Source organism: Terriglobia bacterium (genome assembly GCA_020072645.1).
GTDB lineage: Bacteria > Acidobacteriota > Terriglobia > Terriglobales > Acidobacteriaceae > Angelobacter.
In genome coordinates this window covers 1-57,671 of the sequence record JAIQGK010000023.1, presented here as the reverse complement: position 1 = coordinate 57,671, position 57,671 = coordinate 1, and the positions used below count along the sequence as shown (strand labels likewise).

At 55.4% G+C, this 57,671-nt stretch carries 52 protein-coding genes (1 of these 52 running past the window's edge); 26 read left to right on the top strand and 26 right to left on the bottom strand.

The features are described 5' to 3' along the window. The 9 genes from LAO76_25400 to ndhC form a co-directional block, all read right to left on the bottom strand. Positions 1 to 252, bottom strand: partial view of an NADH-quinone oxidoreductase subunit J gene (locus tag LAO76_25400; GenBank protein ID MBZ5494276.1) — the 5' portion only. The gene continues 249 nt to the left of window position 1, outside the view; only the first 252 of its 501 coding nucleotides appear in the window; the start codon lies at positions 250 to 252; its stop codon lies off the left edge, out of view. A gap of 4 nt (positions 253 to 256) precedes the next feature. Further along, a complete protein-coding gene (nuoH, locus tag LAO76_25395) occupies positions 257 to 1,351 on the bottom strand; it encodes an NADH-quinone oxidoreductase subunit NuoH (protein MBZ5494275.1) in 1,095 nt (364 codons plus the stop codon). Between the two features lie 130 nt (positions 1,352 to 1,481). Beyond that, on the bottom strand, positions 1,482 to 3,851 hold the full coding sequence (gene nuoG / locus LAO76_25390) for an NADH-quinone oxidoreductase subunit NuoG (GenBank protein MBZ5494274.1): 2,370 nt from the start codon (positions 3,849 to 3,851) through the stop codon (positions 1,482 to 1,484). Positions 3,852 to 3,990: 139 nt separating this feature from the next. Then, positions 3,991 to 4,545, bottom strand: coding sequence for a DinB family protein (locus tag LAO76_25385; GenBank protein ID MBZ5494273.1), 555 nt, complete (start codon positions 4,543 to 4,545; stop codon positions 3,991 to 3,993). 2 nt (positions 4,546 to 4,547) lie between these two features. Further along, entirely contained in the window at positions 4,548 to 5,876 is a 1,329-nt protein-coding gene (nuoF, locus tag LAO76_25380) for an NADH-quinone oxidoreductase subunit NuoF (GenBank protein ID MBZ5494272.1), read from the bottom strand. A gap of 105 nt (positions 5,877 to 5,981) precedes the next feature. Next, positions 5,982 to 6,467, bottom strand: coding sequence for an NAD(P)H-dependent oxidoreductase subunit E (locus tag LAO76_25375; GenBank protein ID MBZ5494271.1), 486 nt, complete (start codon positions 6,465 to 6,467; stop codon positions 5,982 to 5,984). Then, complete coding sequence (gene nuoD, locus LAO76_25370) at positions 6,467 to 7,672, bottom strand: NADH dehydrogenase (quinone) subunit D (protein MBZ5494270.1); 1,206 nt, start codon at positions 7,670 to 7,672, stop codon at positions 6,467 to 6,469. The genes LAO76_25375 and nuoD overlap by 1 nt, the downstream gene beginning before the upstream one ends. Continuing rightward, positions 7,672 to 8,163 (bottom strand): NADH-quinone oxidoreductase subunit C, encoded by a 492-nt coding sequence (locus LAO76_25365; protein MBZ5494269.1) that lies wholly within the window; start codon positions 8,161 to 8,163, stop codon positions 7,672 to 7,674. Before LAO76_25365 ends, nuoD begins: the two co-directional genes overlap by 1 nt. Further along, a complete protein-coding gene (gene ndhC, locus LAO76_25360; GenBank protein ID MBZ5494268.1) occupies positions 8,163 to 8,555 on the bottom strand; it encodes an NADH-quinone oxidoreductase subunit A in 393 nt (130 codons plus the stop codon). Before ndhC ends, LAO76_25365 begins: the two co-directional genes overlap by 1 nt. Positions 8,556 to 8,734: 179 nt before the next feature. On the opposite strand from ndhC, the gene LAO76_25355 reads away from it, so the two are divergent. The 4 genes from LAO76_25355 to LAO76_25340 all read left to right on the top strand — a co-directional run bounded on the left by LAO76_25355 (position 8,735) and on the right by LAO76_25340 (position 13,384). Continuing rightward, complete coding sequence (locus LAO76_25355; GenBank protein MBZ5494267.1) at positions 8,735 to 9,316, top strand: hypothetical protein; 582 nt, start codon at positions 8,735 to 8,737, stop codon at positions 9,314 to 9,316. 136 nt (positions 9,317 to 9,452) lie between these two features. Then, the gene (locus LAO76_25350; protein ID MBZ5494266.1) at positions 9,453 to 10,904 is read left to right on the top strand and encodes an NAD(P)/FAD-dependent oxidoreductase; all 1,452 of its coding nucleotides are present in this window, start codon (positions 9,453 to 9,455) and stop codon (positions 10,902 to 10,904) included. A 177-nt stretch (positions 10,905 to 11,081) separates the two neighbouring features. After that, positions 11,082 to 11,984, top strand: a complete 903-nt coding sequence (locus LAO76_25345) for a DUF4190 domain-containing protein (protein MBZ5494265.1) — start codon at positions 11,082 to 11,084, stop codon at positions 11,982 to 11,984. A gap of 155 nt (positions 11,985 to 12,139) precedes the next feature. After that, a complete protein-coding gene (locus tag LAO76_25340; GenBank protein ID MBZ5494264.1) occupies positions 12,140 to 13,384 on the top strand; it encodes a divalent metal cation transporter in 1,245 nt (414 codons plus the stop codon). A 230-nt stretch (positions 13,385 to 13,614) separates the two neighbouring features. Here LAO76_25340 and LAO76_25335 read toward each other — a convergent pair whose 3' ends face one another. After that, positions 13,615 to 14,070, bottom strand: a complete 456-nt coding sequence (locus LAO76_25335; GenBank protein MBZ5494263.1) for an FKBP-type peptidyl-prolyl cis-trans isomerase — start codon at positions 14,068 to 14,070, stop codon at positions 13,615 to 13,617. Between the two features lie 245 nt (positions 14,071 to 14,315). Between LAO76_25335 and LAO76_25330 the strand changes: the two genes are divergently transcribed. Together LAO76_25330 and LAO76_25325 are read left to right on the top strand one after the other, a co-directional pair. Next, positions 14,316 to 17,660 (top strand): error-prone DNA polymerase, encoded by a 3,345-nt coding sequence (locus LAO76_25330; GenBank protein MBZ5494262.1) that lies wholly within the window; start codon positions 14,316 to 14,318, stop codon positions 17,658 to 17,660. Positions 17,661 to 17,722: 62 nt separating this feature from the next. Next, the gene (locus tag LAO76_25325; protein ID MBZ5494261.1) at positions 17,723 to 20,290 is read left to right on the top strand and encodes a CHAT domain-containing protein; all 2,568 of its coding nucleotides are present in this window, start codon (positions 17,723 to 17,725) and stop codon (positions 20,288 to 20,290) included. A gap of 64 nt (positions 20,291 to 20,354) precedes the next feature. Here the strand turns inward: LAO76_25325 and LAO76_25320 are convergent, their stop codons facing one another. Then, positions 20,355 to 21,074 (bottom strand): hypothetical protein, encoded by a 720-nt coding sequence (locus LAO76_25320; GenBank protein MBZ5494260.1) that lies wholly within the window; start codon positions 21,072 to 21,074, stop codon positions 20,355 to 20,357. A gap of 17 nt (positions 21,075 to 21,091) precedes the next feature. Continuing rightward, on the bottom strand, positions 21,092 to 21,766 hold the full coding sequence (locus tag LAO76_25315; protein MBZ5494259.1) for an RNA polymerase sigma factor: 675 nt from the start codon (positions 21,764 to 21,766) through the stop codon (positions 21,092 to 21,094). 267 nt (positions 21,767 to 22,033) lie between these two features. Between LAO76_25315 and LAO76_25310 the strand changes: the two genes are divergently transcribed. From LAO76_25310 to LAO76_25285, 6 genes are all read left to right on the top strand, one after another. Then, positions 22,034 to 22,183, top strand: coding sequence for a hypothetical protein (locus LAO76_25310; GenBank protein ID MBZ5494258.1), 150 nt, complete (start codon positions 22,034 to 22,036; stop codon positions 22,181 to 22,183). Positions 22,184 to 22,310: 127 nt separating this feature from the next. After that, complete coding sequence (locus LAO76_25305; GenBank protein MBZ5494257.1) at positions 22,311 to 24,440, top strand: right-handed parallel beta-helix repeat-containing protein; 2,130 nt, start codon at positions 22,311 to 22,313, stop codon at positions 24,438 to 24,440. A gap of 101 nt (positions 24,441 to 24,541) precedes the next feature. Beyond that, the gene (locus LAO76_25300; GenBank protein ID MBZ5494256.1) at positions 24,542 to 24,742 is read left to right on the top strand and encodes a hypothetical protein; all 201 of its coding nucleotides are present in this window, start codon (positions 24,542 to 24,544) and stop codon (positions 24,740 to 24,742) included. Between the two features lie 559 nt (positions 24,743 to 25,301). After that, positions 25,302 to 25,643 carry a hypothetical protein gene (locus LAO76_25295; protein ID MBZ5494255.1) on the top strand — a complete coding sequence of 114 codons (342 nt, stop codon included), beginning with the start codon at positions 25,302 to 25,304 and terminating at the stop codon, positions 25,641 to 25,643. Positions 25,644 to 25,848: 205 nt separating this feature from the next. Then, a complete protein-coding gene (locus LAO76_25290) occupies positions 25,849 to 26,259 on the top strand; it encodes a cytidine deaminase (protein ID MBZ5494254.1) in 411 nt (136 codons plus the stop codon). Between the two features lie 163 nt (positions 26,260 to 26,422). Beyond that, positions 26,423 to 27,736: a thymidine phosphorylase gene (locus tag LAO76_25285; protein MBZ5494253.1), complete on the top strand. Its 1,314-nt coding sequence runs from the start codon at positions 26,423 to 26,425 to the stop codon at positions 27,734 to 27,736. 9 nt (positions 27,737 to 27,745) lie between these two features. Here LAO76_25285 and LAO76_25280 read toward each other — a convergent pair whose 3' ends face one another. After that, on the bottom strand, positions 27,746 to 28,594 hold the full coding sequence (locus LAO76_25280; protein MBZ5494252.1) for a purine-nucleoside phosphorylase: 849 nt from the start codon (positions 28,592 to 28,594) through the stop codon (positions 27,746 to 27,748). A 79-nt stretch (positions 28,595 to 28,673) separates the two neighbouring features. Between LAO76_25280 and LAO76_25275 the strand changes: the two genes are divergently transcribed. The 8 genes from LAO76_25275 (at position 28,674) to LAO76_25240 (ending at position 37,029) form a co-directional block, all read left to right on the top strand. Next, complete coding sequence (locus LAO76_25275) at positions 28,674 to 30,263, top strand: adenosine deaminase (protein ID MBZ5494251.1); 1,590 nt, start codon at positions 28,674 to 28,676, stop codon at positions 30,261 to 30,263. A gap of 82 nt (positions 30,264 to 30,345) precedes the next feature. Continuing rightward, positions 30,346 to 31,614, top strand: coding sequence for a NupC/NupG family nucleoside CNT transporter (locus LAO76_25270; GenBank protein MBZ5494250.1), 1,269 nt, complete (start codon positions 30,346 to 30,348; stop codon positions 31,612 to 31,614). Positions 31,615 to 32,015: 401 nt separating this feature from the next. Then, positions 32,016 to 32,273: a hypothetical protein gene (locus tag LAO76_25265; GenBank protein MBZ5494249.1), complete on the top strand. Its 258-nt coding sequence runs from the start codon at positions 32,016 to 32,018 to the stop codon at positions 32,271 to 32,273. A 118-nt stretch (positions 32,274 to 32,391) separates the two neighbouring features. Beyond that, positions 32,392 to 33,573: an ABC transporter substrate-binding protein gene (locus LAO76_25260; protein MBZ5494248.1), complete on the top strand. Its 1,182-nt coding sequence runs from the start codon at positions 32,392 to 32,394 to the stop codon at positions 33,571 to 33,573. 30 nt (positions 33,574 to 33,603) lie between these two features. After that, entirely contained in the window at positions 33,604 to 34,569 is a 966-nt protein-coding gene (locus tag LAO76_25255; protein MBZ5494247.1) for a branched-chain amino acid ABC transporter permease, read from the top strand. Continuing rightward, positions 34,566 to 35,549: a branched-chain amino acid ABC transporter permease gene (locus LAO76_25250; GenBank protein ID MBZ5494246.1), complete on the top strand. Its 984-nt coding sequence runs from the start codon at positions 34,566 to 34,568 to the stop codon at positions 35,547 to 35,549. Before LAO76_25255 ends, LAO76_25250 begins: the two co-directional genes overlap by 4 nt. Next, positions 35,546 to 36,283, top strand: coding sequence for an ABC transporter ATP-binding protein (locus tag LAO76_25245; protein ID MBZ5494245.1), 738 nt, complete (start codon positions 35,546 to 35,548; stop codon positions 36,281 to 36,283). Before LAO76_25250 ends, LAO76_25245 begins: the two co-directional genes overlap by 4 nt. A gap of 41 nt (positions 36,284 to 36,324) precedes the next feature. Beyond that, positions 36,325 to 37,029 carry an ABC transporter ATP-binding protein gene (locus LAO76_25240; protein MBZ5494244.1) on the top strand — a complete coding sequence of 235 codons (705 nt, stop codon included), beginning with the start codon at positions 36,325 to 36,327 and terminating at the stop codon, positions 37,027 to 37,029. A 19-nt stretch (positions 37,030 to 37,048) separates the two neighbouring features. Here LAO76_25240 and LAO76_25235 read toward each other — a convergent pair whose 3' ends face one another. The 4 genes from LAO76_25235 to LAO76_25220 form a co-directional block, all read right to left on the bottom strand. Further along, positions 37,049 to 38,122, bottom strand: coding sequence for a nitronate monooxygenase (locus tag LAO76_25235; GenBank protein ID MBZ5494243.1), 1,074 nt, complete (start codon positions 38,120 to 38,122; stop codon positions 37,049 to 37,051). 33 nt (positions 38,123 to 38,155) lie between these two features. Beyond that, positions 38,156 to 38,557, bottom strand: coding sequence for a carboxymuconolactone decarboxylase family protein (locus tag LAO76_25230; protein MBZ5494242.1), 402 nt, complete (start codon positions 38,555 to 38,557; stop codon positions 38,156 to 38,158). Positions 38,558 to 38,613: 56 nt separating this feature from the next. After that, positions 38,614 to 39,582: a quinone oxidoreductase gene (locus tag LAO76_25225; protein ID MBZ5494241.1), complete on the bottom strand. Its 969-nt coding sequence runs from the start codon at positions 39,580 to 39,582 to the stop codon at positions 38,614 to 38,616. 82 nt (positions 39,583 to 39,664) lie between these two features. Beyond that, positions 39,665 to 39,988 carry an EthD family reductase gene (locus LAO76_25220; protein MBZ5494240.1) on the bottom strand — a complete coding sequence of 108 codons (324 nt, stop codon included), beginning with the start codon at positions 39,986 to 39,988 and terminating at the stop codon, positions 39,665 to 39,667. A 186-nt stretch (positions 39,989 to 40,174) separates the two neighbouring features. Between LAO76_25220 and LAO76_25215 the strand changes: the two genes are divergently transcribed. Then, a complete protein-coding gene (locus LAO76_25215) occupies positions 40,175 to 41,023 on the top strand; it encodes a sterol desaturase family protein (protein MBZ5494239.1) in 849 nt (282 codons plus the stop codon). Positions 41,024 to 41,112: 89 nt separating this feature from the next. On the opposite strand, the gene LAO76_25210 is transcribed toward LAO76_25215, so the two are convergent. Next, the gene (locus tag LAO76_25210) at positions 41,113 to 41,949 is read right to left on the bottom strand and encodes a hypothetical protein (protein ID MBZ5494238.1); all 837 of its coding nucleotides are present in this window, start codon (positions 41,947 to 41,949) and stop codon (positions 41,113 to 41,115) included. Here LAO76_25210 and LAO76_25205 point away from each other — a divergent pair. From LAO76_25205 to LAO76_25185, 5 genes are all read left to right on the top strand, one after another. After that, positions 41,933 to 42,280, top strand: coding sequence for a hypothetical protein (locus LAO76_25205; GenBank protein MBZ5494237.1), 348 nt, complete (start codon positions 41,933 to 41,935; stop codon positions 42,278 to 42,280). The two genes, LAO76_25210 and LAO76_25205, sit on opposite strands and share 17 nt — an antisense overlap. A gap of 310 nt (positions 42,281 to 42,590) precedes the next feature. Continuing rightward, a complete protein-coding gene (locus LAO76_25200; protein ID MBZ5494236.1) occupies positions 42,591 to 43,349 on the top strand; it encodes a TlyA family RNA methyltransferase in 759 nt (252 codons plus the stop codon). A 29-nt stretch (positions 43,350 to 43,378) separates the two neighbouring features. Continuing rightward, on the top strand, positions 43,379 to 44,239 hold the full coding sequence (locus LAO76_25195) for an NAD(+)/NADH kinase (protein ID MBZ5494235.1): 861 nt from the start codon (positions 43,379 to 43,381) through the stop codon (positions 44,237 to 44,239). A gap of 22 nt (positions 44,240 to 44,261) precedes the next feature. Further along, positions 44,262 to 45,941: an amidohydrolase gene (locus LAO76_25190; protein ID MBZ5494234.1), complete on the top strand. Its 1,680-nt coding sequence runs from the start codon at positions 44,262 to 44,264 to the stop codon at positions 45,939 to 45,941. 71 nt (positions 45,942 to 46,012) lie between these two features. Continuing rightward, positions 46,013 to 46,873 (top strand): formate/nitrite transporter family protein, encoded by an 861-nt coding sequence (locus LAO76_25185; protein ID MBZ5494233.1) that lies wholly within the window; start codon positions 46,013 to 46,015, stop codon positions 46,871 to 46,873. An 896-nt stretch (positions 46,874 to 47,769) separates the two neighbouring features. Here LAO76_25185 and LAO76_25180 read toward each other — a convergent pair. From LAO76_25180 to hpt, 8 genes are all read right to left on the bottom strand, one after another. Next, positions 47,770 to 48,240: a hypothetical protein gene (locus LAO76_25180; GenBank protein ID MBZ5494232.1), complete on the bottom strand. Its 471-nt coding sequence runs from the start codon at positions 48,238 to 48,240 to the stop codon at positions 47,770 to 47,772. After that, positions 48,237 to 49,526 (bottom strand): diaminopimelate decarboxylase, encoded by a 1,290-nt coding sequence (gene lysA, locus LAO76_25175; protein ID MBZ5494231.1) that lies wholly within the window; start codon positions 49,524 to 49,526, stop codon positions 48,237 to 48,239. The genes LAO76_25180 and lysA overlap by 4 nt, the downstream gene beginning before the upstream one ends. Positions 49,527 to 49,735: 209 nt before the next feature. Next, positions 49,736 to 50,764, bottom strand: coding sequence for an SCO family protein (locus LAO76_25170; GenBank protein MBZ5494230.1), 1,029 nt, complete (start codon positions 50,762 to 50,764; stop codon positions 49,736 to 49,738). Between the two features lie 91 nt (positions 50,765 to 50,855). Beyond that, positions 50,856 to 53,231, bottom strand: a complete 2,376-nt coding sequence (locus tag LAO76_25165; protein ID MBZ5494229.1) for a multicopper oxidase domain-containing protein — start codon at positions 53,229 to 53,231, stop codon at positions 50,856 to 50,858. Positions 53,232 to 53,676: 445 nt separating this feature from the next. After that, a complete protein-coding gene (locus LAO76_25160) occupies positions 53,677 to 55,419 on the bottom strand; it encodes a GAF domain-containing protein (GenBank protein ID MBZ5494228.1) in 1,743 nt (580 codons plus the stop codon). 135 nt (positions 55,420 to 55,554) lie between these two features. Further along, the gene (locus tag LAO76_25155; protein ID MBZ5494227.1) at positions 55,555 to 56,076 is read right to left on the bottom strand and encodes a porin family protein; all 522 of its coding nucleotides are present in this window, start codon (positions 56,074 to 56,076) and stop codon (positions 55,555 to 55,557) included. Positions 56,077 to 56,199: 123 nt separating this feature from the next. After that, on the bottom strand, positions 56,200 to 56,925 hold the full coding sequence (gene deoC, locus LAO76_25150; protein MBZ5494226.1) for a deoxyribose-phosphate aldolase: 726 nt from the start codon (positions 56,923 to 56,925) through the stop codon (positions 56,200 to 56,202). An 18-nt stretch (positions 56,926 to 56,943) separates the two neighbouring features. Next, a complete protein-coding gene (gene hpt / locus LAO76_25145) occupies positions 56,944 to 57,483 on the bottom strand; it encodes a hypoxanthine phosphoribosyltransferase (protein MBZ5494225.1) in 540 nt (179 codons plus the stop codon). Between the last annotated feature and the right edge of the window lie 188 nt (positions 57,484 to 57,671).

The window sequence follows — 57,671 nt, the reverse complement described above, 5'->3', positions numbered from 1 at the left end:
TGTTCGTTCTTCTGCCCCAGCATTCAGCAACATGATCACAAAGACAAATAACACCATGATTGCGCCGGCATAGACGATTACCTGAATGGCGGCGACAAATTCCGCGCCCAGCAGCAGATAAATCAAAGACAGTGAAGCCATCACAACCACCAGTGAAAGCGCGCTGCTGATGGGGTGGCGCTGCACCAGCAGATTGATGGCGCCGGCCACGCAGATCAGACCAAAAGCGATGAATAGAACCTGATGGACCATCCGGTTATGCCCCCCACGCCACAATCAGGCTGGTGACAATAATGTTGGCAATGGCCAGCGGCAGAAGAAACTTCCAGCCGAACGCCATGAGCTGGTCATAGCGGAAACGCGGCAGCGTGCCGCGAATCCATATATAGAGAAAGATGAAAAAGAAAACTTTGGCCGCGAAATAAACCACCGGCAGCAGTGCCTGCCCGATGGGCGGAAGGAATGCAAGATGCGGCCCGTGCCATCCGCCAAAAAACAGCAGTGTCGCCAGGCACGCAACCGTAAACATGTTCACGTATTCCGCCATAAAGAACATGGCGAACTTCATTGAACTATATTCGGTGTGATAGCCCGCCACCAGCTCGGTTTCGGCTTCCGGCATATCAAAAGGTATACGGTTGGTCTCAGCGTATGCCGCCAGCAGATAAATAAAGAAGCCGACGATCTGCGGAAAAATGAACCAGTGAGGAACGTGCGTGTCATGTCCGCCCAGGACCCAGTTGCCGCTCTGGCTGGATACGATCTGGCGCAGGCTCAAGGTGCCGGAGAGCAGCAGAATGCCGACGAGCGACAGTCCGAGCGCAAGCTCGTAACTGATCATCTGGGCGCTGGCGCGCAATGAGCCGAGCAGGGAATATTTGCTGTTCGATGACCACCCGGCGAGCGCCACACCGTACACACCGATCGACGTTACGCCAAGAATGATAAGCAGGCCGATGTTGATGTCGCTAATGCCGCCGCTGGAACTCACCATGCCGCTGATCTGCAAGGCCGTGGTATGTCCGGCAATGGTGATGGTCTCGCCAAAGGGGATCACAGCAATCGAAATCAGGGACATCACTAGCGCCAACATGGGCGCAAGAATGAACAGGCCCTTGTGGACGTAGTCCGGCAGCAGGTCTTCTTTCAAGATGAATTTGATGCCGTCGGCCAGCGGTTGCAGCAGGCCGAACGGGCCCACGCGCGTTGGTCCCCAACGGTTCTGGATGCGACCGATCACTTTGCGCTCCAGCCATGTGGTATAGGCCACGCCCGTGAGCATGATGAAGACCACCAGCGCGATCTTAATTACTGCGGCGATAATAAAAGTTTTTGTATCCACGGTCCCTATACATTCAGGGCCAAAGCCCAGGTCGATCCATTCCCATTAAGGCGCCGATTTGCATGCCTCTACTATTTGCTGACTACTACTAAGGAGCCTGATCTATTCGCATTCAAGCTAATTGCTAATTGCCAGTTGCTCAGTCCGCCATCACTTCTTTGTCCGCTGGCGCGCGTTTATTTTCGATCACACTGTTGAGCGTCTTCGAATACCGTCCCAGCGTTCCTGAGGTAAACAGCGTGTCATTGGCGGGGACAATCTGTACCAGTCCATCGCCCGCGCCCGCGGCGCTGCGCTCGGCAGCCAGCATGTGCTGATCGTTTCCGGCCAGCAGGCCCAGCCGCGAAAATTCATATCCCGGTACCAGCCGTTGGATCTCATCCAGCATGGCGTAAGGATCGAAAGGGCTGAGCCTCGGCTCAAGATTGTTGGCCGTGAGCCACACGGAGTGGCGGTCTGCTTCGCCGGATTGCGCTCCTCGGGTCTGCCCCATGTCAGCCCGGACGCCGCCACCGAAAGGCACCAGCTTGCGAATTTCCGTGCCGATTCGCTCAGCCACGCGAACGATGATTTCAAAATCGCTTTTGATGCCGGTAATGTCGCCGGCTTTTTTCAGCAACTGCAGGTCGCCGCAAGTATTGGTGAATGTGCCGCCTTTTTCATACGCTGAAGCCGCGGGCAAAACCACTTCTGCCAGCATGGCCGTTTCCGTCAGGAACAGCTCCTGCACAACGACAAAGGTATTCTGCAACGCTGCCGGATCAAAGTTGTAGTCGACCACTGGGTTCGATCCGACAACATAAAGCGCTGCCAACTTGCCGGCTTTCGCCGCTTGCATCATTTCCTGCAAAGACAAGCCTTTGGTCTTGGAGAGCGATCCCCATTCTTCGTTGTACTTGTGCGGCCCGTCCAGTGCGACGTATCCGGGCAGCAGATCGGGATAGAGTCCCATATCAGCCGCGCCGCGCGAGTTGGCGTAGTCGCCCAGGCATATGAATTTGGCATTCGTAGCAGCGCCGAACTTGACCAGCGCTGCTATATCGGCGCCTTGCAACTCAGAGCCAAAGATGATGACGAGGTCTTTCTGCGCTTTCAGTTCGTCGCGCAGCTGTTTCAGCGCGTCATTGGATCCGCCGCCGCCCGTGAGCGTGCCCGCCGCGGCATCGTCGCCGTTGAGGAACGCGATGAGCTTGCCTTCGCGTCCGGCTGGCACCTGCACAAATCGCGTAGCCTGGCGGCGCAGCTTGATCGGCTGCGAATTCACCACAAAAAGTTTTGCCTGGTGCAGGCGGACGTTGGTGCGGATATTCCACGCCAGCAGCGGGTGGCGCTCCGTGGGATCATTGCCGATCAGCAGGATGGCCGGCGCGCTGGCAACGTCGCGCATAGTGGCCGTAGCATTTTCTTTTCCGGAGACTGCGCGGGCAAAACCGGCAAAATCCGCCGTACGGTGGTGATCGATATTATTGGTGCCCAGCACGGTGCGCGCGAACTTCTGCAAGAGATAGTTTTCTTCGTTGGTCGTCCGATTGGAGCCAATCACGCCAATCGACTGGCCGCCCTTGCTGTCGCGAATCTCGCGCAGTCGCTTGCCCACATGCTCAATGGCTTCTTCCCAGGTAGTAGGCGTAAGCTTGCCGTCTTTGCGGACCAGAGGCTGGCGCAGACGGTCTTTGTGATCAAAATAATCGAACCCGTAGCGGCCCTTGATGCAGAGGAAGTCGCCATTGATGCCGCTCTTGTCGCGATTATCGCCGCGAACAATGTCCATTCCGGTGTCAGACCGGCGGACGCCCAGCGTGGTCTTGCAGCCATCGCCGCAGTGCGTGCAGATGGTGCCAACGTGCTTCATCTCCCACGGACGGGTCTTGTAGCGGTAAGCGCCGGAGGTCAACGCGCCGACTGGACAAATATCGATGCACATGCCGCATTCTTCGCAGTCCAGATGGTCGCCTTCGTTCGGGGCGATCACCGAGCTGGAGCCGCGAAGCTGAACGCCCAGCGCGGAGACGTCCATGCCCTCACCGCAGACGCGCACGCAGCGATAGCAGAGAATGCAGCGCGGGCGATCAAAGAAGACCACCGGCGACCACTGCTGCTCTTCTTTATGCAGCTTGCCTTCCATATAGCGCGATTCCGCCGCGCCATACTTGAAAGTCATGTCCTGCAGTTCGCATTCGCCGCCGGCGTCGCACACGGGGCAGTCCAGCGGGTGGTTACCAAGCAGGAGTTCGATCATCGACTTGCGCGCCTGGCGAACTTCATCCGTATCAGTGGCCACGACCATGCCATCGGTTATCGGTACAGTGCAGGCGGTCTGGAGCTTAGGCATTTTCTCAATGCGCACCAGGCACATGCGGCAGGCGGCCTGAAGAGAAAGCCCCGGGTAATAGCAGAACGATGGGACTTCAATTCCCACGGCCTTGCAGGCTTCAATCAGCAGCGTGCCCGCAGGAGCGGTAACCTGCTTGCCGTCAACGGTGATGGTTACGTTTTTTACTTCGGCCATGGTCTTAAGCTTTTTTCCCTGTTCAGCGGTTTTGCTGATTTGGTAAATGAGTAATTTGGTAAATTAGCTAGCGTTCCCGATAGTTTTGCTTTTGATTTTTAATTACGAAATTACCAATTTACTCAATTACCAAATATTCTTATTCCAACTTCAACGTCTTCCTGATTTCCTCAATCTGTGCTGCATGCCGTTTGGCATGCATGGCCATTGCAACCAGCATTTCGCAAATGCTGACCATTCCAGCAGCCGGATGAGGGTGCTTCACTTCACTGGCGCGTAGATCATCCTTGTACTGCTCAAGGAACTGAATCACACCGGCACGAGTGGTTTTAAATTGTTCCGCGGCTTCTGCAAAAGTGGCAAAGCGACCAATTGGCTTTGCGCCTTCCGGAGATTCCATCTTGTGAACGCGCTGCGGGATCATGTGCAGAAATGCTTGCTCGCGATTCGGCGTGTCAGCAGGACGCGGAGTGCGCTGTGTGCTGATCAATTTGAGTTGAATGGTCTCAGCGGTGGTTAGGTGCTCTACCGTATCCAGCACAGACCAGCGGTCCGGAGCAGGCTTTAGCCGGCTTTGTTCTTCAGTGATACCGGCAAAGCTTTGCAGGAATATTTCGCGGGTCTCTTGAAGGCGATCCAGAAGGAACTGCTTGTCGATTACCACCGCCGTCGCTGGATTGGGCTGTGCGCTCATAATTAGTGTGCCCCCACCACTGGAAGTTCAGTAATCTTTGCCGCCGGATCAAACGGGCATCGACGGCCTTCAAGATGCGCTTCAAACTCGCTGCGCCATTTATCGACGATTGACATGGTCGGGATGGCTGCCGCATCGCCCAGCGGGCAGAAGGTGCGGCCAAGCATGTTCTGCGCCAGATACTTGATGTTGTCGATGTCTTTCCGTAGGCCGCCGCCGTTGTGGAAGCGCGTCAGCGTCTTCTTGAGCCAGTCTGTGCCCTCACGACAGGGAATACACCAGCCGCAGCTTTCATGCTGGTAAAACTTCATCACGCGCAAAGCGAACTTGACCATGCAGGTTTGGTCGTCCAGGATCACGACGCCGCCGGAGCCCAAAAATTCTCCGCGCTTGCCGAAGGAATCGAAATCCATGTTCATCTGCTCAGCTTCTTCCGCAGTCAGCACAAACGTGGAGGATCCGCCGGGGACAACGGCCTTAAGCTTGCGTCCGTTGGGGATACCGCCGCCCACGTCATAGATCATCTTTTTCAGCGGATAGCCCAGAGGCAGTTCATAGACGCCGGGCTTGTTGATGTGTCCGCTCAGGCAGAAGAGGCGCGTGCCGCCGTTCTTCGGTGGGCCGAAATCGGCAAACTTCTGGCCGCCCATAAGAATAATGTGTGGAACAGAAGCCAGCGTTTCCACGTTGTTGATGACCGTAGGGCCGCCCCAGAGTCCAACCACGGCAGGGAAGGGTGGACGGATTCGCGGGATGCCGCGCTTGCCTTCCAGAGACTCCATGAGCGCGGATTCCTCACCCACTTCATAAGCGCCTGCGCCGGTATGCCAGCGAACGTCAAAGTCCTTGCCGCTGCCAAAAATATTTTTGCCCAGGTAGCCTTTGGCATAGGCATCGGCAATGGCCTTGCGCATAATGTCGACCAAATATCTGTACTCGCCGCGAATGTAAACAAATCCGATCTTGGCTCCGACAGCAAGGCCGGCAATGATTACGCCCTCAATCACGGCATGGGGATCGTGCTCCAGGATGGGACGATCTTTGCACGTGCCGGGCTCGCTCTCGTCGCCGTTCACCAGGATGTATTTGGCTTTGGTCGTGTCCTTGGGAACAAAGCTCCACTTCATGCCGGTAGGGAAGCCCGCGCCGCCGCGCCCGCGAAGGTTTGAAGCCTTGACCTCATTAATGATGTCATCCGGCGACATGGTCAAGGCCTTTTGCACGGCTTTGTAGCCATCGAGTTTCAAGTATTGCTCGATGTCCGCCGCGCCCTTGCCAAAGCGCTTGGAGACAACTTTTATTTCGTCGGGATGTGAGGTTAAAACAGCCATTAGCTCTTAGCCTTTAGCCCTTAGCTTGTTTTCGTCATCCCCAGCCTCGTTTATGGGGCCGCGTTTTCTTCAGCGACCCAATAGAGGCGAGGGAACTTGTGTTTGTTAATGCCGCGACTTATTCCTGTACTGCTCTAAAACTTTATCGACCTTATCATTCGTCAAATTCTCGTGGAAGTCATAGTTCACTTGCAGCGCCGGGGCCCAGCTGCAAGCGCCGATGCATTCAACCTCTTCCAGAGAAAATGTCCCGTCGGCAGTCGTCTGCTTGTGGCCGATGCCCAGCTTGCTCTTGCAATGGTCCAGAATCTCTTCACCGCCGCGCAGCATGCAGCTGATGTTGGTGCAAACCTGGACATGGTACTTGCCCATCGGCTTGGTGTGCAGCAGGGAGTAGTAGCTGATCACGTTGCGGACTTCGAGTTCGGTCAGCTCGGTCTTTTTTGCCAGGTGTGCGATCGCATCATCGCTCAGGTAGCCGAGTTCATCCTGCGTATAAAGCAGCATAGGTACCAGGAACCCGCGCTTGGTCGGATATTCCTTCATTTTCTCCGTAAAGAAAGAATCGAGTTTTTCAGAGATGGGCGCCATTACCTATCGATCTCTCCGAGAACAATGTCAATGCTGCCTATCGCCGCTACTACATCAGCGATGAGCCTTCCTTCACACATCTGAGGTAACGCTTGAAGGTTGGCATACGAGGGCGACCGCATATGGACACGCAGCGGTTTGGCGGTACCGTCGCTTACAACGTAATAGCCCATTTCGCCGCGCGGCGATTCAATCGCGTGATAAACCTCACCTGCTGGTACCGCAAAGCCTTCCGTGACAATCTTAAAGTGATAGATGAGGGCTTCCATCTGCGTCTTCATCTTCTCGCGGTCGGGCAGCACGATCTTCGGAGCCTCGGCTTTGGTCGGGCCGGAGGGCATTCCTTCCAGCGCCTGCTTGGCGATCTCACGCGACTGCCGAAGCTCTTCAACGCGGCAGACGTAACGAGCCCAGACATCGCCATCCTGTCGGACCGGGACTTTGAATTTGAAGTTCTCGTAACCGCAGTAAGGCATGTCACGGCGGATATCGAAATCAACACCGCTGGCGCGCAGAGACGGGCCGGTCAGGCCGATGGCAAGCGCGTCTTCACCAGTGATTTTCGCCACATCCTTCAAGCGATCGATGAAGATTCGATTGCCCGTGAGCAGGTTCTCGTACTCGTCCACTTTCTCCGGGAAGCGATCAAGAAACTTCTTTACTTTCTCAAAGAATCCCAGCGGAGGATCCAGCGCCAGTCCACCGATGCGGAAATAAGAAGTCATCATGCGCTGGCCGCTGACCATCTCATAAATGCGCAGCAGGTCTTCGCGCTCGCGGAAGCAATACAGAAAGACCGACATCGCGCCAATGTCCATGGCGTGCGTGCCCAGCCAGACCAGGTGCGAACTGATGCGCTGAAGTTCGGCCAACATCACACGCATCCACTGTGCGCGCGGGGGAATTTCCAGCCCCAGAAGCTTCTCCACGGCCATCACGTAGCACAGGTTGTTGACCATGGGGCAAAGATAGTCAATGCGGTCCGTGAGCGGGACAATCTGCTGGTAAAACTTGGCTTCACAGGTCTTTTCAATTCCGGTGTGGAGGAAGCCGATGTCCGGCATCATGCGGACGATGGTTTCGCCGTCAATCTCCAGCAACAGACGCAACACGCCGTGCGTGGATGGATGCTGCGGACCCATATTCAGGATCATTGTCTTGTCTTCGGTTGGATCCAGCACCGGATTGGCGTTCAAGTGGCCCATTAACGGTAGCCCTCCACCGGATAGTCCTTGCGCAGGGGATGGCCTTCCCAGTCTTCCGGCAGCATGATGCGGCGCAGGTAAGGATGGCCCATAAAGCGGATGCCGAACAGATCGAAGAGCTCGCGCTCAAAGAAGTTTACCGACGGCCAGACCGAGATGATCGACTCCAGCGACGCCTCGTCGCCCGACAGGCGAACTTTCAGCCGTACCCGCTCTTTGCGTTTCATCGATAGCAGGTGGTAAGCCAGTTCAAAGCGCGGTTCTCGGGGGTAAAAGTCGGCGCAGGTAAGATCAGACATGAAGTCAGTGAGTCCCTGAGCTTTCAGCCGGGCACAGGCTTCACGGATGGCCTCACGTGCGATATAGATCGTAAGCTCGTTCCGATCAAAGCGAGCGCCCTCAACGGCGTCGGCCCGCCAGGACAGCAGGTCGGCCACAAAAGGGCGATCTTTGAGTTGTTCGATGTCGGTGATGGCCGGCGCAAGAGGCATTATTTAATTGTCCTCTCAGAGGCGTTCCAGTCCAGGATGCCTTTCTTCCATATATAGAAGAAGCCGACGAGGACCAAGCCGATATAAATCATCATCTCCCAGAAGCCGAACATCTTGAGTTCGCGGGCGATAATGGCCCAGGGATAGAGGAAAACGGCTTCCACGTCAAACAGGATAAAGAGCATGCCGACCAGGTAAAACTTTACGCTGAAGCGCTGCTGTGCGTCGCCGGTGGGCTCAATGCCGCATTCATAGGCGGTGTTCTTGGCCCGCGACCATTTGTGCTTGCCCAGCAGATGAGAAAGAGTGACCATGACCGTGGCCAGGGCTATGGCAACGATCACCTGAAACAGCAACGGAATATAATGAGCGAAGTAACTGTTCTCCGGCATGAAAGGCCTGTACAGCAAAGAGCAACTACAACTGCCAAACATTCGAATGTAATTTCCATTCGCAACAGTGTCAAGGCCTTGACTTTGAATGGAGTTAGTGATTTTTAAATGGCGGCTGGCGGGCGCTGGAACTTGCTCGTGTAATGATGGTGTTTTCCGCGGGATTCCTTTGATTTTCTATGACGATTTTTGGGTTCAATACGGATGTAAAGCTGGCAGACGTGGTCTACCACGTGCAAAGTGAAGCTCGGCAAAACGACCTGCTGTTGCAGACCCTGGTATTTGTGAAAGGCCAGTGCGTGGGCAAGCAGGCATTTTCTTACGCCCATGAGATATCGCATCCGGGCTTCTCTACGGAAGCCATGCATGAGCTGCTGAAGACGCAGCACAAGGCGGTGATCGATGCCATCCAGCAGGGGCAGATGAGTTCCGTGCTGGGCAGCGGGGCCGATGTTCAGGACATTGGCGGCTCAGGGCTTTCATTGCAGTGGAAAGCGCCGGCACCGGCGGCTGATGCTTCTGACCTTCCGGTAAGTTTCCAGGTGCTCGATTCAGGCCAGCCCGCCAGCGGAGCAGAGATCGTGGTGCGCGGCGTGATCGCCTCGGATGGCCTAGAGCTGGCGCGGGGTGTGACCGACGATTCCGGCTCGACGTCTCTTTCAATTGCTCTAACTGAAGACGTACTGAATCGCGGCGCGGTCATGGTGCAAGCCACGCGCAACGGAAAATCCGTGACGCGGAAACTCAGGGTGAAGCGCTAATGGGACACGGTTGTCTGGCCGTGTGATGGATGCCCTTTTAGTCAATGTCCGACGCGAGTGGCCAAGAGCCAACAGCCAATCTCTAGAAGCTAGGAGCCAGCAGCTAACAGCTTCCTAATGATTTATCCTTACCCCCGTGCCACACAAACCAGCCAAGCTTGAAGTTCCTGACTGTGACGCTATCGTTGTAGGCTCGGGACCGAACGGGCTGGCGGCAGCGATTCGCGTGGCCCAGCGAGGCAAGCGGGTAGTCGTGCTGGAAGGCGCCAGCACGCCCGGCGGCGGCGTGCGATCGGCGGAACTGACGCTGCCCGGGTTTACCCACGATATTTGTTCTACTGTTTATGCCATGGTCGCGTGCTCGCCTTTTCTGCGTGACCTGCCTCTCGATAAGCACGGATTGAGTTGGGCCTTTCCCCCTGCACCGCTGGCTCATCCTTTGGATGATGGCTCGGCGGTCATGCTGCACCATTCAGTGGACGAAACTGCACGGTCGTTGAGCGCGAAGGGGGGTGCTGATGGCGACGGCTATCGGCGGCTGATGTGTGATCTTGTGGCGCGCTGGCAGGACCTGTTGCAGGACGTGTTTGCGCCACCGGGAATTCCCAGGCATCCGGTTTTCTTTGCGAAATTTGGGATGCGGGCGATCCGTCCCGCAACGTCATTGGCGCGTGCCTATTTCAAGACTGAACGCGGCAAGGCTCTGTTTGCCGGATTGGCGGCACATTCCGTTCTGCCGCTGGAAAAACTAACCACCTCAGCGGTGGCTCTTGTGCTGGCTGTCGCTGCCCATGCGGCGGGCTGGCCTTTTGCGCGCGGCGGTTCCCAGCAGCTTACGGCTGCGATGGTCAGATATCTGGAATCTCTGGGCGGACGGGTAATCACTGATTGTTACGTGGAGTCGCTGGAGCAGTTGCCCCCGGCGCGCGCAATCCTGCTGGATGTAACGCCCCGGCAACTGATCCGTATGGCCGGCGCCAAGCTGCCGGGTTCCTATAGACGAAGTCTAGAGAGCTTCAAGTACGGCCCGGGCGTTTACAAGCTGGATTGGGCTTTGCACCAGCCCGTCCCATGGCGTGCGAAAGAATGCGCCAAGGCAGGGACTGTTCATCTCGGCGGGACGATGGACGAAATCTGCGAGTCTGAACGGCAGCCATGGCAGGAAAAGGTTTCAGACCGTCCTTATGTCTTGTTTACCCAGGCCAGCTTGTTCGATCCGTCTCGCGCTCCGGTGGGGAAGCACACGGCCTGGGGGTACTGCCATGTCCCCAACGGCTTTATCGGCAACGTGACCGAGGCGATTGAAAACCAGGTGGAACGTTTCGCGCCCGGCTTCAAGGACTGCATTGCCGCCCGTTCCGTCATGGGCCCGGTGGAAATGGAGCGGCACAATCCCAACCTCATTGGAGGAGACATTGGCGGCGGCGCGGCTTATTTGAGCCAGATGTTTTTACGCCCTACGGCCAGCCTGTATCGCACGCCGCTCGATGGCGTCTTTCTCTGTTCTTCTTCAACACCGCCTGCGCCGGGCGTCCATGGTATGTGCGGATACTTTGCCGCCGAAGCTGCGCTCAAGCGCTTTGCTTAACACACTTTTGGGTGGGCACCTGATGCATTACTAAAGATGATTCCGTAATTCGGGAAGTGATTGCCTTTTCAATGTGAATGAAGTACTTTTCCGATTGCGTAACCCCCCAAAAAACCAATTAACCACGGGCGGAAGCCGAGCGAGGTGTGAATGTTTTGCTTTAAATGTGGGGCGTCCATGCCCGAAGATGCGACAGTTTGTCCGCAATGCTCAGCTCCGGTGCAAGCAATGCCCACGCCTCCGCCACCGCCGCAACAGGCCAGCACGCCCAACCCGGCTTCCACATCGGCCTGGCTGAATGTGCCTGCTGCTCCATCGCAACAGCCACAGCAATATCCCCCGCAAGCCCAGCCTTATCGGGCGTATCAACCGCCCAAGACCGACGGCGGCGCCATCGCCAGCATGGTCCTGGGAATCGCTTCATTCGTGCTGTGTCTCTCATTCCTTGCGGGAATTCCCGCCATCGTTCTGGGACATATTTCACGGTCGAAGATCAAGAAGAGCATGGGACGATTGCAGGGCGATGGCCTGGCTTTGACTGGGCTGATTTTGGGCTATATCAGCCTTCTAGCCATCCCGATCATTGCCGCCATCGCCATTCCCAACCTGTTGCGCGCCAGAATTTCAGCCAATGAAGCCGCCGCCAGGAGCACTGTGCGCACGATCAACACTTCCCAGATCACCTATTCAACCACGTATCCGGAGCAGGGCTATGCTCGCGATCTGGCAACACTTGGTCCAGGTTCGCCCAACGGGTGCAGCGGTGGCGGGACGGCGCAACACGCCTGCCTGCTGGACAGCCAGCTGGCCCAAGCCAACTGCACGTCCGGCGTATGGTGCCAGAAAGGCCAGTACAAATACACCCTCAGTTCAAGTTGCGCGCCAGCTCTTTTTGGCGAACAGCCGCAGGGTACCGAAAATGCCTGTGCGGAATATGTCATTGTCGCCACGCCGATCAACTTCAATACAGGACGGCGCAGCTATTGCTCTGTATCAGACGCGGTCATTCGATCACGGTCAGGCGGCCCGCTAACCACACCACCCACAGTCGAAGAATGCCAGACTTGGGAGCCACTCTGATCCAATACGGACAAGGCTCAACCTTGGATTTCCAGGTAGAAAAGCAGTTCCATTTTGGGAAAATAGCCCAGGAGGAGTAAATTTTCCCCAACCCTTCATTTACTAAGGCTTCCAACTAGCAGAGCTGCATCTGCTTCTAAGTGAATGGATCTAAAATGGAAGCCCTTCATCTGGCGCAGAAAACTGCGCCTGAAAATCCGAAATCTACTCTCTTTCATAAGGCTGCGCGTACTATGCCCGGGATCATTGCCGGGGCCGCAGACCTTGATCCCGCAGCGGTCCTGACGGCCACTGTGGCGGGCGCCAGTTTTGGAACGTCACTGGGTTGGGTGGTTGTGCTGTGCGTCCCCGTTCTTTTCAGCGTGTTCGCTGTCTCGTCGCGGATTGGCCAGGAAACCAAAAAAGGCCTGGTTGAGCTGATCCGGGAGCAACATGGACGCAAGATGGCCATGGTGATCGCTTTGCTGATTGTGGCGGTCAATCTGGCCATGATCGTGGGCGATATCGTTGCCGTGAGCGATAGCTGTTCGCTCCTGACCATGTCTCCGCGCCTGTTTTTTCTGGCCATCGTGGGATTCACTGTCTGGTATGTGCTGATCATTGGCGACTACCAGAAGACCACCAAAGTGCTGGGCGGACTTACGCTGATCCTGGTCGCTTATGTGCTGGCGGCGTATCGCGTTACCGACTCCTTCGCCACGCTGGCCAAAGACGTGTTGCTTCCGCGGATGCAGGTGAATTCCGGATACATGATGGGAGTGGTAGCGGTTTTTGGATCACTGCTTACCCCGGACGTTATCGTATGGCAGACCAGTTCCAAGCGTGGACTGCCGGAAGGCTTGGCCAAAGCACACGTAACGGAGTCGCATGCGGGAACGTTTGTCGCCTGCCTGATTTCACTGTCAGCCATGGTTGTGGCATCGCACATGCACGTGGCCGATCCCTCAAACATGACAACGCGCGTTGCATCAGACGCGCTGGGATCTTTTGGATTTCTAGGGACAGTGCTGTTTGCGCTGGGAATTATCGCTTCCGGCATGATTGCCCTGCCGATTCTTGTGGCGTCTTTGTGCTTCAGCGTGGCGGAAGCCGCAGGCTGGCGCTCCGGCCTCTCGATGGAGCCATGGAATGCGCGGCTTTTCTTTGTGATGATCTCCGCGACGGTGTTTCTGGCCGTGGTGATCGACTTCTTCGGCGTAAATACGGTACACGTGCTGTATTGGTCGCAGGCGCTTGCGGGCGTGGTCCTGGTGCCGATCTTTGCTTATATTCTGCTGCTCTCAAACAATTCCAAGGTCATGCGCACCATCAACAGCCGATTTGAAAACTTCTGGCTGGGCTGCGCCATGACGGGCATGTTGATTTCTAACCTGCTGTTTTTCTGGTTTCTGGCGAGATAAGCAATTAGCACTCAGTAATCAGCCTTCAGCCAAAGAAGCATTGCCGCAGATTTCCGCAGACAGGAAAGAAATTAGCCGCAAATTTCGCGAATAACACGAATCAAAAACTAAAAATATGATTCGTGTCTTTTTCGCGTTGATTCGCGGCTGATTTTATTTGGCTGATTGCGTAGTTGGCCAAAACCAAGAGCCAGCTGTCGAAGCCAAAAGCTAGTGGCCAGAAGCTTTTCTTATTTCACATCCATCAGCTCAACATCGAACACCAAAGTGGCGTTAGGCGGGATGGAAGAGCCAAACCCGCGCGCGCCGTAGCCCAGCGCCGGTGGAATTTTCAGTTGGCGCTTGCCTCCGACCTTCATCCCCGCAATGCCTTCGTCCCAGCCTTTAATGACCTGGCCTGTACCCAGATTAAAATCAATGGGCTCGCCCCTGTCGCGCGAGCTATCAAATTCTTTGCCGTCGGTGAGCCAGCCGGTGTAATGCACGCTTACCTTTTTCCCTTTTTCTGCCAGTTTGCCCGTGCCTTTCTTGATGTCCCAGTATTCCAGCCCGCTTGGCGTGGTAGTGGGTTTGCCGGTAACGGCGGTGGGACCGTCCTTCTTGTCGGCGGCTTTGGCGGGCTTTTTGGTTTGGGCGAGCATGGCAATCGACAGGATTAGCAAAAGGATCAGGGTGGCTCTCTGCATGGTTTCTCCTCGGTAGAAAGGGAATGATACAGGAATTGCAGTCCTTCAGGACGGGCGAAGTTTTTCTTTCGTTATTTGTTCGCTACAATAAAGAATCGCCGCCATCGCAGGAAGACGTTACCACAAAGGTCGAAAAACCGATTTTCATAAGCTTGCGCGGGTCAAAGGCCTTGGATGACAAGGACATGGAGGAACACCAAGGAAGCTAGCCAAAGAGCCAATGGCTAAAGGCTAAGAGTCGCTTTATGAAATATGTGGAACTGCATACCCGCTCAGCCTTTTCATTTCTGGAGGGAGCGTCTGTTCCGGAGGAGCTGACGAATATGGGCGCGGCCATGAACATGCCAGCCATGGCGCTGCTGGACCGCAATGGATTTTACGGGTCGCCGCGATTTCATATGAGCGCGAAAAAACTTCGCATAAAGGCCCATATTGGGGTGGAAATTTCGATCAAGGATGAAAACGGCGGTCCCTCAGAACACCGTTTCTCAGAATCAAGCTTCGCAGAATCAGGTCTGGCGGGACGAAGAAAACAAAGCCAAGAGCCAACAGAAATCAGACCTGTCTATTACCCATTGCTGTGCGAATCGCGTATCGGCTACCAGAACCTCTGCCGGTTGCTGACTCGCACCAAGCTGCGTGTGCCCAAGCATGCCGAATCCTGGGCGACGCTGGAAGAACTGGAAGAGCATGCCGCAGGGACAATCTGCCTGACCGGCGATGAAGACGGTCCGCTGGCCCGGGCGCTGGAGAATGACGGCAAAGACGCTGGACGCAAGCTGCTGGAAAGGCTGACGGCGATCTTCGGGCCAAAGAATATTTATGTGGAGTTGCAGCGTCATCTGGAGCGCCATCAGGAAGCTCGCAACCATGCGGCGGTGGAACTGGCGCGGGAATTGAAGCTGCCTATCGTGGCCACCAACGGCGTTTGCTATGCCACGGCAGCCGACCGCGAGATTCTGGACGTATTCACCTGCATCAAGAACAAACGGCAACTGGTGACGGCTGGGCGGCTGCTGTGCCGCAATGCGGAGCGCCGCCTGCGCACGCCGGAGCAGATGGCTCGGTTATTTGCCGATCTGCCTGAGGCCATTGCCAACACGGTTGAGCTTTCACAGCGGCTGGAATTTTCGCTGGAAAATCTTGGCTACCAGTTTCCCCAATATCCCGTGCCGGAGGGCGGACAGGAAATTGATTTTCTGTGGGCGCAGACCATGAAGGGCGCTGGCGATCGCTACAAGCCGATTACGGAACGCGTAAGCCGGCAGTTAGAGAAAGAGCTGGCGCTGATCGGCAAGCTCAAGCTTGCGGGATATTTTTTGATCGTGTGGGACATTGTGCGCTTCTGCCGCGAGAACGGAATCCTGGTGCAGGGAAGAGGCTCAGCGGCGAACAGCGCAGTGTGTTATGCGCTGGGAATTACCGCCATCGATCCAGTGGGGATGGACTTACTCTTTGAAAGGTTTCTTTCAGAAGAGCGCGGCGAGTGGCCTGACATCGATCTGGATCTGCCGAGTGGCGACGAGCGCGAGAAGGCGATCCAGTACGTTTACAAGCGCTATGGCGAGCTGGGCGCGGCGATGACAGCGAATGTCTGCACTTACAGAGGACGGCTGGCGGAGCGCGAGGTGGGAAAAGTTTTTGGCTTCGATACCGAGACCCTGAACAAGCTTTCCGGACTGGTGGGTGGCTGGGAGTGGCGCGGTCCGGAAGACACATTTGATCGGCACTTCACCAATGCTGGACTGGACCTGACACAGGACCGCATTTCCAAATATCTTGACCTGTGCGTGCGCGTGCAGGACCTGCCGCGACATTTGAGCCAGCATTCCGGCGGGATGGTGGTGTGCCAGGGTCAGCTTGATTCCGTCGTTCCGCTGGAGCCGGCCACCATGCCCGGGCGCGTGGTGGTGCAGTGGGACAAGGATGATTGCGCCGACCTGGGAATCGTCAAAGTTGACCTGCTGGGGCTGGGGATGATGGCAGTGCTAAAAGATTCAATCGGCTTGATCCAGGACCACTATCACGAAGAAGTGGATCTGGCGCATTTGCCGCAGGATTGTCCGGACATTTATGGGGTAATCCAGCGGGCGGACACGATTGGCATGTTCCAGATTGAGAGTCGCGCACAGATGTCGTCACTGCCGCGGAATAATCCCAAAAAGTTTTATGACCTGGTAACGCAGGTGGCATTGATTCGTCCGGGGCCGATCACGGGGCAGATGACCAGCCCGTATCTGCGGCGCAGACAAGGGAAGGAAGCGGTGAGCTATCCGCATCCATCGCTGGAGCCTGTGCTGGAGCGGACGCTGGGGGTGCCGCTGTTTCAGGAACAGCTTTTGAAGATGGCGATGATCTGCGCCAACTTTACTGGAGGCGAGGCGGAAGATCTGCGCCGTGCGCTGGGACACAAACGGTCAGAAAAGCGGATGAAAGAAATTGAAGTAAAGCTGCGCGCGGGGATGACGCAGAACGGAGTCCCACCAAAAGCGCAGGACGATATTGTGCAGTTTATCAGCTCATTTGCGCTGTACGGATTTCCGGAGTCGCATTCGGCCAGCTTTGCGCTGATTGCCTACGCCAGCGCATTTCTGAAAGTGCGATACCTGGCGGCATTCACAGCGGCACTGCTCAACAACCAGCCGATGGGATTCTATTCGCCTGCAACCCTGGTGAAAGACGCGCAGCGGCACGGGCTGAAAGTGCGCCCAATCGACGTAAACTGCTCAGAGTGGAATTGCACGCTGGAGAATGAGGAGAACACTGCGACTTGTTCCACACTCATTGCGTCGGCAAGACAAGTGTCAGGGCACGACGTTAGTCGTGCCGTAAAAATGCCTTCTAGCCCTGGGGCTTTAGCCCCTGCCAAAGCCATTGCTTTGCGGATCGGCCTGCGCTACGTGCGCGGGCTGCAACAAGCGGCGGCAGAAGCGCTGATCGAGGAACGCAGGCAAAGACCATTTACATCGACCGAAGACCTGGCGTTGCGTGTTCCGCAACTGAGCCGCGCGAATCTGGCGATGCTGGCGAGGATCGGCGCGTTGAACCACATAAATCCTAATACAGAAATGCATCGGCGGGATGCGCTGTGGCAAATTGAAAAGGCTGCGCGTAAAGTGGGACCGCTGCTGGAGAACGTGATCGAGCCTGACGCGGCATCACCTCTGCGTAAGATGGAGATTGAAGAACGGCTGGTGGCGGATTATCACGGAACCGGCATGACAGTGGGACCTCACCCCATGGCGTATCAGCGGAGCGCGTTGCGGCGCATGGGAATACTTTCCGCCGCGGAGCTGCGAGAGTCGCCGCACGGAAAACAAGCAGTGGTTGCGGGAAGCGTAATCACACGGCAGAGACCAGGAACCGCCAAAGGGCTGATCTTTATCACGCTGGAAGATGAAACCGGCAACTCCAATATTATTGTTATGCCCGACCTTTACAGCAGCGATCCGCTGGTAGTGCTGCATGAGCGTTTTCTCAAGGTGAAGGGCGTGGTCCAGAACCAGGATGGCATTGTGCATCTGAAAGCGCAGAAAATTATGCCGCTGAAAGTGACGGCGGCAGAGATGCAGTCGCACGATTTTCACTGAGCGGCTTGCGTCCGCCTGCATGACTCTGCCCGGAAATCTCACATATACTTCTGTTAAGCACTGTGCCAAAGAAAACCATCATCCTTGTCTCTTGGCTGGCAATCTTGTTTGCCCCAGTCGGCGCCATTGGACAGGCATCGACGGATGGACAATTCAAGGCGCAGATTGAGAAGGCCAAATCTTTGCGTGACGCCGGATCTTCTGACGAAGCGAAAAAAATTTATGAATCCGTGCTGCCGCCCCTGCGCGCACAAGCAGCAAGCCCCGAACTGGTTGACACGCTCAACAACCTCAGCGACATCGCAACCATGGCTGGCGAATATTCCCGCGCCGTGCGGCTTTCCCGCGAGAGCGCTGCTGCCTGCCAGAAGATGCACGATAAAAACTGTGAAGCGCTGGCCCATGACGATGCCGGCCTGGCTCTCTCCAACGCGGGGAATTATCCGGAAGCCGCAGCCGAACTCGATCTGGCATTGAAGCTGACGGCGGAAACCGGGAACGCGCAAACGGCAGTGCTGATCCTGAACAATCTCGGCATTGTGTATTACTACCAGGCAAAATATTCTGAGGCGCTGCGGACGTACGAATCTGCGCTGCAATACGTGGAGAAATCCCGTACCGAATCCTGGAGCGCAACATGGCGGCAGTTCACGCTGCTGAATCTGGCAACTCTTTATCAACGGCTGGGAAACGACCAGCGCGCCATCAACACTTATAACGATGTTCTGGCCCATCCGGAAGCTATTACGCCGCGCGATCTTGGCCATATTAATGCCAATATTGGAGCACTTTACCGGCGCCTGGGCGATGGGAACCAAGCTCTCCAGTTCTACGGCTATGCCGATGAGTATTACGCGAAAGAAAAAGATGTCGATGGCGAACTGGGAGTGTTAATGAACAGCGGCATCGTTCTTGCGCTGGAGCTCGAACGATTGCCGGACGCGCTGAAGAAATTTGATCAAGTGCGCGCGCTGGCCGAAAAAACCAATAACCAGCGTGAAGCCATGCAGGCGTTGCTTTATCGCGGCGAGACACTTGATAGCATGGATAAACTGCCGGAAGCTGAAAAGGAATTCAACGCAGCACTGGCAGAGGCGGACAAGCTGGGCACCGTGGAGGAGCAGTGGAAAGCCGTGAACGCGCTGGGCAAGATCGCGCTGAAGCGCGGCCAACGTGACTTGGCGGAAACGAAATTCCGCGATGCTATCCAGCGGATTGAAAGCATGCGCTCGCAGTTGCAGCTCTCGCGGTTGAAGGCGGATTTTCTGGCCGATAAGCGCGATGTTTACGACGCACTGATCAAGCTTCTGTTGGAACGCAACGATGCCGCCGCGGCGTTTGAGTTCATGGAGCGTAGCCGCGCCCGAGTTTTTCAGGATAGATTTTTTGGTAACAAACTTTCGCCCGGCGCTCTCACGCTCCACTCCATCCAGGCGCGACTCGATCCGCAGACCGCGCTTGTTGAATTCTGGGCCGGCGCGGAAGGCGTGGCCGCGGTGTGGGTCACGCGCGAAACGGTCGGCATTTCACAACGCCATTTTTCCGCCACTGAAATGAATGCGCTGCAGCGCCTAGTTACAGGGCTTCCTGACAATCTGAGCAATGACTGGCAGAAAGATTTTCAGAAGATCAGCGCTATGCTGCCCAAGGACATTGCGCCTTTTGCTCAAGACCGTTACTCGCATGTGCTGATCGTTCCTGATGGTTTCCTCAGTCTGCTGCCCGTCGAACTGTTGCCGACATCTTCAGGACAGTTCTTGCTTGAAACGCGTGACGTCACATACATGCCCAGCGCCGTCCTGCTGCTGCGCGGCGCGATGCAAAAAGCTTCTGCCACGCGCTTGCCGTGGCAGCAACAACTCGTGGGCTTTGGCGATCCCGCGGTGATCGGAGGCGGTGAAAGCTCGCTCACCAGTGCTCCTCGCGGAGAGGTAGCAGGATCGCTTCCTGCATCTGGCCAGGAAATTCGCGGTATTGCCCGCATGAGCGCCGGTCGAACAAAACTTTTTCTTGGGGCCGATGACCGCAAGCAGATGTTCTTTGAGTCCGCGCATTCCGGCGCTGCACTGCTGCATGTGAGCACGCACGCTGTGGCGGACATGGATGACCCTGAGCGCTCGCGCCTGCTATTCTCGCCGGACGAACCCGGCCAGCCGAACAATTATTTATTTCTCAAAGAGCTTTACGATCTCGACCTTCGCGGCACCAACCTGGCTACGCTTTCCGCCTGTGATACCGAACGCGGACGGCTTGTCCCGGGCGAGGGAATTCAGGCCTTCAGCCGCGCACTGCTGGCTGCCGGATCGCGCTCCGCCCTGACCACGCTGTGGCGCGTTCCAGACGGGCCGACATCACAATTCATGCAGCACTTCTATTTCTATCTGTTGAAAAAGCATCAATCCAAAGCAGAAGCGCTGCGGCTCACCAAGCTGGAGTTTCTGCATTCCGGGACCGAGCTTAGCCATCCGCGATACTGGGCTGCGTTTGTGCTCAATGGCGATGGTGCGGAGCCCGTTCCCCGATTCATTCCCTGGCAGGTGCTGGCGATCCCTGTTCCGATCATTGCTCTTGCCGTGTTCATCTACTTTCGTGTGCGGCGGAAGAAAAAACTCGTTGCGAAACCCGCTTAATCCCCTTGCAAATTAGCTCGGCGATCAAACCTCGATCACGTCGCAAATCAATTCCGCCGGACAACTACTTCACCTTGAACTGCTCCATGCTCGAATTTGCAATTTCATTTCCAGTCGCGTCCAGAGCCGTTACTTTCCACTTGAGCGGTTTGTCGGAAATCATGTTGGCTTTCATTTCCGGAGTTACTTGCAGCACGTTCTGCGATGACTTGGCTGTCGCCAGCGTGATTCCGGCAACGTCTTTTAGTTCAACTTGGTAGCTGCTGGCGCCTTGCACTGCGTCCCAACGGAACTCAGCGGGCGCGCTTTTCTGATCTGCAATCGGGCTCACAAGGTGAATCGAGCCGCTACGGAATTGTCCGCTGCCAATGCCCGGATTGATCTTGCCGGGGCCATCTGAGTTTCCGTGGTAAAGAGAGATTCCAAAAATCAGCACCGCGGCCAGCGCCGCAGCTCCAGCCATATAAGGCACACGGAACATCGTGCGCCAGAAAGGAACAGCGGCAGCTTTCTGCTGCGCCACGGGAGCATTCTGCTGGCGTTCCAACTGGGCGGCAATCCACGCCACGGCAGCGCCTTCGTCGGCGGAGGGCGTGGACTGTTCAAAGTTCTTCAGCATGGCCAATTCGGTTTGGCAGTGTGCGCAGCCAGCCAGGTGCGCCGCGGCCTTTGCATCGCGGGAAGTGTTGTCCGCCATCCGCTCCAGCGTTTCCAGCGGCAGGCAATCTTTCGTCTCGGCTGCTGCTTCCTGCCACATCTTTAAGGTTTTTGTGTTGTCGGCCATGACAAATCTCCTCGGGTTTATGCTCTTGCCTGCCAGCGTTTTGCTGCTTTATCCAGTTTTCTCTTGGCGCTTACCAGGAAAGCTTTCGCTCCGCTGGCGTTCGTCAGGTTGAGCATGCGCGTAATCACGTCCAGCGGAAGCTCTTCCCCAAAGTGCATGGTAAAAACGGCTTTCTCGGTTTCTTCCAGCGTCTCATTAATTAGCTGCCGCGCAATGTCGGCCTGTTGCTTCCGCTCCACCGCCGCCAGTGGGCTGTCTTTAACGTCCGGCAGCGTGTCCATTACCAGTTCGTCAGAGTCCGTTTGCGGGGCGCTCGCTCTGGACCTTACTGCATTGAGGCAGTGATTGCGGGTAATGGAATAGAGCCAGGTTGAAAACTTGGATTGACCTTTAAAGTAAGAGAGGTTCTGGTAGGCTTTTACGCAGATTTCCTGCGCCAAATCAGCCGCCGACTCACGGTCTCCCGTGACCGACAAACACCAGCGCGCCACCTTTACGTGGTGCCGCCGAAACAGCTCATTCAGGTACTGTTCCGCTTGTGCCTGGCCGGCTTCCGCGCGGTACCGGGCGATCAGCGCCTCGTCCGTAAGCTCCTGCCAGCCCATTTGCGGGATTATAGCAATTGCCTCGTCCCTGGCTGCTTCCGTTGCCCCCGGATACATTGAAGCCACAGATGTCGATTGCGCTGCCACAGGTGTCCTTTCCCTTACAACTGATAAGACAAAGGTAAGTACCTGCCTGGAACAACTATCTTTTTCGCCCTTTTTCACCTCCTCAAGTGGTGCTCCACATCTTTGGGGATCATCAGGACCTCGCTCTGACACATATATTGTAAGTGTCTGAATCTGAATCACTTATCAGCGATCCCCATACAACTCCTGCACAGCGACCTTGAATCCATAGCTTACAAGGATTATCTGCACGGAATCTGCACAACTCACACCGGCCCGAGGTTGGACATGAACTTCATCATCGACAAGACCAAACTCAAGCCGGGGCTAATCATCTTCCGGCGCGGCGATGCTACGTCGGCTTCCGGTCCGGGGGCCGCGGCCGCTGGAAGCGGAGTTGGACCCACCGTCGATGAGCGCGGATACGATTTCAGATAAGCCAAGCATGGCGGAGTGATCGAGTGGGACTTGGGAATCACCCCCAATGGAACGTAGGGTCATACCGCCGTTCCATGGCCAACCACTTGTGTTGCGACGTCAAAGACCCTTTCGAATGGAGATCGCGATGAAGCGGGTATTGCTGCTTGTCTTAGGAACTCTTCTTCTTGCATTGCCAGTGAGTGCAAGTCAGTATTATGTCTCGCCAGCCGGAAACGACAACAACAGCGGTACGTCTCCGTCGAGCCCATGGGCAACCATCAGCAAAGTCAATAGCTTCGTCTTTAACGGCGGCGATACTGTTTCCTTTCAAGGAGGCCAGACCTTCACGGGCTGTCTGATGTTTAATTCCAACACAGTACAAAATTCTTCAGCGTCTACTCCGTTTACCGTGAATTCCTATGGTACCGGTATGGCGACGATTCAATCAGGTTGTACAGGAAACCTTTCCGCTGCGGTGATCGCCGACAATGTGAATGGCTTTCATCTCAATGGGTTAAAAATCGTGAACGGCTTTGCGACCGGCGCCAGCAGTTCTACCGCTACCGGCGTCCTGCTGGAGAATCAAAGTTCCACTTTACCTACGCAGACCGTAGTGGTCGAGAATTCCGAGATCACCGGATTCGCGCCGCCCCCCGGCAGCCCCAATACCGGTGGTGACATTGTCATAATCGGTGACGCAATGAATGGCAATAACGGTCCGCTGAATGACGTCCAGATCCTCAACAACACGCTGCACGGGGCCAGTGTGACAGCAGGCGACTATGTCGGCATCGGAGGCTATGGATTCGGCGAGAACATCACCAATGTTCTGGTGCAGGGGAACACGGTGTATAACATCGGCGGAGCCACGTCAGATCCAGGCGCGGGCATCGTCGCGGATGGTTGGAACGGGGCTACGATTCAGTACAACCTGATCCATGACATCGGCGCGAACGTAACGTCATGCGGTGGGATGTCGGGTATCGAGGCGTATACCTCCAACAACGTCACGGTCCGGTTTAACGAGGTGTACAACGTGCAGCCCTCTCCGGGTTTCACAGCAGGATGTGATTGGGTCGGAATAGATCTGGATAACGGTACTTCGAACTCCTTTGTCGAATATAACTACACCCACCATAATGGAGGACCTGGTCTGCTGGCCCACGATGAGGACGCAAATGGAGACACTTGGGGGAATAATACATTCCGCTTCAATATTTCAGAAAATGATCAATGGTTGTGCAGCCAATACAACTCATGCTTCGGAGTATTCACGGTGGCACCGAATGCACCTGCGAACCCGCTGTACATTTATGGCAACACGCTGTTTCAAAACATGGCAGGTAATCAGACACAGCCTGCCGCATGCTTTTACATCGGGTATGGGACGGGGGTAGCATGGCCCAGTGGCTCCCTGATCGCAGACAACATCTGCAATATGGATAATTACGATCAGTTTGGTCGGTCCTACTTCTTTTACAACCCCGGCGCCTATACCATGACGGTATCAAACAATCTCTATTACTCGACCCATTTGCAAAACTGGCTCTGGGGAGGAAATGTTTATTCGAGTTTCTCACAGTGGCAAACGGCGGGAATTGAATCGAATCCCATTGAAGGCAACCCGTTGTTCAGCAATGCCGGCAATGGGGGAACGTGCAACTGGTCCCCGTCGCAGACCAGCGGACCACAGCCGTGCCCATCGGCCTACACGCTGCAATCGGGTTCGCCGGCGATTGCTGCTGGTGTGACGGTGCCGAACAATGGCGGGCGTGATTACTATAACAATGCATTGACCACTCCACCGAGCATTGGAGCGTACTCCCCTGGCACTGGTTCGTTGTGTCACACAGGGACTTGGTGCGCGCAGGCGAATCTTCCTGTCTCGCCGTCCTATGGTTCGCTCTTTCAGACGGGAGGCTGGGCTGCTAACCAAAGCAACTGGGTTGCCAGCATTTGGATTCAAGGTTCTGGGTCAATTCAGTTGCAAGCTTTATACAACAGCACTGTTTTGGCGGAAACGGAGTGTACAGCGACTTCAACCTGGACACAGTGCAGCACGCCAGTCTTCAACACGGGCAGCACTGGCGTGAATCGGTTTAACTTAATCGGCTATTACGGCGGACCTGCCACAATGTACATCGATGACACTTTCTTGGGGCCCGCAGGGGGAAGCAATCAATTGCAGAATGCCGGCTTTGAAAGCGGAACCTCTTTTTGGAACATCGACGGCGGTGGTCAGGGAGTCTACACCATTGGTCAATTCAGCAAGTAGGGTGCTGGGGCCGTGCGCCACATTTTTCCCAAACAGCTTCACGGCCCCATGGCAATCCTTGCAGCGAAGCTCCGTCATGCCGTCTGAGATCGAGGGAAATAATGCATCGTGTTTTCTCAGCCATTCTCGGCTTGGTGCTCGCGGTCGCCGGACTGGCAGCGTCCGACTACATACCCACCAACTTCAAGGGAGACACGCTGCCCTCCGGCGCTGTGGCGATACTCGTTCCGGGTGTGCTCATGCTGAGCGCCTTCTATATGGCATTCCGTTTTCTGAAGTTTGCGGTGTCCGGAAAGAAATGACTGCGTCCGCCGGGTGGCGGGTGGCCCGCCGTTCCCCAGCTTTTTCCATCCCTCACGACACAAATGGGTGCCCTGTCCTTTGCGGGATATAAATTCCGTAAGCGCCATCGCCTGGCAATCTCCTGCGTACATTTAGTCTTGCTGTTTCCATCCAAGAAACAAGTGTCAGGGCACGACTTTAGCGCTCTGCCTGAGATGACCCTGAGCTTGCCGAAGGGGAATCGAGGGCTGCGAAGTCGTGCCATAAAGCCCGCGAAAAATTTCCTTCCTTGCGCCGCAGGCTCGTGCGCAGCGAAGCGGAGCACGTTAAAGCCACTACTTCACCGGCATCAGAGACATCCGCTGCTCTCTACCTAGTCCCTTCGCCCACTGTCCTTACGCACACTCTGTGCGCGGTCCCGATTCCTTGTTCTGCCGGATCGCTGACTTCTGTCTTAGCTAATGACGGACAGCAAACTTCGGATGTTAGTCGCACCCGAAGTTGCTGGGGTCTCAAGCGCGCGGCAAATGGCAGGCCGGGCTGAGGGCCATAACTTAAATCCTAAAGGAGAAATTCAGCATGACTCGTAAAAGCATGACATTGGCACTGTGCTTCAGTCTCGCAACCGTAACATTTTCTTCAGCCGCATTCGCTCAAGGCCGCTCAGGGTCCCGTGGTGGTGGTGGCCAAAGCGGCAACGGCAGAATGACCTTCCCGTCCAGAGGCGAGGCTCAGCGGGGTGACGATCGCGGCGGTTTCAACAGGCGCCCTCAGATGGGTGACGACCGCGGCGGCCTCAGTCGGCATCCTGAGCCGGGCGATGATCGCGGCGGCGTCAACAAGCATCCTGAGCCGGGCGATGATCGCGGACGTGGCGGCAAGCATCTTGAGCCGGGCGACGACCACAGCCTTAACCGCTAATTCTGCCCAACTCCACCACAGGGCCGAGCGCCGCTCGGCCCGTTTTTTGAAAGGGCCTGCTTTCTCTTTTCTCAAAATCCGATTGGTTCGCCCAGCTATAAATACCCGCCTCGTTATTCGCTATTGATTCGCTCGTCAAAATGCGTTACGATATCAAATTCACCACAAAATGTTACTGTATCTGTTCTCACTGAGGAGCTACTGAATGCCACCAATCTCGCTTACAGACAAGGAGCGCGCCATGATGCTGGGGATGGCCACCGCCGCGCTGCAACATGCTTACGCGCCGTATTCGAAGTTTCGCGTTGGGGCCACCGTCATTACCGACGACGGCCACCTCTATACCGGAAGCAACGTGGAAAACGCCTCTTACGGACTCACCATTTGCGCGGAGCGTGCGGCTATTTTTAACGCCGTCCACCAGGTGCAGGGCAAGCTCAAGCTGAAAGGCATTGCCATAGTCACGGAAAATGACGTGCCGTGCGCTCCCTGCGGCGCGTGCCGCCAGGTGATTGCCGAATTCGGCGCTAACACGGCTGTGGTCTTTCGCGGCCAGACCGACTACATGGAGATGAACATCGCCGACATGTTGCCGGAAACTTTCCGCCTGACCTGATAATTTTTTGCTTTAGCTCTGTAGGTACGGAGGCGCGGCTTCGGCTATTGCCGCAATCTTGCACATCGGAAAAATTTTTCATCATGCCATACAAGTGTCAGGGCGCGGCTTTAGCCGCCCCGTAAGCTCAAGAAAATTGGGCTTTAGCCCCTGAAAAGAGAGCATGCTAGTCACAGACCTGATCCGCCGTAAGCGCGATGGCGTTGAGCTGCAGCGCAATGAAATCGAGTTTCTCGTCAACGGCTACACCCGTGATGAGATTCCCGACTACCAGATGTCGGCGTGGCTGATGGCCGTGCTGCTGCGCGGCATGTCGCGCGCCGAACTGGCCGCGCTTACTGAAACAATGCTCCACTCCGGCCAGGTGCTCGATTTCTCTGAGCTTCCAGCGGCCAAAACGGACAAGCACTCCACCGGCGGAGTGGGCGACAAAACTTCTTTGATCATTGCGCCGATTGTCGCGGCGGCCGGCTTGTATGTCCCCATGATTAGCGGACGCGGCCTGGGACACACCGGCGGCACGCTGGACAAGCTGGAATCAATCCCGGGATTCAACGTGAATCTTTCTGTCAGTGAATTTCGCCGCGTGCTGGCGCAGTGCGGCGCAGGATTGATCGGCCAGACCGCCGAGATCGCCCCAGCCGATAAAAAACTTTACGCGCTGCGCGATGTTACCGGCACAGTGGAAAGCCCGTACCTGATTTGCGCTTCCATCATGAGCAAGAAGCTGGCGGAAGGCATTGACGCGCTGGTGCTGGACGTAAAGACCGGCAGCGGCGCGTTTATGAAGTCCGAAAAAGACGCGGTGTTTCTCGCCGAACTGATGGTTGAAACCGGCCAGCGCCTGGGCAAGCGCGTCTCTGCGCTGATTACTGACATGGACCAGCCTCTGGGCCGCGCCGTGGGCAACGCCTTGGAAGTTGCCGAATGCATTGACGTCCTGAACGGCCACGGCCCGGACGATCTGCGCGAGCTTAGCCTTGTGCTCTCCGCTTCAATGTTTCTTTTGGGCAAGCGTGTCCGCAGCATTGCTGAAGGCAGGGAACTGGCCGAGCAGATGATTGCCAGCGGCAAGGCCCGTGAAAAATTCCGCGAGATGATTCGCCTGCAAGGCGGCAACGCGGCAGTGATCGATGATCCCAGTCTTCTGCCGCAGGCAAAACAAAAAGCCGACATCAAAAGCTCAGCTTCCGGCTTCGTTACCGCCATCATGTGTGAGCAGATCGGTACGGCTGGAGTACTACTGGGCGGCGGTCGCGCGCGGAAAGAAGATTCCGTTGATCCCGCTGTGGGGATCATCGTCCACAAAAAAGTTGGCGATCCCGTTTCCGCAGGCGAAGCGCTCTGCACCGTTTATTACAACTCAGCCGAGCGTCTGGCGAATGCCGCTCCGCTGATTGAAAAGAGTTATACGATTGCAGCCGCTCCGCTGCTGCAAAAAAGGCCGCTCGTCCATCGTGTCATCGGCGACGAATAAGCATTGCTGCTATCCCTGCGCCACGTCCTTTGCAATCAGCGGCACAACTTCGCGCAGCAGCGCTTTAAACTGTCCGGAAATCTTTTTCCCGATCTCCAGCACCTCTTCATGATTGATCGTCGCGTCGGTTGTTCCGGCCGCCATGTTTGTAACGCAGGAAATCGCCAGCACTTTTATTCCCATCTGTCGCGCGGCAATCACTTCCGGCACCGTGGACATTCCCACCAGGTCCGCGCCAATCGTCCGCAGGAAGCGTATTTCTGCAGGCGTTTCATAGCTTGGACCGAGCATGGCTGCGTAAATGCCTTCGCCCACGGGAATTCCCAGCCGCTTTCCCGCATCGATCGCCATCCGCCGATAATCCCGCGCATACGCTTCACTCATGTCGATGAACCGCAAACCCAAGTTCGGATCTTCCGGCCCCACCAGCGGGTTTTGCCCTTGCAGATTGATGTGGTCTCTGATCGCCACCAGCCGCCCTTGTCCATACTCTGGATTGATGCCGCCTGCGGCGTTCGTCAGGATTGCCGCTCGCACTCCCATGCGCGAAAACACTCGCATCGGAAACACCACGCTGCGCACCGGATATCCTTCATAAAGATGCACGCGTCCCTGCATCACCACCACCGGACATTCGCCAATGTTGCCCATCACGAGCTGGCCTGCGTGTCCCACGGCGGTGGAGCGCGCAAAATGCGGGATATCGTTGTAGCTGATGCGGACCGCCTCCGTCATCTCGTCGGCAAATCCTCCCAGCCCCGACCCCAGCACAATGGCTACCGTCGGTTTGATCGGGCTCTTTGAGGAAATATGCTTAGCTGCAAATTCCGCCTGCGTAAAATCGTCACTGATGCTCATCGCTCGCGCAAATCCTTTCTAATCGCCAGCGCAGCTTGAGCGCGTGCGGAACTCAAATTGTAATGCTATAGTTCCCTCCATGTTAGTCTCTCGCTCGTGGAAAACTCTGCGCATCTGTCTGCTTACCGTTTTTATTGCGATCTATGCTCCCTCCGCATGGCCTCAAAAGAAGCTTGCGCACGCTGCGTCAGCGGAGCAAAAGACCGCGCGCTATTTTGAGTCGATTCGAAGCCAGCCGTTGCTCTTGCATGCATTCCTGCAGCAGATGCCCAAAGGCGGCGATCTTCACAACCATCTTTCCGGCGCAGTGTATGCGGAAAGCTTTGTTAAATTCGCTGCGGAAGACGGCTTGTGTGTTGATCGCGTTGCTCTTGCGCTCACGCAGCCTCCGTGCGATCCTTCCACCGGCAAGCCTCCTGCCAGCGCAGCCCTGCAGGACAGCACTCTGTACGGCCATCTGCTGGACGCGCTCTCCATGCGCCAGTTCGTCGCCGGCGCTGAATCCGGTCATGACCATTTCTTCGCCACCTTCGGCAAGTTCGGTTCCGCCACCAACGGTCACGTTGCGGAGATGCTGGCGGAAGTCAGGTCACGCGCCGCCGCAGGTCATCTGCAATATCTGGAAACAATGTTCAATCCCGATGGAGGCGCAGCAGCACGCCTTGGCGCGTCCTTGGGATGGAATGACGATCTCAGCAAACTGCGTGAACAGCTTTTGTCTGGCGGGCTCACCAAAATCGTGGCTGACGCCAGCAAATTTCTCGACGATACGGAGAAGAAAGAGCAGGAAGAGCTCCGTTGCGGCCAGCCCCAACCAGATCACGGCTGCAACGTGCAGGCCCGCTATCTGTATCAAGTGGCGCGCGGCCTGCCAAAGGAAATGGTCTTCGCCCAGATTCTTGCCGGCTTTGAGATGGCGTCAAAGGACCCGCGCGTTGTCGGCCTGAATCTGGTGATGCCTGAAGACGCGTACCTTCCAATCCATGACTTCAACCTGCACATGCGTATGCTGGATTTTCTTCACGGCCTCTATCCCAAAGTCCACATCACATTGCACGCCGGAGAGCTCACCCAAAATCTTGTTCCCCCGGAAGAACTGTTCCATGTCCGCGCGTCCATTGAACAGGGCCATGCTGAGCGCGTTGGCCACGGCGTGGACGTAATGCAGGAGCCCGACCCCGAAGCGCTCTTGCGCATGATGGCCCACGAAAATGTTCTGGTCGAAATTTGCCTCACTAGCAATGATGTGATTCTCAACGTCACTGGCGATCATCATCCGTTGCCCATGTATCTGAAGTTTGGCGTGCCCGTTGCGCTGGCCACGGACGATCCCGGCGTCTCCCGCAACGACATCACGCAGGAATTCCAGCGCGCTGCGGAGACCTTCCATCTGAAATATCGAGACCTGAAAAAGTTCGCTCGTGCCAGCCTGGAATACAGCTTCTTGCCCGGAGAGAGTCTTTGGAAGAGCAGAGGATCGTATGAAATGAAGAGCGCGTGCGCTGACGTTCAATCTATGAGCAACTCGCGCCCTGCCTGCGAGCAGTTGCTTAAGAACAACCCGAAAGCCGAGGCTGAACTCAAGCTGGAACTTACTTTGAATGAATTCGAGAATCACTTTACGCCACCGGCCAAAGCTCGTCGCTCTGGGAGCTCAGGCAAAAATTGAGTGCCTTTGCTTCTTGACAATCCAGCTACAATGGACGAGATTTTTTTCAACGCAATCCTAACTTCTGGCTTAAAGGGACCCAATGTCGCGATACGCGGGCTTGCTGGGCATCATCGTCTTTTTGTCGATCGCATATCTCTTCTCCACCAACCGCCGCGCCATCCGGCTGAAGACAGTCTTGTGGGGACTTGGCCTGCAATTCCTGTTTGCCTGGATCGTGATTCGCTTTACCTGGGGCCAGCGGACACTGCAAACAGCCGGAACTGCTGTCAATAAACTGCTGGCTTACGCTTTTAAAGGATCAACTTTTGTTTTTGGAAATCTAGGCTATCCTGCTGACCCCAATGCGCATTTGCCTTTTCTGGATCCGGGTTCGTCTCAGCTTGGGTTCATCTTCGCTTTCCAGGTGTTGCCGACGATTATTTTTATCTCTGCGTTTTTCGCGCTGCTGTATCACCTGGGCGTGATGCAGATCATCATCAAGGGAATGGCGTGGGTCATGAACCGCTTGATGGGCGTGAGCGGCGCGGAATCTCTAAATGTCGCTGCATCCATCTTTATGGGCCAGACAGAAGCGCCTCTCACCATCCGGCCTCTGCTTCCCGAATGCACAAAATCTGAATTAATGACCATCATGACGGCGGGCATGGCGCATGTTTCCGGCGGAATTATGGCGGCCTATATCGGTTACGGAATCAAAGCGGAAAACTTGCTGGCGGCCGTCATCATGACCGCGCCCGGCACCATCCTGATGGCCAAGATGCTAGTGCCGGAAACGGAGCATCCCAAGACCGCCGGCACGGTGGAAATCTCAAAAGAAGAAATGCATAAGGACGCAAACATTCTTGGCGCTATCGCTCGGGGCACCATCGATGGTGGACAGCTCGCGTTTAACGTCGCCATCATGCTCATTTCTTTTCTCGCACTCATCGCCATGGTCAACGGCATCATGGGCTGGACGCACAACCACTTCGCTTTTTTCCCCGCCAGCATTCAAAAGGTGCTTGGCGTCATTTTTGCTCCGGTCGCGTGGCTGATCGGTGTGCCGGGCAAAGACATCGGCGCGGTGGGCAGTCTTTTGGGCACGCGAACAGTCATCAATGAGCTCGTTGCTTATTCAGACCTCGGCGCAATGAAGGCCGCGCTCGATCCGCGCTCCGTTACCATTGCGACCTTTGCTCTGTGCGGCTTTGCCAACTTCAGTTCCATCGGCATTCAGATCGGCGGCATCGGTGCCTTAGCGCCGAACAAGCGTGACCAGCTTGCCAAGCTGGGTTTCCGCGCTATGATCGCCGGTACCATGGCAAATCTTATGTCAGCTTCGATTGTGGGCCTCTTGATGCGGAGCTGAGATTGTCCCGATGCTGCTTTGTGCGCCAGCGTTCATGGCTGCGATTACTTACACTACGGGGTGGAGCGGGCCTTTGTGCCGCGCATTCCTGCCTGTGTCCAATAAAACGTATGGGATCGCAGTCCGCCCTCGCCTGCGATAGATTTTCTTTTTGATTTTTCTAGCTAAGAGCTAACGGCTAAGAGTTAGGAGCTGGTTTTGGCTAATTGCCAGTTCCTAATTGCTAGCTGCTGCTCTTAACAATCTTCGCCCGCCGCTTAACTTTATTCGTTTCTTCAAAACGCTTCGCTATTTTGTTGCGTCCACCTTCGCCGCGCATTATAAAAGCTAACGGGCCACGCCGGTGCTACTAACACCGGACGCGGCCCTAACCACAAATCACCTTCTAGGAAAGGCAACCTATGGCTGACACTGATTCTAGCAGCGCACCAAAACTCCTCATCTACGATCTACTCCACCGTCTCAACGCATCATACGCCCGCGTTCATCGCAACATGGAAGCATTAGAACAGGTCGGAATTTTCGATCCGCTCATGATGCAGAAGCTTAACCGCCAGCATGAGAACCTTCGGGCAGGAGCAAATTACCATCTGCTCGGGGCCATGCGCCGCATTGAAGAACGCGACCGCGAGAAATTTTCTCAGCCACCCAATGAATGAACCCTCAAACCCCTAACCGGCCCGCCGCAAGGCGGGTTTGTCGCCTGGCGAAACGTCATCGATACGCTGGTTGTATAATTCTCGCGCTTGGCGATCACTTTTAACCATGTGGGGGATTATGCGCTTTAAAGCAATCGCTGCCTTAGGAATTCTGTCTTTGTTCGCGTCCGTCGTTCCAGCTTTCGGACAAGCCACAACCAAGATCGGCGTCATCACTTCTCTCACCGGCAGCCTGGCCGCTTTCGGAGAAGCGCACAAAAATGGCTATGCCATCGCGCTCGATGAGATCAATGCCAAGGGCGGAGTTCTGGGCAAAAAAATTGAGCTTGATTTTTATGACGACCAGAGCAAGCCCGATCAGGCTGTTCAAGGTGTTTCCAAGCTGATTGACCAAGACCAGGTTCCCGTGCTGCTCGGTTCTTATTCCAGTGAGAGCACCAAGGCCATTGTGCCTGCGGTCACACAGCGAGAGACGCCTCTTATCATTCCCACTGCCACTGCCGATAACGTCATGGACTCCAAGTCGCCCTGGATCTTCCGAGTCTGTGCCGGCGCCAATGATTATGCCAAAGCGACTATCGCATTCTTAAAGGCCAATGGCGCGCCCAAGAAAATGGCGATTGTCTATGAGAACACCAACTTCGGCCAGTCGAACATGAAGGCCATGACGGCTGCAGCCAAAGATGCAGGCATTGAGCTTGTCGCGGTCGAATCCTACGAGGCCAAATCGCCGGACTACAAGGCCGTTTTGCAGCGCGTGAAACAAGCGAATCCAGATGTGATCTACCTCTGTTCCTATCTTCTTGACGCCACCACCCTCATGCGTCAGGCCCGGGAAGTGGATTTGAATCCCAAGTATTACACTTCCGCCGGCACCGGATTTGCCGCCGCGGAATTTCCCACGGAAAAAGGCGCGGGCAAGAACGCCGAATACACCTTCTCTGTTTCTCAATGGCTGCCGGATGCAAAGTGGGCAGGCTCAAAGGAATTTGACGCCGAATATTTCAAGCGCTTCAAGTCCCACCCGGCTTATCATGCCATCCAGGCGTATGCTGCCTTGCGCGTTGCCGCTCAGGCCATGAACAATGCCAAGTCTCTGGATCCGGCTAAAATTCGCGACGCCATCAAGAACATCAACATGTCTTCAACTCCATTTGGTCCTATCAAGTTTGATAACGGACAAAACCAGCATCCCGTGCTGATCACGCAAGTGCAGAAAGGACAATATCGCGTGGTTTTCCCCGCCGACGCAGCGGAAACCAAGCCGATTATTCCCGCGCCGGTGTGGTCTAAAAGATAGAGCACGAGAATTCTTACGTAGAGACGTAGCATGCTACGTCTCCACTTCGGGTGCCGCATCCTTTCCGTGTTCTTTACGGAAAGGGTGGGAACAAAGGCTTCAGCCCCGAAAGACGAGGTCTCGAGAAATTTGGTTCGTTTCTTACAAGCCTGTGCTGATGGTCTGTTGACGGGAGCACTCTATGCCGTGATCGGAATGGGCCTGGCCCTGATTTTTGGCGTCATGCGCATTGTCAATTTTGCTCATGGCGCTTTTCTCATGGTGGGCATGTATGCCACCTATGTTCTCTTCGATTACTTCAAAATCAATCCCTACATCGGCTTCATTCCTGCAGGCATCGCGCTGTTTATCTTCGGCTATCTGGTCTACATGGCGCTGATCAGGCCGATTCGTGATCGCTCCCACTTCATGCAGATCCTCATGACAATGGGAATCGGACTGATCCTGACCGACGCCGCGCAGCTCGTCTTCAAAGCCGATTATCGCCAGACGAACATTGACCTCATCAACCGCAGCATTCATCTTGGGCCTTTTGGCGCTAATGCGGCTGAAGTTCTTTCGTTTGCCATCGCTGTTGCGTTTGTCATCGGCCTGCGTTCATTCGTAGTTCGCAGTCTCACCGGCCAGGCCTTGCGCGCCATCTCGCAGAATGCAGAGATCGCGCCACTCATGGGCATCAATCTTGTGCGCATTCAGGGCATCAGCTTTGCTTTGGGAACTGCGCTTGCCGGCATTGCGGGCGGTCTGCTGCTGCCTCGCCTCTATCTTTTTCCTGGCGTCGGCGAAGACTACACCACCAAAGCGTTTGTGATGGTCGTGCTCGGAGGCATGGGTTCCATTGAAGGCGCGGCCTTCGGCGGATTGGTGCTTGGCCTTTCAGAAAGCTTGACCAGCCTTTATTTCGGCAACCAGTGGGCCTTGATCGTCGATTTCGTTTTGTTTCTCCTGGTGCTCTCATTCAAGCCCGCGGGCATCTTTGGGAGGCAGCGCGCATGAGCCTTTTAAAGAGCTGGAAATTCTGGGTCTCTATTGTCGTTGTGCTGGTTTGGGGGCGCATGCCATGGTTTATCCATAACAACTATCAGCTTCAGGTGCTCTTCCGCATTACTCTGTTCGCCGCACTCGGACTTGCCTGGAACCTGGTCGGCGGTTACGCCGGACAGCTCTCGCTTGGCCATGTAGCCTTCTTTGGCGTAGGCGCTTATGGGCTTGCTATCTTTACTGAACTTGGGGTTCCCGTCTGGATCGCCGCCTTCCTCGCCGCCATTGTCTCCACCGCAGTCGCCGCTTTAATCGGCGCGATTTCCTTCCGGCTTCGCGGTCCTTATTTCGCTCTTGCCACCATCGCCTTTGCTGAAGTCTTGCGGCTTGCCGCCACCAATCTGAACGTAACCGGCGGAGCCATTGGCTTAACCATGCCCGCTCTCTTCGTCGGTAGGACGTTCTGGCGATCGTTTTATCTCGCCGCTGTAGCGTTGGCCGTAATGTCCTTCATAACCAATTATTGGGCCTCGCGCTCGCGCTTTGGCTATTACCTTATGGCCATCCGTGAAGATGAAGATACAGCCGCGGCGGTCGGAATTAACACAGCTCGCTGCAAACTATATGCGCTGCTGATAAGCGCGTTCCTTACCGCTCTGGCCGGCGCTCTTTACGGCAGCGCGTTCCAGTTCATTGTTCCAGACAGCATTCTTACCATTGATATTTCCATCCAGATTGCCATCATCACCATGCTGGGCGGCGCTGGAACGTTGCTCGGCCCGATTGTGGGCGCAGTGCTGCTGCTGACCGCCTCAGAAGCGTTCAAGAATGTCTTCCAGGAAAGCCATCTTCTCATCTATGGCATCTTGATCGTCGTGGTAGTGCTGTTCATGCCGGAGGGTATTGTCGGCGGACTAGAACATCTGTTCCGCAAACGGATCAAACCACCCAAAGACGTCAAGCCGCAACCGGTCATGGACGGAGCTGCGCAATGACGCCCATTCTGGAAATGGAAAACGTCACCAAGCGCTTTGGCGGTCTCAGGGCCGTGAAGAGCGTTACACTCTCGATGAACGAGGGCGAGATACTTTTTATCATCGGTCCCAATGGCGCGGGCAAGACTACGGTTTTTAATTTGATCAGCGGGTTCCTCCATCCCAATGAGGGCGTTATTCGCTTTCAAGGAAAAGACATTTCCAAGATGTCGCCGGACCGTGCCGCACGCCTGGGTATAGGCCGCACGTTCCAGATCGTAAAGCCCATACCCAGCCTGACCGTGCTGGAAAACGTGATGCTGGGCGCGTTCATGCATACCCGCAGTCTGGGCCATGCGGCCCAGGAAGCGGCAAAGATTCTCGACTTTCTCCAGATGTCGCACCTAAGCAAGTTTTCTGCCAAAGGTCTGCCTCTGGCTGCACTCAAGCGTCTTGAAATCGCACGCGCACTGGCGACTAAACCCAAGCTGATTCTTCTCGATGAAGTTGTCTCAGGACTCACCACCAGCGAAGCGCTGGCATTGGCGGAACTGGTCAAGCGTCTCCCTGAATGGGGCGTGAGCGTAGTGGGCGGCGTGGAACACGTGATGCAGGTAGTCATGAAGATCGCCCATCGCGTGATCGTTCTCGATTATGGAGCCAAAATCGCTGAAGGCGTGCCTGCTCAGGTGGTAAAGCTGCCTGAAGTCATCGAAGCTTATCTCGGACCTAAATACAAGGAGCTGACCCAGTGAACGCGCCCACCAGTTCGCTCGATCCCATGGCAGGCGCGCCCTTGCTGGAAGTCGGCAACGTGACGGCGTTCTACGGCGATCTACAGGCGCTCTTTGATATCTCGCTTCAGGTGAATGCCGGTGAAATTGTCACTCTCATCGGCGCGAACGGAGCAGGGAAGACCACGATCCTGCGCGTGATTTCTGGGATGAAGCCGCCCGCCAGCGGCTCCGTGCGTTTTGCGGGCAAGGATGTCTCACGCGTTCCCGCGCACGATATGGTATCGCGAGGCATAAGCCACGTGCCTGAAGGCCGCCAGGTCTTTCCCTTCATGACGGTGAAAGAAAATCTTTCGCTCGGGGCTTATACTCCGCGAGCGCGCGCCAATGTAAAACAACTGATGGCGGAACAGCTCGCGCTTTTTCCTCGGCTGGAGGAACGGCTCAACCAATTGGCCGGAACGCTTTCCGGCGGCGAGCAGCAGATGGTGGCGATTGCGCGTGGACTCATGGCCCAGCCCAAGCTTCTTCTTCTCGACGAACCTTCCCTTGGTCTGGCCCCCAAGATCGTTGAAGAAGTTTTTGAGAAAATTCAGGAAGTCCGCGGCACCGGCATCACCATGTTGATCGTGGAGCAGAACGTAGTCAGCGCCCTGAGCATCTCTGATCGCGGTTACGTGGTGCAAAATGGTTCCGTGCTGCTGGCAGACGAGGCAAAAAATCTTCTCAGCAATGCAATGGTTCGCGCAGCTTATCTGGGCCTTTAAAGTCGAAAGTCCAGGCCATTTACTTCATCTGTTCTTTCAGCTTTGCCCAAGCTTGTTTCATCTCTTCCTGCAAGTGCTTCATCAACTGCTCTGCCGTGGTTTCCCGCAACATCCCAAGTCCCTGGCCTGCCCATAAAGAAAGAAGCCCAGCTTGCTTTGCCGCCGCAGCCGCCCGCCGCATCGGCTGTGTAAACGCATTCTGCCACGGATAGGGCAGGTGTTCCACGCCCGCCGCATTCCATTTTTTAATGAACTCATTACTCAGGCCGCGGGCCATGCGTCCGGAAAACGCGCGCGTCAGCGTCGTCGCGGCTTTCCCGCCATGCAGCAGTGCCTCACGGTAAGCACCGTTCGTCCCCGCCTCTTTGCACGCCAGGAATGCCGTTCCCATCTGTACCGCGCTTGCGCCCAGCGCCAATGCCGCCATCAGACCGCGCCCGTCCATAATGCCGCCGGATGCAATCACCGGAACACGCACCGCATCCACCACCTGTGGAACCAGCGCCACTGTGCCTACCAGCGCTTCTTCAGCCGGTACCGCAAACGTGCCGCGATGCGCGCCCGCTTCGCTGCCTTGCGCGATCACCGCATCTACACCTGCTTTTTCTAGCTGTCTGGCTTCTTCCACGGTTGTGGCCGTGCCCATCAGATACGTCCCCTGCGATTTGAGCCGATCGCTGGCCTTCTGCGATAACAACCCAAAGGTGAAGCTCACAATAGGCGGAGCCGCTTTTGCCACTGCTTCCAATTGTTCATCAAAATTTTCGATTGGCTTTTGCGGAAGCTCAGGCGCTTTCAAGCCAAGCCGCTCATGATAAGGCCGCAGAAAATCGGCTACAGCCTTAACGCCATCATTAAGCGGCAACTGCGCCTGCGCCGAAAACAAATTCACGGCAAACGGCTTTGTCGTGAGCTTTCGGATCGCGGCAATGTCCTGCTCAATGCGCTCGGCGTTGGAGTAGGCCGCTGCCAGCGACCCGAGTCCGCCTGCGTTTGAAACTGCTGCTACAAGTTCTGGTGTCGACGGTCCACCGCCCATCGGCGCCAGCACCACAGGAATGCTAAGCCCATACTTGCGACAAAAATCATTCATACAACTTGGGTTCCACGATCAGCACTTGTGCCCTTAACCAATCGCCTTGAATTGCTCGTCGATTTCTACCTGAAGTCCCGCGACCAGCCGGTTGTTGGAATTCGCCAGCCCTACGACCGCCAGCATCTCATTGAACATCGCTTCGGTCATGCCTTTCTTGCGTGCCGACGCAGTGTGCGCTGCGATGCAGTAATCGCACTGGTTGCTCACGCTTACGGCAACATAGAGAAGTTCTTTCACCAGCGGATCAAGCGCTCCCGCCGCCATGATGCTTTTGGTGTCTTCCCATGTACGCTTCAGCCGGACAGGATCGTGTGCGAGCGCTTTCCAGAAGTTCGTGACTTTATCGATCTTGCGCGTGGCCTTGATGTCGTCATACACGGCGCGAACTTCCGCGCTGGCTTGTTCATATTCGATGAATCCAAGGGTCGACATGGTTCTCCTAAATTCAAAATCCCGCCGCGGAGACGTAGCATCGCTCCGTCTCCCTCTTACGGCACTAACAAAATCTTGCCCGTTGTCTTGCGGCCTTCCAGATCGCGATGCGCCTGCTGCACCTCTTCCAGCTTGTAGACATGGCCGATCCGCAGCTTCAACTTGCCTGCAATGATCATATTGAAGATGTCAGTGGACCGGTGTTCCAGTTCATTGCGCGTTGCAATGTAATGGACCAGGCTGGGCCGCGTGAGAAACAGCGAGCCCTTTTGCGAGAGCGCAATGGGATCAAACGGCGGAACAGCGCCGCTGGCGCCTCCAAAAAGTACCATGTAACCGCGCGGACGGAGTACATTCAGCCCTTTTTCAAACGTGCTCTTGCCCACGCCGTCATATACCACGTGCACACCTTTGTTCTCGGTCAGGCGTTTGGTTTCAGCTTCAAAATCCTGCTGCGTATAAACGATCACATCTTCTGCGCCGGCTTCTCGCGCAAGTTTGGCTTTCTCCTCGGTGCCCACCGTCCCAATGGCACGCGCGCCAATGTTCCTGGCCATCTGCACCAGCAACAACCCTACACCGCCGGCGGCAGCGTGGATCAGTGCCGTCTCACCTTTCTTCAAGGGATACGTGCTGTTCACCAGATAGTGTGCAGTCATCCCTTGCAGCATGGCTGCTGCAGCTTGCTGGTCAGTGATTCCATTCGGCACGCGCACCAGCCGGTCCGCAGGCACGGACGCATACTCAGCGTAAGCGCCAATCACGCCGGTATATGCCACACGGTCTCCCGGCTTGACGGTTGTTACCTGGCTGCCAACGTCACTTACAGTTCCGGCTGCTTCCTGTCCATCGACAAATGGCAGCGGCGCGGGATAACGCCCCTCACGAAAGTAAACGTCAATAAAATTCACGCCGATGGCCGCGATCTTCACCACGGCCTCATTTGCTTTTGGCTTCGGAATCGGCAGATCGACCAGTGTTAGGGCTTCTGGTCCTCCTGTTTTCTGTATTTGAATCGCTTTCATAGATACCTGGCTGCGCCGTACTAGAGTGCGGTCGCTGAAAGTTGAATTAATTGCGCAGAAATCGCAGGGCCCTGATGTTACTTCAGAAGCTGAACGATTCTTCTTCTGCGATCATGATGACGGGAGGACCGCCGGAAGAAATCTTCATTGCATGGCCAATCGTCTGTTGGCCGCCTTCTGAAGCGGCGCAAGCTTGCAATGCTTCCATGGAAGGGAAATGGACTTCAGCGATGCGATAGAACGGGGCGGTCCCTTGCGGCGATCCGGTCACCTTGGTTGCAACAAGCTTGGTTTTGCCTTTCAGCTTTTCCACCGCCATCGGCACATGTTCTGTCTGGTACACCTTTTCAAACGCATCAACATCTTTGGGACGAGGGTACATCACCACCAACTTTACTCCAGCCATGAGATCTCCTTTAAAGAAGTGCGTTTAACAGCGTCACAGGAATTGTAATTGCAGGAACGTGTTTTGTGCGCGGTCATAAAAAATACCAAGGGGAAGTAGCAGCCGTATCGCTTAAGAAAAGCTTTCTTCTGGATTCAGATTTCCGCTAAACTGCTCACTGAAGCAGGGCTGATTCGCATGCCGCAGATACCCAACCTCATCAACCTGGCCATCCCCGGCTTTGTCGCGCTTTTGCTGCTGGAGGTGGTGCTTGACGCTGTCATGCGGCGTGATCTTTACCGGTTCAAGGACACTGCCGCCAGCCTGGCTATGGGCACCGGAAGCGTACTTCTTGGCGCGGCCAGCAAAGCGCTGGCATTTGCAGCCTACACCGCAGTCCATCGCTTCGCTATTTTCAATATCGGATATCAATGGTGGGCGTGGGCCATTTTATTTTTTGCTGAAGACCTCACCTACTACTGGTTTCATCGAACCAGCCATGAGTGCCGGCTGTTCTGGGCGTCGCACGTGGTCCATCATTCATCGCAGCATTACAACCTGGGCACAGCCTTGCGCCAGACCTGGACCGGCTTCTTCATGTCGTTCATCTTCTGGCTGTGGCTGCCGCTGATTGGCTTTGCGCCCATTATGGTGCTCACCATGCAGTCCATAAGCTTGCTCTACCAGTTCTGGATTCATACCGAACTTGTGCGCCGCATGGGGCCGCTGGAGTGGGTGATGAATACGCCGTCACACCACCGCGTCCATCACGGATCGAACCACCGTTATCTCGATCGCAACCACGCCGGCGTGCTCATCATCTGGGACCGTCTTTTTGGCACGTTTGAGCCCGAAGGCGAAAAAGTGATTTACGGCCTGACGAAGAATATCAACAGCTATAACCCGCTGCGCATCGCCTTCCATGAGTGGATCGACATCTGGAATGACGTACGGCGTGCGGACACGTGGCGGTTGAAGTTGCGTTATCTTCTGGGAAGGCCCGGATGGAAAGAGGAAGAACGAGTTAACAGCTTGGCAGCAACCTTCGACCGCTAAAATTCTGACAGCCCGGCGCGGCGCCTCACTGTTTTTCCTTGAGAGGCAAGACGGAGCGGGTTAGAGTAGATGATCTCTCGCTCAGACTCTTATTGCGCCAAAGCTGCTGCCGGAGGATGTGAGTACACGTTATCAAACTGGCTTTCGATGTCGTCTGGATTTTTTAGAGACGAGGCAGCCTCACTCAATTGCCGCTCAAATTCCTGGATGATTGACTGCGACCATTCGTCAGACCATAAGTTCCTGCGGCGCAGATACTGCTCCATGAATAAAAGCGGGTCCTGCGCCAGATATTGTGAGGACGCTGGCTCACCCTTCTTTATCGTTGCCGTGCTGCTGCGCGCGGTCAGGCATTCGATCACTGCCGGACCATGGCCTTCGCGCGCGCGGCGTATGGCCTCTTGCGCCACGCGAAATACTCCTACAACGTCGCAGCCATCCACGGGAATTCGTGGGTAAAACGTTGGGTCAGCTCCGATATAAGGTCCTGACGCAATCTGGTTAGGCAATTCCAGCGGTGAATCAAGACTGCTCTCAACCAGGCACACCAGCGGCAGCTTTTGTGTGGCGGACGTAGCCATTGCCGCGGAATCAAAACGAAGCGACTCTGCATCTTGCGTACAAAACATCAGTACTACGGCGTTCTTGCCTTTCATGTCAGCCGCCAGGTTCAAAACCGTCTCAACGGTGAGAGCTGTTGTGCCGTTGTTGTCCTGTCTTGATGCAATCGCCTTACCCGAGCCATTGCTTTGGTGTGCTTTGTTGCGCGCAAGAATGCAATGCAACGGCGTTCCTTTTACCAGGCTGGCGACAAAACTGTCCTGCTCTAACGCAACGCAGTCTTTGGAAAGAAGATGCGCGCCAGCGCCGACCAGGGCGGCTTCAAAACCAAGAACGGAATTATTCACGATGCGCTCGTTTTGCATCCGTTCCGCCAGCATCCGGCACTTCACCATGGTGGCGTATAGCTCTTTCAGCTTTTCAGCATTCAGAACCGGCGGGATTTCAGCGGTTTTTTGTTTTTTCGCGACGGTCTTTTTCGCAGAAGGTTTACGTAAGGACTGGGACTTTGCCCTGGAGCTTTTGCCTCTTTGCTTTCTGGCGATGGCGACGGATTTATTTTTCTTTTTGCGCGGCATGGGTAAGCGAGAACCATTCTACCGCATGCGAACTTTATCTTTCGTTGAAATGATTCCCTTATCACCGTCGCGCAAATTTGTTTCCAATAATTCCTACCTCTTTTCAACAATTCGGTGAAAAAGAATGTGGAAAACGGCAATGAACGATTGCACAATGTAGCAAAGCTGCGTGTTTTGACGCTTTGCACATGGAAAGGTGCGCGCTTTCGCGCACGTAAAAAAAATAAAGACCAGTGTGACAAAAATTGTTATGCAGAGCTTTTCTTGAACGTTTCTTTCTGCAATCTATTGCATTGCAACCGTTGAAGCTGTACTATCAGCCACCAACGATCACGCAAAAGTTTTCTGAAACTTACTCCCAGTGCAAAGCACCGCCGTTCAGGCTGAAGTGTAGGCCAACTCAACTTTCTCCACATACAATTGCTGTGATGAAAGTTCGCATTGACAAGCTTCTGGTGGAGCGCGGTCTCGTTCCTTCGCGCGAGCGCGCACAGGCCATGGTGCTTTCCGGTCGCGTGCTGGTCAACGAACAGAAAATTGAGAAGGCCGGCGTCAGCGTCGATCCTGAAGCTGCAATACGACTCTTGGGCGACGACCTGAAGTACGTTGGCCGCGGCGGGCTAAAACTTGAAGCGGCGCTGCGCGATTGGAAAATTGATCTCACCGGCCGCACATGCATGGATGTAGGCGCGTCCACCGGAGGCTTTACCGATTGCATGCTGCAGCACGGCGCGGCTGTGGTGATTGCTGTCGATACTGGTTACGGCCAGATCCATGCGCGGTTACGTTCTGATTCGCGAGTGAAGCTGCTGGAGAAGACCAATGCTCGTTATCTCACAAAAGAAGATATAGCGCGGGCCGGCGCGGGTGCCGCCATCAACTTCATTGCCATCGACGTTTCCTTCATCTCTGTTACACTCGTTCTCCCTGCGGTGCTCGCGGCGACCCAGGCCCCGACGGCATCTTCGCGCCGCGAGGCCGTTATCCTGATCAAGCCGCAATTTGAAGTTGGGCGCGAGCGGGTCGGTAAAGGTGGGATCGTGAAGGACGAAGCTGCCCAGCAGGACGCGGTGCAGAAAGTCCAGCAAAAAGTGGAAGAGCTGGGCGGCAAGAACATAGAATTGATGGAATCCCCCATTCGAGGCATGGAAGGGAACCGGGAATTTCTGTTGCATGCAGATTTCTAATTAAGCCTTCTGATGAACAAAGCTGTCTGATGAAGAAAGCATCCATTATCTCCAAGCAGGGCAAGCCGGAACTGGGCAAGGTTGTTGTCCAGGTGGCAGGCTGGCTTCGCGATCACGGTTACGCGATCACCGCTGACGCGTCAACCCGCGAATTCTGCCCTGACTGCGAACCGGCGGAGCGCGAAGACCTGGCGCGTGTTGCCCCTGATTTTGTGATCGTTCTGGGAGGCGATGGCACATTGCTTTCGACGGCACGGTGCGTCGCGCAAGCTGATATTCCCATCCTTGGAGTTAACCTGGGATCGCTTGGCTTTCTCACTGAAATTCGGCGAGAAGAGATTGAGCAGGCGCTGGAGGAAGTTGACGCTGCCCGCGATTATGAATTGAGCCTGCGCACCATGCTGCACTGCGAAGTTATGCGAGACGGAAAATGTGTTGCTACACATGAGGCGCTCAATGAAGTTGTGATGAACCAGAGCGCAGTGGCACGCATTACGGATTTTGAGGTCCGCGTAAACGGCCATTTTGTCGCAAATTACAGAGCTGACGGATTAATCATCTCCACGCCGACAGGATCAACCGCATATTCACTGGCCGCCGGCGGGCCCATTCTTTCTCCCGAACTTCGCGGTTTCGTGATAACTCCCGTGGCTTCTCATGCGCTTACGAATCGGCCCCTGGTAGTGAAAGATACGGCGATCATCGAGGCCAGAATTCTTGTGACTCGAGAACAGGCGTTCTTGACGGTGGATGGACAAGTAGGAACCCCGCTGGGGGATGATGACGTGGTGGTCTGCAAAAAGTCAGAATATAACGTGAAACTCTTTAAATTCGCGGGGCGCTCATTCTTTGACGTCCTGCGAACCAAGCTTAAATGGGGAGAAAGATAGCGGAATGAGGCGGGCTTTCACAATGACCGTGCGTCTATGGGCAGTAGTATTGCTCGCCCTGGTACTTGCCAACTTTGCGCCCGCACAGACCAAACCTTCAGCGGACCTGATTGTTACCAACGCAAAAATCTGGACAGTCGACAAAACCCGCCCGCACGCTGAAGCTTTGGCCGTCCTCGACGAGCGTATTGTCGCCGTAGGCACCGCCGCGGAGGTTGACGCATGGCACGGTCCACAAACAAAAGTGCTGGATGCGCAAGGCAAGCTGCTGCTGCCCGGCTTTAATGACGCGCATGTGCATTTTGTGGATGGCGGAGACCATCTTTCGGCCGTCCAACTGAAAGACGCTGCTTCACCGGAAGAATTTGCGCGCAAGATTGCCGAGCGCGTAAAGACAACGGCAAAAGGCGAATGGATCGTCGGCGGTGATTGGGACGAGCAGAAATGGTCTCCTGCGAATCTTCCCACCAAGGAACTGATTGATCCATCGACTCCGGACACGCCTGTATGGGTGAATCGCTATGACGGGCATGAGTCACTGGCAAACTCGGTCACGTTACGACTGGCAAACATTACGTCGAAGACCGCCGACCCTGCCGGAGGCCAGATTGTCCGCGATGCGCAGGGCAATCCCACCGGAGTGCTAAGAGATTCAGCGCAGGAGCTGGTGAACAAAGTCATGCCGCCAATGACCGCAGCGCACCGCATGCGGGCGATTCATCAGGCCTTGGACCACGCGGCTTCTCTCGGCGTGACGAGCGTTCAGGATATGAATCCGTCCTATGACGACGTGAAGGCCTATGCCGAACTTCAAGAGCAGGACGCGCTTACTGTCCGAATCTATGCTGCACCGATGGAAACAGGCTGGAAAGATCAAGCCAAGCTCGGAATCAGACGGGCCTTTGGCACACCATTCCTCCGTATGGGAGCGGTGAAAGGCTACGCTGATGGATCACTGGGATCTGAAACAGCTTATTTTTTTGACGCATACACAGATGCGCCGAACTCGCACGGGCTCTTGAGCGACGAGATGCATCCTGTGTCCGCCATGCAGCAGCGCCTTCGCGGTGCGGACGCAGCGGGCCTTCAGCTCTGCATTCATGCCATTGGCGATCGCGCGATCTCCATGACGCTTGACATGTTTACGCAAATCGAAAAGACCAATGGCAAGCGCGATCGGCGCTGGCGCATCGAGCACTCACAGCACATGGCGGCAAAAGATTTTGTGCGCTATGCGCGGCTGGGCGTGATTGCATCCGTTCAGCCTTATCACGCAATCGATGACGGCCGTTGGGCGGAGACTCGCATCGGCCCCGACCGCATCAAGCGCACATACGCTTTTCGCACGTTTCTGGATAACGGCGTGCGACTGGCTTTCGGCACAGATTGGTCGGTGGCACCGTTGAGCCCGATGCTGAGCATCTATGCCGCCGTCACACGCGCCACGCTGGACGGCAAAAATCCGAACGGCTGGGTGCCGGAACAAAAGCTGAACGTGACTGAAGCTATTGAGGCCTACACCATGGGCTCAGCCTATGCGGAATTTCAGGAAAAAGAAAAAGGGTCGATCACCCCGGGCAAGCTGGCTGACTTTGTGATTCTTTCCGATGACATTTTCAAGATCCCACCGGCCGCCATCAAGAACGTGAAAGTGGAAGCGACCTACCTGGGCGGCAAGCTCGTTTATGGCGGATTGGAGTAGACTTCTAAATCCCAAGCGAAGTTTGGGATTCCCGTTTTGGTACTCAACCAAAATGATGAGGGAGGTCTGTCGTGGACAATATTCGCCCAGCGGAAATGTTGACAGAAATGCTGAACGTGGCCTTCAAAAAAGCCACACTTTCGATTCGCGACATGCTGCTGCGTGGTTTTCTGGCGGGAGCATTTCTTGGCTTCGCGACCTCGCTCGCGATGGTAGTTACAGCGCAAGGCTTGCCGCCGATTGTCGGCGCGGTTTTATTTCCGGTGGGTTTCGTAATGCTGGTGCTGCTGGGGCTTGAGCTTGCGACGGGAAATTTTGCGTTGCTTCCACCGGCGCTTCTGGCCGGCCAGGTAAGCGGTAGACAATTGTTGCGCAATTGGTTTTGGGTGTATGCGGGCAATCTGGCTGGGAGCATGTTCTATGCCCTTCTGTTTTACCTGGCGATCACCAATTGCGGCACCAACAATGGCGGCGCGCTTGGCGATCTGGTCCGACAAACGGCGCAAAAGAAAACTTTGGGATACATGGCGGCGGGTCCAAGCGGCTGGGCAACTGCATTCATCAAAGCCATTCTTTGCAACTGGATGGTTACCATAGGTACGCTGCTGGCACTGATCTCCCGTTCCACAATCGGCAAGATCGCGGCAATGTGGTTGCCGATTGTGACCTTTTTCGCCCAGGGTTATGAGCATTCCATCGTGAATATGTTTCTCATTCCAGCGGGAAAGTTTCTGGGTGCGCCGGTCTCTACCGCCAACTGGTGGTTGTGGAACCAGATCCCCGTCACTCTGGGAAATATCCTCTCAGGAGCGCTTTTCACAGGGCTGGCGATATACATCACCTATTCAGATCGCGGGACGGCCCCGGACTCTGAGATTGCGCTTACCTCCCGAGCCAAGCACGAAGAAGCCAGAGCGGTCACGAATCGCTGACGATCCATCCAGCGGTCGACGCCTGGCAGTCGCGAACGCCCGACAGGGCTACCTTGGGGATAGGTTGTATCTAGATGTCTGCAAGTTGGGATAATCGGGGTAAGAGAGGAGAGAAAACAGTAAGAAGCCCCGAGTTTGTGGTTGACCCATTCACCTCGCCCAGCGGTTCGCTATAGACCCTTGCCGACCAGCCTTCTCTGTCTTAGTTTCTTGCGAAACCCACAAAGTGCGATCTTTAATCAGCTTACGCTGAAGCTTGGGCTCCGGGCTTACCGCCAACCGGGTAAATCGGTCAACACCTCAGGGCTTCTATCTTTGCCTTTAAACATTTCACGTTCTCCTCAACCAGCAGTTCGCTGAATAGACCCTTACCGGCCTTCCGCTGCTTTACAGCTTGCGCTGTTGCGGGGTGACCTTGCTTGGGACCCGGACTCGCCGCCAACCGGGAAAACTTTGTAATGTCAAAGAACAATTGTGAATTTACGCGGTCTGTAATTTAAGTCAAACAGATTTTCGCATTTATAACTCAAACAGAATCAGGAGCTTGCGGCGCTTCCACAGAGGTGTTAACAGGAATCGGTGCAGCCGGTTACTAAAGTCCAATATCCATGCGGGTGCAGCGCGATTTTTGTGATTTTTGCGAATGTGAAAATGTAAGGAAAAATCAGTGTTGATGCGGGGAAGAGAAGCAGCTGGCAATTAGCAATTGGCAATCAGCCTTTGACTTGTGGCGATGAGTGAATTTCGCCAAGATTCAAGTTCTATCGAATCCGGCGCCTGATCGTTTTGTAATCGACGATTGCTTTTCACTCTTTAGGTTTTTATCCGCGATGATCCGCGTAAATCCGTGGTTAAGGTTTGGCTAATTGCCAGTTGCTAATTGCTAGCTGCTCCTATCACGCCGCTCCTGCCTTGCCGGTCCAATCGTCCAGCAATTCAACTTCTCCGCCGGGATTTCGAATTTCCCGCGCCGGATGAAAATTGATGCGGTCATCGCGCCTGAAGTAGGGGCAGATCAGGCTCCATGTATCAAAGCCGCTGCCAGAGACGGTGATGAGGATGGCTTCAGTCGGCGCTTCAGCTAAATGACCCCAGCCTTCACCCTGCAACTGGGCAGGAGAGCCCGCGGCGTCATCTGGAAATACGTCATTCACGGTGATGATGGCGCTGGCATTCTTCTGCTGCGCGACATCCATCATCTCAGAATAAATTTCGTCGCGCTCTTCTTCCGTCTCAAACTCAATATCGAAGATAAGGTTCTCGTCGGGCGTAATGACGATGGCCGTGGGATTGAGGTAGCCTTCGGTCTTGAGCGAGTTCTGGGCTTCATGAAGAAATTCATAAGCCAGGGCCTTGAGATCGGTCATAAGCAGGCGGCCTCCTGTTGCAATAAGTCTTTAATGGCTTCACGGCGGCGGATGAGGCGAGCCCGGGTGCCGTCGACCAGAACTTCAGCCGCGCGTGGACGGGAATTATAGTTCGAAGCCAGTGACATGCCGTAAGCGCCGGCATCGAGCACGCACAAGTTTTCACCCTGTGCGACAGCCGGCAGCATCGCGTCGCGGGCCAGAAAGTCACCGCTCTCGCAGACGGGCCCGGCGATATCCGATTGCACGCGTTCGATTCGACCTTTGACCAGATTCACCGGCGTGATCTCATGCCTGGCCTGGTATAGCGACGGGCGAATCAGGTCGTTCATGGCCGCATCTACAATGGTGAAACGCTTGTTGCCATTGCGCTTCAGATAGAGCACACGCGTGATCAGTGCACCGGCAGGCGCGATGATGGAGCGGCCGGGTTCCAGCAGCAAATGTGGAACGGGTTTCTTCATTCTCAGCAATGGCTCTGTAATGGCTTCCTCATAGCGATGGGCGAGGTCGTTAAATTCTACGGGAGCAGAGCTGTTGTATGAGATGCCAAGACCGCCTCCCGCGTCAATGAAACGGATTTTATGGCCGTCGGCTATAAGTTCCAGCGCCAGATCCACGGCTCGCTCCATGGCCAGATGAAAGGGCGTAACGTCACTAATCTGCGAGCCAATATGGAGGCTCACACCGGCCACGCGCAGATATTTGTGTTGCGCGGCACGGCGGGAGAGCTCGCGCGCGCTGCTGATGGGCACGCCAAATTTGTGTTCGCGCAGACCAGTCGAGATATAAGGATGCGTTTCCGCCGGTACGTCAGGATTCACGCGCAAAGAGATATCCGCGACTTTGCGTATCTCGGCGGCACAGGCAGCCAGAAGCTCCAGTTCACCTTCACTCTCAACATTAAACAGAAGAATGCCGCTGCGCAGCGCAAGACGCAGTTCGTCGGCGATCTTGCCAACGCCGGAGAACACCACTTTGCTGAGCGACTTTTTATGTGCGCGCCGAACCCGCTCCAACTCACCGCCGGAAACAATGTCAAAGCCCGCTCCCATCCCCGCCAGCAGGCGCAGGATGCTCAGGTTTGAATTGGCCTTTACCGAGTAGCACAGAGTGTGTTTAACGTGGTGGAATGCCCCTTCCAGCACGCGATATCGCTCACGGATGGCGGTGGCGGAATAAAGGTACAAAGGCGTTCCAAACTTTTTCGCGAGCTTGTTGATAGCCAGGCCGTCGCAATGCAGCTCGTCGTTTTTGTATGTGAATCCCGGGGGGCGCGTAAACATGAGGAAAGGATTCTAGCAGGGTTTCCGAAGTCCCGAGCAAAGCGAGGGATCCCTATAATCTAAAACGCTTCTTCAGGATTATGAATTCGCTTTGATGATCTTATAAATATTATAGTGACGATAGGGCCCCCTCGCTCCGCTCGGGGTGTGAAAAAATACCGCCCGACGCATTCAAGCATCGGGCGGCCCACTCGCAGCCTGGACGGCAACTAATTTCTGCCTGGCGCCTGGCTGGTTTTGGTGGAAACCGGCTCGGGCTTCATCGCGCTTGTACTGTCCGCGGATGAATCACCGGCCTGTGTGACGGTAGCTGTTTGTTTATCGAAATAGTCGAGCAAAGTCTTCACATCGACCGGAGTCAAATGCAGGTTCGGCATCTTGACCTTGTTGTATTTTTTGAATAGGGCCATGGCGATAGGATCTTTTGCGGCCAGCGCTTTGTCTGGCGCAAGGATGTATCTGGTGACCCAGTCGCGACCGTGAGCTGTGGTGACGCCGAGCAGGTCCGGACCGACGCCATCGCCACCGCCGATGGTGTGGCAGGCTGCGCAGCGCGTGCGGAACATTGATGGCCCTCCACCGCCAACAGATTCGTCAATTTTCGGCACGTTCTCATAGCTATTACTGGCCTTGCGGTATCCGGCCGTAAGCCAATTGCCGACGATGGTTGCAATGAAACGCGGATCATCAAATGAGCTGTCCTGCATCCATTGACCCTGCGGTTCATTGCCCAGGGTCAGACTGCTCGTGTGGCCTGTAAGGGGATCTTCGTCCAAGCGTCCGGCCATGCCGATCTTTTTGCGCACGGTATCGATATCTTCCTTCTTACCGGTCAGGAAGTACCAGCCAGGGCCAGTATGAAATTTCTTTGCATAGGCCTTTAAGACGGAGGGGGTGTCATGCTTGGAGTCAACTGTAATGGAATAGAAAAAGATGTCTTTGCCCATGCGGTCGCCGAGCAATTTATAAACCTGGGCAAGCTTGGCGGTTTCAAGCGGGCAGGTTTCCCCGCATTCGGTGTAAATAAAGTTGATCAGGACGATTTTGCCTTTCAGCATATCGTCATAAAAGTGGATGGTTTTGCCATCCTGTGTGATGAGCGGCACGTTGGGGAAATAGTTCGCGCCCCAATAGGAGTTGTCAGCAGCAGCCGGCGTTACGCCGACCGTCAAGTAGAAAGCAGCACACAGCATAAATGCAGCTGTTGCCGCAAGGATGGCCCAACCATTCCGTCGCATGGTGTCTGGTCCCTTCGGTTCCCAAATAATCATGTTTTTAAAAGTAGCGGGGCGCCCCGGAAGGACGGCCCGCCACTTGTGCCCTCTTCAGTTATTTACCTTTGCCGCTGCCGCCGCTGGAGCCTTTGCCGGAACCACTCCCGCCGCCGCTGGAGCCTTTGCCGGAACCACTCCCGCCGCCGCTGCTGGATTTACCTTTGCCAGAGCCGCCGCCGGAGGTGCCATTATCCAGCCCGCCACCACCATTGCCACCCTTGCCAGAGCCGGAACCGCCGCCTGAGCCAGAAGTGCTCTTGTTCGAGACGTTGGTTGGTGTTGGATTGAACGCTGTCGGCAGCGTGGTTGATGCAATGTAGCCCACACCCTGTGGAGTCGGGATCGGCATCGGCATCGGTACCAGGCCGCGATCCAGTTCCCAACGAATCAGCATGGCGTGATCTTCATGCACGGTGTTGTGGCAGTGCTCCATGAACATTCCAAAGAACTCGCGGAACTGCATGGTGAGAGTTACGCTTCCACCCGGACGCAGGCGATACACGTCTTTGCGGCCTTTTTCCCACGCGGGCACATTGGCTGCGCTGCCGTTGCGGGCAAGAATCTGGCCTTCTTCAAAGTGAATGTGAACTGGATGATCCCAGCCAGCGCCGGCATTTTTCAGGGTCCAGATTTCACGCGTGCCCGGTGTGGGCGCCGCGGAGACCCGGCCATAGTCGGCTTGCAGCATGGTGCCACCGTCTGTCTTAACGCCCCACGGGTCTTTGTCCGTCGGATCCGTAAGGCTCTTGGCGCCGCTGCCAAACTCAAACGTCCGCTCGCGAACCACGGGAATGTTCGAGAGATCAGGGTTGGGGATCATTTGCGCAGGAATCTGGCTCAGATCAGGCTTGGCCGGATTTGCCGTGATGCGGAATTCCAGGAATTTACCAACGCAAGGATCGGACGACTTGCCCGCTAGCGCGTCAGCCAGTGAGCGATCAGCTGAGGGCTTCTTGCCATCTTGATGCTCGCAGAGGTTCACCATCCAGACTTTGTCGCCAAGGTTGTAGCGGGAGAAGTCAATGATGATGTCATAGCGTTCGGCGATTCCTTGTTCGTCGAGCTGAGTCAGCGTAACCGGTTGAGGCATCAGGTTGCCGTCGTTGGCAATCTGGACCATCGGAGACGCGTCGCTCAATGACAGCTTGAAGAAGCGAGAGACGCTGGCGTTCAGAATGCGGAAGCGATATTTGCGGCGCTCCACTTCAAAGAACGGTTTGTAGCACAGGTTCACGGTCATCACGTCGCCGATAAATCCATCGAGCTGGAAGATATCGAAGAAGAGCTGTCCGTTTGCGTCCCATGCCTTGTCAGCCAGCATGATATTGATGTCGTAATCCAGGTTGCCCCATGACTTTGAGGAGCCGCTGGGCAGCCGCAGGTTTACGCCGTCATTCAGTTCTTCGTTGCCGCGATCCAGGGCGCTGTAAATGTTGAACATGGCAGCGTTGCCCTTGTACACGTTCTGCGAAGTGAAGCTGAACATGTGATCGTGGAACCAGTGAGTTGACATGGTTTCATGCCAGTCGCCGGGGACTTTGTTGATTCCGCCCGCGTCGGTCGGGCTTCCGGCCATTGGATCGGTAGCGTCAACGTTGATGCTGTCATGTCCGGCCAGAATGATCGGCCAGTGATAGTCGTAGAACTGTCCGGGGAAGAAGAATGCGCCGGTAAAGCCGTCGTTTTCCGCGCCGTGGTGTCCGTTGTGCTCGTGGGTCGAAATCGTGTGGCGTCCAAAGCCACCGTTCTTCGTGACATCAGCGGGAAGCATGTTGTGATGACGGAAGATAATCGGTTCGCCGTAACGGCCAATCGCCAACTTGGGCGGAATGGTGCCGTTGAAGGTCCACATGGCCAGCGGACCCTGATCGGGAAGATTGGGATGGAACTTGGGATGAATGCTCTGGCCGTTTTTGGTGTTGATCTTGGCGCCTTCCTGTGTGGCTTCAATCAGCACTTGCGGCGCGAATTCATCAAAACGCTGGTGGGCCCAATCCTGTCCCGGAGGACGGCCTTCCATCGGGCCAAGACCGCCGCCCAATTCAGGGGCCATATTGATGGGCGTCTGATTGGATAATGCTGTGGGAACCGGGCTGGCTGTGGAGATCGGATTGCGATCAAGCAGCTCAAAGCGAAGCATCGGCTGCGTAAATGCCAGACCGTTGAGTCCTGGGCTGGGCGGTGCGCCTGTGGGACCGTTTAATGAACCTGCATACGCGCTGTTAACGAATGGGTTAAGACCGTGAATGGGGGCCAGCATGCCACCAGTTGTGATTAAGCCCCACTTGATTAGATCGCGACGAGAGACTTTGCCTTGTGAATAGGCTTTGACGATCTCTGCTCTATTGTTTCTTGCATTTTCCGCTTCCCGAAGTCTCGCTTTGGAGGAATTTTCAGACAGGAAAAATCCTTCAGGCTGTTTACGGCTCATTGGCTGCGCTCCTTAAGTGTTTACCTGCATCCGGCTACGGGCTCATTGGCCGTGGCTCGGAACAAGCGCTGACACGCAATGGCCCGGTCCCTATTTATCTCTCTCTGGAACCTGTTGCCGATGTCAAATAGACCCATGCAAATCGACTGCAGATGGTTTTTGCGCGGCCATCTCGACCTGCACAGCCGGAAGACGGTGTCAGCCCTCAGGCAGTACAATGCGCCCGCGTCATTAGAATCGAGCGAGTAGAAGATTAAAATTTCAAAAGACTTTTATCTTGAGGAACTTGCGGAAAAATAGGGATTGAAAATCGGCGAATCTGTCGCGAAGCGTGCGGACTCTTCTAAAGCGCAAGAAAGCTCCGCCTATTGTGTATGTTTTGCAGAAATAAGAGCTTATTTAGCATGAACGCCCTGGCACACTGGCGGCGTTTGCACGCAAATGGCTATTTTACTTTAAGAATCACTGCGGTTTGGTCATCGAAAACCTCTGCACCGGCGGCGAACTCGTCTGTTGCTCTGAAAATAGCATCCACAATCTCTCGCGCGGTGCCGCCCGCGTTTTTAGCGATGACGTGCTCCACGCGGCTGCGGCCAAACGGTTCGTCCTTAGAGTTACTGGCGTCAACAATGCCATCACTAAAAAAGGCGAACACATCGCCCGGCTGGGCATGAATCGTGACCTCGTCATGGGAAACGTCTTCAAACATACCTAATGGAAGGCCGGCAGCTTCCAGCATGTGTGCGTGGCCATCATGGCAGTAAATTGGACGGGGATTTCCCGAGTTGGCCACACGCAAAGTACGTTTTTCGTCGTCCCAGAGCGCGCATGTGAGGACAAGGTACTGCGCATCCAGTCGGCGATGGTTCAGCGAGCGGTTGACGGCATTGAGCATATCCGCGGGATAAGGCTCGTCGCGGGCAAGGCTGCGCAGGATACCGCTGACCAGCGCGGCATAAAGTGCAGCAGGTGCGCCTTTACCGCTCACGTCGCCCACCACAATGCAGGCGCGTGGCAACGTGTAATCGAGAAAATCGTAGAGGTCGCCGCCAATGGCATGCGCGGGATTGAAGCGCGCCGCAACTTCGGCAAACTGCATACTGGGACACGTAGGCGGAAGCAGATGATGCTGTACTTCCCGCGCCATGGAGAGGTCACGCTCCATGCGCTGCTCTTCACGCGCAATGCGCTCATAGAGCGTTGCATTCTCAATTGCAATGGCCACCTGCGCCGCGAGCGTGCTCACGGTGCGCAAATGGTCCTCAGTGAAATAACCCCGGCGCGTATGCTCCAGATCAAGAACACCGATGACTTCGTCTTTATATATGAGAGGCACGCAGAGCTCTGAGCGCGTTTCAGGATTGGCCTTGATATAACGCGGATCGCGGGCGACATCGGGGGCAAGCACCGGCTTCTTGCTCTGCGCCGCTGCGCCCACCAGGCCGCGACCGACGGGAATGTCATGCTTGATCTGGACATTCTCCTTAAATCGGACAGAAAAACGGTGCACCAGCTTCTGTTTGGTAGCGTCCAACAGCAGGATGGAGAACATGTGGTAGTCGATGACCTTCAATAGAAGGTCGCCGATACGCTTGAGCAATTGGTCAACATTCAGGATCGAGGTAAGATCGCGGCTGATTTCATTCAGCAATGCCAATGTGCCGGCCTGCTTTACGATCCGTGTGTACAGCCGCGCGTTTTCAATGCTCACGGCGATGCGCGAAGCAATCAGCGTGAGCAACCGCGCATGTTCTTCCTTAAAATACGCGCGCTCCTTCGCCTCCAGGTCCATCACGCCGATAACGCGGTTCTTGTTGATCAGCGGCACGGCCAGCTCTGACCGAACACGGGGAACCGCCTCAATATATTCTGTCTCTTTTGAAACGTCGTCTACCAGGATGGCCTTGCGTTCCTGGACGGCGCGCCCAGTCACGCCTTCACCCACCTTCACGCGAATCCGCTCCGCAACTTCAGGGAGATGGCCAATCTGAAAGCGAAATCGCAGTTCCTGCGCCCGTTCGTTCAGCAAAAGAATGGAGAAAATTTCATAATCGATGACGCGCTTCACCATCTCAGCCACGCGCTGCAGGAGCGTATCGAGATCAAGCGTGGTGTTAAGAACGTCCGCCACTTCAATAAGAAGTGCTTCAACGTCCACGCGTTGCGGTGGTGGTGTAGTGGTAGCCATCGGGTACATCATGATGATAACAGTTAGCCGCGGCTGCGCGAGAGGGTGGAAAACAGGTTCAACAAACCAATCGCCCTGGAAAGGCTCATCCAGAGCGATTGGAGAAGTTTTGAGTTCAGCAGATAAACCAAGGGGCTATTTAAACCGATAGACGAGGCCGACGGAATAGCGCGCGTCTTTTTGATTGGTGCCAAAGACATGGGCGCCGTGGTAATCAAGCTGCACCGGACGGATGGCGAAGTTGGAGTTCAGGTTGTAATCAGCGCCGCCGCCAATCACCCAGCCTGCGCCGGTGCTGCTGGGACCTCCATCAGCACTGGCATGCGCAACGCCTAACAATCCGTGGACGAAAACGTTGAACTTCTCCACGCGATGCGAGAGCTGTGGGCCAAACAGAATGTTGTACTCGCGTGCCGTTCCACCGCCAAACGATTTGTAATTGCCGCCCAGATCCGCCTTCAGGCCGAACCAGTCATTGACGTTCCCGGTGAGAGCGGCTTCCCATCCGCTCGCATGCGAGAGCGTGTCGCCGTTGAGGAGTGAATAGCCGACAAAAATATCGCCGGATGAACCTTCATGGCTCATGTCATGGGTTTTCTGGGCCCAGCTGCCGATGGAGAGAAGTAGAAAAGTAAATAGGACAAAAATCTTGCGCATCTTTCGGTAATGCCTCCTGCGAAGTATTGAGCTTCTATTGTGACGGAGCGGCGCGGAAAAGGTTGAGAAAAAATGTCCTTAATCCGTTACGGATGGGATACGCCAGAAGGACAATTTTATAATTTATGTTTTCGCTTTCGGTGTGAACTCCGGCGCGCCGAGTTCGCGGACGATGGCTACGCCGGCGCTTGCGCCGATTCGGTTAGCTCCGGCATCGATCATTGCATTGGCATTGGCTGCCGTGCGAATCCCGCCGGAAGCCTTCACTCCTGCTTGGTCTCCGACCACGCCGCGCATCAGAGAAACATCTTCCGGGGTGGCCGAGCCAAAGAAGCCGGTAGCGGTCTTAACGAAGTTAGCTTTGGCGGCGAGACTGAGCTGGCAGCTAAGAATTTTCTCTTCCAGAGTGAGCATCGGAGTTTCAAGAATCACCTTAACAATCGCTCCGCTGCCATGCGCGACTTCCACCACGGCCACAATGTCATTCAGCACGGCCTGGCGGTCGCCCGATTTCAGCGCCCCAATATTCATCACCATGTCCACTTCATGCGCGCCCAGGCGGACGGCCTCGGCGGCTTCAAAACGCTTAACCGTCGTGTGGTTCGCGCCCAGAGGAAAACCAATGGTGGTGGCAATTTTTACGGGCGTCCCGTGCAGTACGGAGACAGCCAGCCCAATCCACCAGGGATTCACGCAGACGGCGGCAAAGTTGAAGCACGCGGCTTCTTCACACAGACGGACGATCTGGTCTGCCGTGGTTTCTGATTTGAGTAGGGTATGGTCAATGAAGCCGGCAACCGTTTGCCAGTTCCGAAGAGAAACCTGAGGATCTGTCAGGACCTGTGACATCCAGAACGGATTGTACCACTACTTTTCAGCATCTTCAGAAAAGACGCATATGTCCGGTAAGTTACGGAAGCGCTCCGCGTAATCCAGACCATAGCCGACCACAAATTCATCCGGTATCTTGAAGCCAACGTAATCAGCCTGTACCGGCATCTGGCGGCGTGAGGGCTTATCCAGGAGAGCGGCGAACTTGAGCGTGCGCGGCTTGCGCGCCATCAGCAACTTCCGCAGGAAACTGAAGGTTAATCCGGTGTCCAGGATGTCCTCCACCAGGATCACGTTTTTGTCTTCCAGCGGCGAGGTTACGTCCTTGATGAGCTGGACTTCACCGGCGCTTTCTTTCTGTGTTCCGTAGCTGCGTACAGCGATGAAATCAAACGTGGCGTCAAGCTCAATCTGGCGCGCTAGGTCGCTCAGAAAAAGGCACGCGCCCTTGAGCACCCCAACCAGGATTACTGACTGTCCGGCGAAGTCGCGCGTAATCTCCTGGCCGATGCGGGCAACACCCTCGGCAATCTGTGTGCGGGAGATGAGGATTTTCATGTTGGTCTTGGTCGGCATTGGGGAAGAAGGATTGTATCAAAAGGCTGTTAGCCACTAGCTGCTGGCGGCTATACCATTTTAGTTAATAGGGTACTGATTGAAGCTATGCTACTGTAAGTTCGGCGAAGCTCCTGCGGCAACATAGAGGATGGCGAAAGCATTCGGAGACGAGTTGCGGCGCAGAATCTTGCAGTGTTGCGAGGAAG

Coding starts and splice junctions, on each gene's coding strand:
- nuoG (MBZ5494274.1), bottom strand. CDS start 3,851: ATGGCCGAAGTAAAAAACGTAACCATCACCGTTGACGGCAAGCAGGTT.
- LAO76_25385 (MBZ5494273.1), bottom strand. CDS start 4,545: ATGAGCGCACAGCCCAATCCAGCGACGGCGGTGGTAATCGACAAGCAG.
- nuoF (MBZ5494272.1), bottom strand. CDS start 5,876: ATGGCTGTTTTAACCTCACATCCCGACGAAATAAAAGTTGTCTCCAAG.
- LAO76_25375 (MBZ5494271.1), bottom strand. CDS start 6,467: ATGGCGCCCATCTCTGAAAAACTCGATTCTTTCTTTACGGAGAAAATG.
- nuoD (MBZ5494270.1), bottom strand. CDS start 7,672: ATGGGCCACTTGAACGCCAATCCGGTGCTGGATCCAACCGAAGACAAG.
- LAO76_25365 (MBZ5494269.1), bottom strand. CDS start 8,163: ATGCCTCTTGCGCCGGCCATCACCGACATCGAACAACTCAAAGATCGC.
- ndhC (MBZ5494268.1), bottom strand. CDS start 8,555: ATGCCGGAGAACAGTTACTTCGCTCATTATATTCCGTTGCTGTTTCAG.
- LAO76_25355 (MBZ5494267.1), top strand. CDS start 8,735: ATGACGATTTTTGGGTTCAATACGGATGTAAAGCTGGCAGACGTGGTC.
- LAO76_25345 (MBZ5494265.1), top strand. CDS start 11,082: ATGCCCGAAGATGCGACAGTTTGTCCGCAATGCTCAGCTCCGGTGCAA.
- LAO76_25340 (MBZ5494264.1), top strand. CDS start 12,140: ATGGAAGCCCTTCATCTGGCGCAGAAAACTGCGCCTGAAAATCCGAAA.
- LAO76_25335 (MBZ5494263.1), bottom strand. CDS start 14,070: ATGCAGAGAGCCACCCTGATCCTTTTGCTAATCCTGTCGATTGCCATG.
- LAO76_25330 (MBZ5494262.1), top strand. CDS start 14,316: ATGAAATATGTGGAACTGCATACCCGCTCAGCCTTTTCATTTCTGGAG.
- LAO76_25320 (MBZ5494260.1), bottom strand. CDS start 21,074: ATGGCCGACAACACAAAAACCTTAAAGATGTGGCAGGAAGCAGCAGCC.
- LAO76_25310 (MBZ5494258.1), top strand. CDS start 22,034: ATGAACTTCATCATCGACAAGACCAAACTCAAGCCGGGGCTAATCATC.
- LAO76_25305 (MBZ5494257.1), top strand. CDS start 22,311: ATGAAGCGGGTATTGCTGCTTGTCTTAGGAACTCTTCTTCTTGCATTG.
- LAO76_25300 (MBZ5494256.1), top strand. CDS start 24,542: ATGCATCGTGTTTTCTCAGCCATTCTCGGCTTGGTGCTCGCGGTCGCC.
- LAO76_25295 (MBZ5494255.1), top strand. CDS start 25,302: ATGACTCGTAAAAGCATGACATTGGCACTGTGCTTCAGTCTCGCAACC.
- LAO76_25290 (MBZ5494254.1), top strand. CDS start 25,849: ATGCCACCAATCTCGCTTACAGACAAGGAGCGCGCCATGATGCTGGGG.
- LAO76_25285 (MBZ5494253.1), top strand. CDS start 26,423: ATGCTAGTCACAGACCTGATCCGCCGTAAGCGCGATGGCGTTGAGCTG.
- LAO76_25280 (MBZ5494252.1), bottom strand. CDS start 28,594: ATGAGCATCAGTGACGATTTTACGCAGGCGGAATTTGCAGCTAAGCAT.
- LAO76_25275 (MBZ5494251.1), top strand. CDS start 28,674: ATGTTAGTCTCTCGCTCGTGGAAAACTCTGCGCATCTGTCTGCTTACC.
- LAO76_25270 (MBZ5494250.1), top strand. CDS start 30,346: ATGTCGCGATACGCGGGCTTGCTGGGCATCATCGTCTTTTTGTCGATC.
- LAO76_25265 (MBZ5494249.1), top strand. CDS start 32,016: ATGGCTGACACTGATTCTAGCAGCGCACCAAAACTCCTCATCTACGAT.
- LAO76_25260 (MBZ5494248.1), top strand. CDS start 32,392: ATGCGCTTTAAAGCAATCGCTGCCTTAGGAATTCTGTCTTTGTTCGCG.
- LAO76_25255 (MBZ5494247.1), top strand. CDS start 33,604: ATGCTACGTCTCCACTTCGGGTGCCGCATCCTTTCCGTGTTCTTTACG.
- LAO76_25250 (MBZ5494246.1), top strand. CDS start 34,566: ATGAGCCTTTTAAAGAGCTGGAAATTCTGGGTCTCTATTGTCGTTGTG.
- LAO76_25245 (MBZ5494245.1), top strand. CDS start 35,546: ATGACGCCCATTCTGGAAATGGAAAACGTCACCAAGCGCTTTGGCGGT.
- LAO76_25235 (MBZ5494243.1), bottom strand. CDS start 38,122: ATGAATGATTTTTGTCGCAAGTATGGGCTTAGCATTCCTGTGGTGCTG.
- LAO76_25230 (MBZ5494242.1), bottom strand. CDS start 38,557: ATGTCGACCCTTGGATTCATCGAATATGAACAAGCCAGCGCGGAAGTT.
- LAO76_25225 (MBZ5494241.1), bottom strand. CDS start 39,582: ATGAAAGCGATTCAAATACAGAAAACAGGAGGACCAGAAGCCCTAACA.
- LAO76_25220 (MBZ5494240.1), bottom strand. CDS start 39,988: ATGGCTGGAGTAAAGTTGGTGGTGATGTACCCTCGTCCCAAAGATGTT.
- LAO76_25205 (MBZ5494237.1), top strand. CDS start 41,933: ATGCGCTCGTTTTGCATCCGTTCCGCCAGCATCCGGCACTTCACCATG.
- LAO76_25210 (MBZ5494238.1), bottom strand. CDS start 41,949: ATGCAAAACGAGCGCATCGTGAATAATTCCGTTCTTGGTTTTGAAGCC.
- LAO76_25200 (MBZ5494236.1), top strand. CDS start 42,591: ATGAAAGTTCGCATTGACAAGCTTCTGGTGGAGCGCGGTCTCGTTCCT.
- LAO76_25195 (MBZ5494235.1), top strand. CDS start 43,379: ATGAAGAAAGCATCCATTATCTCCAAGCAGGGCAAGCCGGAACTGGGC.
- LAO76_25190 (MBZ5494234.1), top strand. CDS start 44,262: ATGACCGTGCGTCTATGGGCAGTAGTATTGCTCGCCCTGGTACTTGCC.
- LAO76_25180 (MBZ5494232.1), bottom strand. CDS start 48,240: ATGACCGATCTCAAGGCCCTGGCTTATGAATTTCTTCATGAAGCCCAG.
- lysA (MBZ5494231.1), bottom strand. CDS start 49,526: ATGTTTACGCGCCCCCCGGGATTCACATACAAAAACGACGAGCTGCAT.
- LAO76_25170 (MBZ5494230.1), bottom strand. CDS start 50,764: ATGCGACGGAATGGTTGGGCCATCCTTGCGGCAACAGCTGCATTTATG.
- LAO76_25165 (MBZ5494229.1), bottom strand. CDS start 53,231: ATGAGCCGTAAACAGCCTGAAGGATTTTTCCTGTCTGAAAATTCCTCC.
- LAO76_25160 (MBZ5494228.1), bottom strand. CDS start 55,419: ATGGCTACCACTACACCACCACCGCAACGCGTGGACGTTGAAGCACTT.
- LAO76_25155 (MBZ5494227.1), bottom strand. CDS start 56,076: ATGCGCAAGATTTTTGTCCTATTTACTTTTCTACTTCTCTCCATCGGC.
- deoC (MBZ5494226.1), bottom strand. CDS start 56,925: ATGTCACAGGTCCTGACAGATCCTCAGGTTTCTCTTCGGAACTGGCAA.
- hpt (MBZ5494225.1), bottom strand. CDS start 57,483: ATGCCGACCAAGACCAACATGAAAATCCTCATCTCCCGCACACAGATT.